Here is a 57671-nt window from a genome sequence, read left to right as displayed (position 1 = left end):
CCCAAACCACAAACGGCATTATACGCCTCAATATGATAAGGAAGAAACTCTGAAAAATCAGTCGTACCTGTAAGATTATAAAAAATATCTGTGGAAAATATTTTCTGCCCAAAACAATTTGGTTTGGATAATTGACGAAAAAGCAAATTGTTAACAAACGGATAATAAAATCCTGATACATTTATATAGTCACTGCAATCAACATCATATAAGAACTTTGTCATATCGTTTATGGTATCAAAAGACGCGTCAAGCCCTTTAAAACAATATTCAGAAAAAATATTTAAAAGAGGCATACCCATATCATAGTTACACTCAGTTCCGTCATCGCCATACATAGTGGCATAAACTTCTGAAATACCATTTTTAATTGAACTCTTCATTGCGGGAATCATTGTGTCAAAGGTATGTTTAACGTTTAATATATTTCCTGCCCAAGTCCAGATCCCTCCTGCAAATTCAGGGATTTCTTTAAATTTTTTATGATAATCTATCATCATATCATAATCTTCTTCTTTAAAATGATAATAATCCCAGTAAACAGTCTTAATATCGGGCAAATTATCAACTAATCCTTCAGGAATTTCAAGATTATGTATATAATATCTTTTCTCATCATTTAAATTTCTTATAAAAGTATCAACAAACATTGATGGTGTAAAATTGTATTTTTTACATATATCATATACTTTATGAATATGAGGAATAAGTATATCTATTGGTTTTTTATAACCGTTTTCAGAAAGGAACTTCCCTGTTCCAAGTCCAAACGCCTCGTCACATCCGATTTGAATATTTGAAGTCGGAAAACATTCTCTCATTGTGGAAATAATTGCTTCTATAAACTTGTAAGTGTCTTCACTGCCACATAAGAGTACTTGTGAAGTATCTTTGACCGGTGCAGATTCATTCCATTGAAGATACTGTCCCATATGTCCCAAAGTCTGAACGCAGGGAATCATTTCAACACCGATTTTGTCACCAAACGCTGAAATTTCTTTAAGTTCTTGTTTGGAATATCTTCCTCTTAAATATCCAAAATGAGGATAACCGTCAAGTTCAAAAACGTCTTCCATATAAAGATACAGTCGATTAAATCCCATACATAGCATTTCTTTTGCATATTTTTTTATGGTTGATACCTTTAGCACTCCTCCACGAGATACATCAAAATACGCACCAAGTTTTTTAAAATGCCTGTTTTCAGTTATTTCAAAGCACTTATTTCCTTTTTTATATTCCCTGGCATATAGAGTTAAAGCCCTTGCATAATCAGCTTTCTCCAAACCGCCAATCAAGATTTCATTTTCAGCATCTTTAACATAAATATTTTTTATATCAAGCACTTTAACCGGTTTCTCAAATGAGAAACCGGTTATTTCATTTACAATTTTTATAATTTCGTTTAGCATATCTCTGGAATCTTCCCCTTTTATTGTCTGTTGTATACTACAATATCGTAATCAGTCATATACGTCTGATGAACAAATATCTTACTGTAATTTGAACCAAAACTTTCATAATCTTTTATATCATTAATTGTACCGACACTTACTTTTACATTTCCGCCCGGCATTTCAATTACATTATACATGTAATTTCCAAATCTGTGAAATTCAATTTCGGTTTTTTCATCTACATCCGGTGATGGTGTAACCAAAGACATTTTGAATAAATTGGAATTTATGACATCATATCCGTACCCAAAGACAAATCTATGGGAGTCTTTTCTTTCTCTGTCCTTATATACATCAAGGTCGTCTTTGTTAACTTTTTGTTGTTTTAAATCGAACAAATGATGAAAATTACTTATCTTGTCTTCAAGATCTGTAGCAATATATAATACATCGCCCGGGTTAACTGAAGCAAAAAGTTTATCATCTACAGTATATTTTTCATAAGACTTGCCTCTATACCAGTAAACAACCTTATGCATTCTGTCCCCTTCTTCATTAACTGTTTCGGTTATTTTTTCTATTACGCATACATAAGAATAAGCATCAAAAGTAATGTTTTTAAGTTCTCCAAGAACAATAGCATCTGCTTCAACGCCATCTTCGTTTCTTGCGTATGCTTTATAAGGAAGTGTAGTATTATTTGGTAAATCTGCGCATGGGATTGCACTATAGTCATCACCATTTGTACTTAAAACTTCAGGAGTAGTAAACACAACACATGAATCTCCCACATATACCGAGTTTTTACATCCGTCAATATCAAAAGTCATACTTGCCGAGCGGAAAATTTCCTCTGTTGTTTCACTGTCATGAAGTAATTTTAACTGAGTTTCATCTTTTTCATTATCCTTAACTGTATCAATCGCAGTTATCATACCTTTTGAATTTAATTCATAATATATGAGTTCAGGTGTAAAAGTTGAAGATGGTTTGATAATAGGAAGTGCATCTATAGCAGTCATTCTTTTTCCATCTAATGTAATATATTTTCCGCTTTCCAAAAGCCTTGTTTCGTTATTCTGAGTAAAGAGTTTAACTGAAATTTCTTCTGACTCTCTTTCCTTTTCGGCAATATTTAAAAGGAATGCAAAACCGCGATTTGTATCTCCCATTGGCATATAACTTACAATTTCGCCAAATATATCTAAAAAGAACATTCCCGAAAGTCCTGTCTTTATATTTTCGGGCTGATTTTTAATAAAATAATCACTCATTTCATAAGGTTCATTATCTATATACATAATTGATGTATCGTCCGTTAATATTCCCGTAACAGTTCCGTTTATATATTCTTCAAGATATGTAATTTCTATATACCCGTTATCAGCATTTTCTATAACCGTTAAAACATAGTTACTGCTTAACATTTCAACAGGATTTTCCACACCGTCTTCATCAAATATTTTATATGTTTTATATTTGTTCTCAAGGCCAATAACGCCCTGATTGTCCTTAAGTCTTACAACAGTTGCATCTCCGCTTACTGAGTCAACAACATAATTTTTATAACTTATAATATTAACAACATCAAAATCGCCATCGTTATTATTATCAATAAGTTCTACCGAGCCTTTTTTAATATCCAGATATGAATCTTTATAATTGGTTATTGCCTTTTTATTGTAAATTATTGACGCTTCAGAAGGATATTCTTCGTAGTCATTTCCGTCATTATAATAAATACGGTTATTTGATATATCAAAAATATCCTTTGCATCAAAGGTAACAACTTTGTTCTTTTCGGTTTTTTTCAAATAGATAACTTCATTCGTATAGTCATCAATATATGCCTTAACCGAATATCCAAGATAAGAATCAGAGTTAAAATTATTTGATTTATATTTTGTGTTTCCTAAAACAATACTGTTTTCAGTTGAATCAAGCGGTGTATATAAAGATGTATGCCTGTTTGCAGTAACAATATCTGATACTATATCCATTTTCAGATAAACTTTTGCTACTGTCTTATCATCTGATGCCTGCCTGTAAACTGTACCGTCATCTGAAACCATTACAATTGAAAATATACTTATATCAAGTAAATTCTCAAAAAGTTTTGCACACTTTTTAAGTGTTAGAACTTCTCCGATTTTATAAGATATACCCTTTGTAAGATTAATATCACTTGCAACAAAAGTATAACCTGTAGGATATCCGCCCTGATAATAAGCCAATTCGTCATATCCTAAAAATCTTAACATAACGGTAATTGCTTCTTCAATTAAAATCTCATCTTCAGGAAAAAATCTCCCCTGCCCTTTACCGTTTATAAGTTTCATATTATAAAGAGTATAGATGGCTTTAGATGCATAATAAGTATCAGAAACATCTGAAAATACAGGTGTAACATCTGCTTCAAAGCCTATAACCTTTGTAAGCATACTTGAAAAGTCTGCTCTTGTGATTTTAAGTTCGGGATTTTGCTCTTTGGAAATTCCAAGCGCATTTAAAAGCCCTATACTTTCATTATTTGTATCCACCGTTTCTGAAAATACTGCAGGGGATAAAGATAATAAAACACTAAGTACAAGCAATAAACTAATAATTTTTTTCATAAGATATCCCCTTTCTATTTAAGTAAATTGTTAATTAAAACCGCAATTTCTGCTCTTGTTACATTTCCCTGAGGCTTGAATGTCAAGTCTTCGTATCCGTTTATATAAGAATTTCCCGCAAGAGTTTCAACTGCAACTTTAGCGTATTCAGAAATGTTTTCACTGTCATTAAATGTTTTTAAATTAGCATCAAGCGAAATATTTTTAAAATTGCAAACTCTGAAAAGAACTGTTGCTGCCATTTCTCTTGTAACAAAACCGTCAGGTGAGAATGTGTTATCATCAATTCCTTTTAATATTCCGCTATCATAAGCCGAATTAACAAAAGTGTAATACCAGTCATCAGTATTAACATCGGTAAATTCTTTTGTTTCTTTACCGTTTGGAATAGAAAATGCTGAAATTACCATTTTAACAAGCTCTGCTCTTGTAACTGTATCAGAAGGTGCATAAACACCGTCCGCTTTACCATTTACAACTCCAAGTTCTGCTAATTTTGTAATCGCATCTTTTGCCCAGTCAAAACCTTCAATATCATTAAAATATGTTTTAGGTTTTTCATCGTACTGCGGTGTTTTTTGTTCTTCATTTTCTGAAGGTTTAGAAAATCCTACAGGAGAACCTCCCCCGCCTCCGCCTATATTCACAGGAGGTGGTGGTAAAATTGGTGTAAGTTCCAAAGTCTGCTGGTTTGAAACTGCGGTATCAAAAGCACTTTTTAAAAGTGTATAGTTTTCATATAATTTCCCGTGAACAGCCGTATCAACAGCATAAGGATTTAAAAGTGTTTGATAAGTTGTTAAATCAAGCCCTATATAAGTATGATATTTTGCAATTATCCCTGATGTAATTTTATAATTTTCGCCTTTTTCTATTGCTTTAAAAATCATTGTGTCTTTAAACAAAGTATTTAAATCAGGAACTGTAAGAACTTCTTTTCCTTTTAATTCTGATTTTATAAATCCTTTAATTCCGTTTGTCATACTGTCTTTATAATAGATAAAAGTATCATTATCAAGATAGTCTTCTAAATCTTCAATTGATTTTTCGCCATTCTTTAAAGAAATCAGGTCATAAGATATTTTAAGTGCATTATTAACTTCAGTAATATCGGCATATTTTTTGTCAGGCTCAATTAACTTTCTTTGTGCAATAACTGATTTTAAAACTACCTCTTTATCCCCTGATTCATTTGAATATCCTTTGTATGTATCAAGGTCAATACCAAGCTGATTTTCAAATTCTGTTAAAAATCCGTCAACTACCAATGTTTCTTCTGTCACGTTAAATATATCAAATCGATCCTTCATATAGCCAGGATCATAATAAACTATTTCTCCGCTTCCTTTTTCTGTACTTCCGTTTGTTTTGTATTCATAAGTGTAGGTTGTGCCGTTTTCAAGCGCTGAAAGTTTAAATTCTGCCTTTTTATCAGCAGTATTTATCCTGTTATGATAAACAATATCATTTCCTTTTTTTACTGTAGCAGTAACAGTTGTGTCATAATCTGCACTTACTGAAAGTGTAAGTTCACCTGTGTCATCGTTAATTGAATATTCTGACTGATGGGTTATGGAACTTTCAGGGGTAATAAGTTCATTAAATACTTTATCATCTGTTTTAGAAAGTATATATGTTCCCAAAAAGTCAGTTCCGTCACTGTTTAAAATATAAATAAGCATTTTATCGCAATTTGCGTCAACTGCTACGCCAACCGATAATGTTTCCCCGTTCTTTTCTTTTAAAAGGGTAATATTATCAGTATCGGTAACGGAAATAACACTACCGTCTGCTTTATACTGTGCGTAAACAAGTTTACCGTTAAAATCAGCGTTTGTTTCATTGGAATATTTAATATCTATTGTTTTATTTCCTGATGTAATATTATCGCTCCCAGATAATAAAATATCCTCTACACCTGTTTTAGCCTCTCTTGTTTTTAAACTTAAAGAACCTGTCAAATCTTTTTCCATAATAGATTTAACACCTGATATTTCAATATTATATAAAGTATCAAATTTAAGTTTATCACTAAGTGTAAATATATATTCAGTACTTGACACTTTAGTTAATCCTGTTACAGTAACTGTATGAGATAAATCTTCTGATATTAAAGTTATGTTTTCTTTTTTAAGTGAATCACCTTTAACATCAAATGAAAAGGAAGCATCAACTTTATCTAAAGTATCATTTGCTTTTAAATTTGCGCTAAATTCGTCGGAATATTCATATATTTTTATATAATCGTAATAAATTTTTCTGTCCCCGTCTTTTGCATGTGTCTGAAGGCTTGCAGAAGGAGAAATATTAAATTTTCCTGTTTCGGCGTAAGCGTTCCCTTCAACTTTTGAATTAGGATATTTAACACCGTCAATTAAAATTGTACGGTAGTATTTACCGTCGGTATCTTTATCATTATCAAATATTATTTTTACTGTATGCCATGTTGTAACATCACTTAAGGTTGTTATTAAAGTTCCGCCCGATTTATCATAAATTTCTTTTTTAGCATTCATAAAAAACAAAGAAGTTTCTGAATTTTTTGTCCTGTAATATATATTTTCAGATGTTCCTGCAAAGTTTTCACCTCTGAACTTAATTTCATATACAAGTTTTGGTTTGTTCGCAATTTCCCCAAGCCATATTCGCACATGAGATGTTGAAGAGGTCCAGGTGGATGTACCGTTGCCTCTGAATAAAAGTGCATTGTCAGAAGGTGATACTATTACCGAATCCTGTTCAGAATTTAAAACAGGTTTAAGAGCTATTTTATCCTCAGAGGACAGTGCAGAACTAAATTCGTTATAGTATATATAATCATCGATATTTACTGCCTTAGTAACAGGTATATACATTGATGATAATATTAAACTTAGAATAAGAATTAAACTTAATTTTCTCATTGTTTATCCTTTCTCTTCTTTTAACAAGGCGATGCATTTGCATCGCCTTACTGAAATTTCAAACTATTTATTAAGATGCAGATACATAAGTAGTTATTTCAAAGGGAACAGCAGAAGAAAGTCCGTGTTCGTTAAGCCATGATGTCATTCCTGCATTTGCTATATTTTCAGAAAACAATACAGTATTTTCAATATTTAACTGAGGTTTAATATATTTTTTCATGTTTCTTTCCTCCCTTACTCTATAACAATAGTGTTAACTTCGCCGAACGCCTGAGGTTTATCGGTTTCATCATTGACATTTTGGTAGTATGCATAAGATTTATAATAAATCTTATCTCCTGTTTTTAGATCAGGATGATATAATTCTATAGCAAAGTTTCCATCTACAACTCTTTCATCATTGGCTCTAAGACGTGCTGCATGAACACCCTCAGCTGTAGGTGTAACATCAGGGTTAACCATAGAATAGAATATTCCGTAAGAATCTGATGTGTACCCTGCAACCTCAACCATTCTTCCTAAGATAACCACTGCCTTGTATCCATCATCCCTTGTGTACTGGAATACATAAGGTTTTGTATATGCTGCAAAGTCTGTTTCAACATCATTTGTAAAGATAGTTATAGTATCATTTTCGTTTAAAGAAGGTGTTGTATAAGAATAATCACTTGTAAAACTATCAATATAGGTTTCATCATTTAATTTAACTGATAGGGTTTTTCCATCTGCTACATATAGATTAAGATTTACTTTTTCTCCTTCAGGAATCCATAAGCTATTTTTTGTACCTGTTGGTAGGGACACACCATCTTCAACCTGAAGAGATACATTAATCATTTTATCTGTTAATTTGGAAATTTTAATATAATCAACCTCAGTTGGATTACAACCTGAAGCTTGTTTGTTTTTTACCAGTGCAAAGTGGAATGCACCACTTGTGTCTTCGGACCATGCTTTATCTGTTGCTTTGTTGTCAAAAGTTCCAAGACATTTTCCATCAACATAAATAGTTCTTATATTTTGTGTAGCACTGTATAAAATCTTAATAGTATGACTTGCATTATTTGTATTAGCACTAACAAGTGCAATATCATTAGTAGCAGTATTATCAGACGTTGAATCAGCATCAATAGCTAAGCCGCCTATAAATACTGTATCTATACTGTGGGTATTGGTATATATAAACCTATTGGTTGACGCAGAATTGTTTCCTTTTAAATCATAAGGTGTTAATTTATACTCTACACATAGGTTAGGTTTTTCTCCCTCTTCGTAGGGAATAGAAACATAAGCATTTTTTCCAGTATATTCAGTATTGTTGGCTTTAACAGTACCATTTGAGAGTTTAAATACTCCATTTTGGGTGTCTGTTTCTCCGACAACTGTGCCTATATTTTCCAACTTGTCAGTTGAATCTGTAGATGAAAAATCGTTATAAAAATATACTGTTCCCGCATCAGTACTTGCAAATGCAGGAATTGCGGTTAGTCCTGCTAAAATTGTTAATGTTAGAAGTATTGAAAAAATTCTTTTCATTATTTTCCCTCCATTTTTTATTTTTAAATTTTTTTAACTTATTCAAATTTAATTTCTTTGGTGTTATTCCAGCCGCCACCGTTTGTATGACCACCAAATATAATTTTTACATATCTTGCTTTTTTGCCTACATTATATTTTTCAAAATCCATTGTAGTCCCTGATGCTTTTCCTTTAAATGTTTCTACATAGTTTTCGCCGTCTTCGGACACATAGATTTCAAATATCTGCTGACGCATTGCACCATGAAGAAGTGATATTGAAACAGAATTTAAATCTACAACCGAGCCTAAGTCAAATACTGCTTCTACCCCTGCACCGCTTACTGCCCATGCAGTTTCGTCATTACCGTCAATCATGGCAATAATTTCACTGTAAGCAGCAGCTGAAGCTATGTTATAAACAGGATATTTACCAAGAGTTTTAACAGGATTTACAATAACAGTAAACTCATTAACTGTAGTTTTATCTAAAGATGTTACCTTAACCTTGTTTTCTCCAAAGCCTGTTTCGGTATATACTACCTCTGACGTTGCACCATTTGAAACAGGGGTTGCATCAATTATAACCTCGTCCGCAAAAAGTTCTATAGAGTAGTTGCCATTTTCATCAGGAAGTGCAGTCTGCCCGCAAATTGCAAGGTTAAACAAGTCGGCATTTGACGTATCGGATTTAGTATCAATATTGATGCTTTCCGAATCTTCGTCCCACCACAATGCAATTTTTAACTTTTCACAAAGTTCACGAACAGGAATATAAGTTTTATCTTCCTTTACAACAGGTTTGTTGTTAAGTAAGGAAACTGTAACTTCCTTACCGTTTCCTGAGATGACATCATCTTTTTTCTCAAGATTTAATAAAGAGATAAGTTCGTTTTCACTTATGTAAGAAGTTCCGTTCTGGGAAACAATTTCATTTTCTAAAAAGATAAGATTATCATCAACTTTTAAATTTATCTCAGATCCTGTCTTATTTCTTGCAATTGCATTATTTTTTAAATCAAGTTTTATAACTGAATCGTCAACAGTAAAGGTAACAAATCCGTCTTCTTTTTTACAGGATGTGTTAAGTGGCATTCCGTTATTTTTATTGTCCCATGTAATTGCTGTAGGCTGAACCCATTTTTTACCGTGCTTTTTCGCTCTTAAAACAAAAGCATCTTTTATTCCACCTTGTTTATTGGCAACTTTTGAGGTCATCCCGTTTATAATTTCAACACCGTCATCTTTAAATGTTTCAAGCCTCATAACAGCGTTTTTGCCCTGATAGATATAACTTCCGTCAGTTTGCAGCGATGCGGCCTGAACTGTAGGATGCCATCTTAATTCCAAATCTGAATCAAAATATGTTTTAACGTCGTCAACAATAAGAACAGTTTTTTCAGGTTTTAAGTAAATATAGTGCCTTATATATGAATCCATATTTACATTTATACTGCCGTAATGATAATCGGGATATACATCAGTTATATCACAGGCAACATAAGTCATATCACCGTAAGTTTTAAATTCTACAATTTCAGGTTTTGCAAAAGTCATTGCCTGCCATGATGTAAAACCATAGTCGGTATTCTGACGCCTTATAACACTTTGGCCTTCGGATATCTGACCAATACCGTTAACTGTAAGAGTATTATGGTTAGTTGTAGTACCTGTTATATATCCGTCATCATCAAATATCCATTCGCCTTCTGCAAAGAGCAGGAATGCTCCCATATCGGGATGATTATGCCCTGTTCCCAAAGTATTCCCCTTCCAGACTTTCCTGAAATCTGCAGCAGTATCTCCAAGGATTGGCCCACAGTGGAAGTGAATAGAGGCTTCATTACCGTCCCATGAATCTTTTAAGAATACATATCCTGTATCCGATGTTTTAAAGTCCAGAGGATAATAGAGTTTTCCGTTTTCATTATCTTTAAATTCGTCAGGAGATTTTGATTCTAAATTCTCATCATAAAACATTAAAGGATACAAATAGACCGAGCCCAAATCTCCTCTTTTATGAGCATAATCAAGTCTTTTTTCAACAAAGTATTTATATATGGGATTCTGCCTTTCTCTTGCCATAAGTGACATTACAGGAAGAAGCTGACCATTTGAAGTTTCAGTTCCGTCACCCCATCCAAATATATCATAACCCGACTCCCAGCCATTTATGGGAAGATATGAATAAACTGAAAATTTAGCGTAATTGTCAAATGTCGGATGGCTTAAAATATCAACATTAAGAAGATCTCTCATAACAAGACCTGCCTGCATTATACCCGTCCACGAAAGAGAAGAATAATTAACTGCTTCAAATGCCGCACCGTCATCAGGCATAACTTCCATTGTAAGTGTAGCAAGTTTTGCGGCAATTCTTTTTATGTAGTCTTTAGCTTTAGGAATTTCTTCATACATTGCAGATAAGCCTACTAAAGCAGATGTATTTATAACTAACATATTATGGCAGTTTATTGTATCAAATCCATAAGATGCATCATAATTAAAATCTTCTACTCTTCTTGCTATATTATCAACTATTAACTTTTTAAGTTCAGGAGAAATTTCGTCATAACACCAGTCATAAAAAAGACCTAATGCAAGGAAACTTGAATTTCCTGCCAAGTGGCAATTATCCCCATCTTCTTCGTTTGACCATGAAGGATACGAGCAAATTTCTTCAGCAAATTTTACAATAGCCTCAAAATATTTTTTATCATTTGAAATTTTATATGCGAAGATAAGATTAACAAGATCTCTCCCCTGTGTATTCATCCATACATTCTCTCCGCTTACATAGAATTTAATCGGTCCGCCTGATACGAGAGCATCAGCACTCTTTTTAACAAGTTCCCATGCTTTTTTCATATCGCCTTCGGCGTAGCCTCTTATTCTTTCAAAATCGTCATTATCAAGCCATATTCTCGGATGAACATTCTCATACTTTTCAAAGTTTGTTGCTTTATCCTTAAAGTAAACCTGCCACGGAACGTCAATTACGTCCTTATAATTGGGAGGCAGGGCTGCCGAAACAGGTAAGGCTGCAATAAGCATTAAAAGTGCAAGACTTAAAGAAATAACTCTTTTTTTCATACGCAAACCTCCTTTTTTTATTCGCCTTGCGGCGAGTGGTATTGCCCTTGTGGACAGTGTTATTCGCCATTGGCGAGTGGTATTGCCCTTATGGGCAGTTTTATTCGCCATTGGCGAGTGGTATTGACTGCGTCAGTTTTATTGATATTGTAGGGGCGATTCACGAATCGCCCGACAATTCGGGACATTCATGAATGTCCCCTACAATTTAATTTTAGTTTGTTAATACGGATTGTTGTATGTATTACATGCAACAAATTGTCATAAACCCATTTAACCATTATCATATAAATTATAACATTTTGAATTTTTCAAAGGAATTGATTATTCCATTTATGTAGTTGTATTATTCGGTCAGACGAGTTTCTTTTGTACAGGAATTTTCAATGTTCATTAGCGGAACGCATAAATGAGTTCCCTACAATATTAACATTCATTTTACAGTTTATTGTATCTTTCCTGTGCTTTGTTATATTGTTCAATAACAATATCTGCACCTAAAGATTTCGCTTTATTTAGCCATTCGTTCCATTCTTTTTCGCCGTAAGTATCACTTAAGATATATTTTGTTGCAAATTCTTCTGCGGCCTTTGCAATTCCTGATGTATATTTTGAATATTCATCAATTTCAGAAGGTGTGAATGAAAGTACAGGGTCAGAAGGCATATATCCTCCACCAGGCTTTTTATTCATCATATCCTGTGCTTCCTGTTCTCTCTCAGTAAAGTCAAAATATGAACTTCTTCTGTCAAATCTTTTATATATTCCTGAAATATAAAGCCCGTATTCTGATTCCAAAGTATTAACATCAATACCTTTTTGACCTTCAAATCCTATATATTCTGCTTTTCCGTCTTCTCTTAGGTTATATGTAACGCCTTCTATACCCATAGATACAAGTTGCGCACCTGATTCAGAGATAAGATAATCGCAAAGTTTTAAGGCTAAAAGTTCATTTTTACCTTTTTTAATTGACGGTCCTGTTGAAGTTTTTGCAAGAGTAATAACTTTTCCACCTATCGGATAAGCATATCTTAAATCAAATCCCGGAACAATTCCTTTTGTTTGTTCGCAGAACTGATCCAGTCTTCCTATCCAGTCCCATGTTACAAACGCTTTGTCGGCTTGTGTCATTTTAGAAGTCCACGCTGCCTGAGTTGCTGTTAAGAATTCAGGATCTATAAGGCCTTCAGAATACATAGTTTTTAACATATCCAGAACTTCTTTAAATTTTTCGTCAACACAGGAATATTTCCATACTCCTTCATCTTCGTTATAGTAAGGATTAAGACCATTAATCCCAAAACTGTAACCTAAATCTCTTATGATATTTATACCTGTTTTAGATGCAAAAGGTGTAGATGAAGGATATGCTTTTTTAAGTTCTCTCAATGTGTTAAGAAAACTTTCCTTATCATTCCACATTTTAATATTATGTTTATCAAAAATGTCTTTTCTGTATAACATTCCATGATTTACATCACGGTTTGTATCATAAATCGGGAATGAGAATACTCTGCCTTTAGAGTCCATAAAGTTTTTAAGGTCGTTTTCAATATTTCTTTCTTTTGCTTCGTCAAAATAAATCTTTTTAAAGTTAGGAAGTTCGTCTTTATAATCTAATATATTTGCAAAAGCACCCTGATCGCCTAAATCATTGATTTCCGCAGTTGTAAATCCTGTCGGAGTTATCATATCGGGCATCTGGTCACGGGATGCTACAAGCACTTTTGCTTTTTCTTTAACCGCAGATGTCGGGATAGCAATTATCTGGATATTAAGCCCCGTTCTTCTTCGAAGTTCGTTAACAACAACACTGTCATTGTCAGTAGTTACGCTTGTAACGCAAAGCACTTCAATGGTTGTGCCATTTTTGTCAATCGGTAGTTTAAGTGTACCATAGTCGCCGATTTTCGCAGGGTCAAGTTCTTCTTTTGATGCAATTTCAATATTTGCGTTTGTTGGCTTATTACTGCATCCGAAAAGAAGGGTTGACATCATCACAATCACAAGTAAAAGTGCAATAAGTTTAACTGTTTTTTTCATAAAAATCATCCTTTCTCATTTTTTAATTTATTCTATTGTTAATGTTTTTTCTTCTCCGAAACAACAAACCGATTCATTGGTTTCTTCGTTAAGATATTCCACATACGATTTATAATAGATTTTATCGCCTACCTTTAAATACGGGCCATATAAATCTATCGCATAATTACCGTAAACAGCGGTTTTCTTATCTGCTATATCGACTTTATAAACATCTTCATTTCCAACTGTCACATTTTTATCAATAAGTGAGTAATATATTCCGTAAGAATAAGGCACATAACCTGTAATACCATCAGCAAATCTTCCTAAGACAACCGCTGATTTTATACCGCCTTTTCTTTCATACTGATAAGAGTACGGGCTTGTATATGACTTAAGTTCAGTTTCTTTATCGGAAGATATAATTTCTATACTGTCACCATCGCTAAGAACAGGTGTTACATAAATAAGACCTTTGGCAAAACTATCAATATATATCTCATTATTCAATTTAACCGAAAGAGAATTGCCTTCCGCTACATTTAAATTAAGATTTACTTTTTCTCCTTCGGGAATCCATAAAGCATTGTAATGTTCTACAGGTAAAATGTTATCCGATTCTTCAAATTTAACAGGAACTGAAATCATATTTTCATTAAGTTTTGATATTTTAACATCATCTACCTTTATATTCATACCGCTGGATTTACTTCCGACATATTTTAAACCTAATTTAAAATATCCGCTTTCGTCTTTAGCCCAACTGTAATATTCACTCGTTGAATCATCATCTTTATAAAACGCTCTATTCTTATAAGTACCTAAGCAGGTATCGCCTATGTAAATTGTTCTTACATCTTCTTTCGCACTATATAAAATTTTTATTTTATGAGTTCTTTTGTCATATCTATAATCACTATGTGTGATAGGAACTGATTGTTTTGAGTTATAATAAACTTCAGGGCTATCTTTTTCAGGCCAGATATCATAAGCACATATATTCATTGTATCAATACAATCTTCATTACTGCTCAGGTATCTCGGGTAATGCTGTAACGCATCGATGTCATCCGGAAAAGTAACTGTATATTCTACTTTTATATCAGGTTTTTCCTCTCCTTCGTTATGTATTTGTACTCCATCTACAGTAGCCGAGTTTCTAAAAGTAATACCATAACCTCTGTAAAACATAACTTTTCCGTCATCCGTCTTTACTCCGCCCGAAACTCTATTGAAATCTTCTTCTTTCGAGAAATCGTTGTAGTAAATGTAGCGGGAACTATCATCCATTTCGCCAGATGAAACTTCTGCCAAAATCTCATTTGAATCTGTATCAACTTTTATATTTACATTGTCAACCTCGAAAGTGCAGATACCGTCGTTTTCAGTATAACTTGAATTTACAGGGTTGCCAAGTGTAATATTTTCCCAACTGATTGCAGTTGCCTGAAGCCACTCCCTTGCCTCATTTCTTAATTGCAAAACATACGCTTCTTTAGTTTCGCCATGCTTACCATTCACTTTTGTTATAATTGAGTTTTCAATCTCGGTACCATCTTCTTCAAATGCTTCAAGACGCATTTTTGAATAGTTCCCATAGTACAGAAAACTACCATCTTCCTCACCTCTGAAAGTCTGGCTTGTCGGATGCCATCTTAATTCAAAAGAGGAGGTTTCATCTGCTTTTATATCATCTATAACAAATAAAGCCTTTTTAGATTTTAAATATACAAAATGCCTATAATATTTATTTAATTTTGTATCTTTATTTAATTTTGTATCTTTGTCATAGTAATGTTCATCAGGATAAATATCAGTTAAATCACATACAACATACACCAGATCTCCATTTAACAACTTTTCATTTTTTACGATCTCAGGTTTTGCATAAAGCATTGCCTGCCATGAAGTAAGATATTCCCCTTCTTCTTCTGGATTTGGATCAGGATAATCGGTTGACATACGATCATGCTCTCCAATTTGTCCAATGCCGTTTATGGTCAGTGTGTTATGATTTGTTGTAACACCTGTTACATAATTATCATCATCAAAGAGCCATTCGCCCTCTGCAAAAATAAGGGGAGAGCCCATATCGGGATGGTTATGGCCTGTACCAAGTGTGTTCCCTGTATATTTTTTACGAAATTCACTCGCTGTATTACCCATAATTGGTCCTGAATGGAAATGGACTACTGCTTCGTTTCCGGACCATGAATCTCTTAAAAAAACATAACCTGTATCATCTGTTATAAAATCGAGAGGGTATTCTTCACTCAAAGAAGGATTTTTAGTTTCTAAATTTGCATCATAAAACATCAATGGATAAATCCAGTTATAACTTTTTTGACTTTTACTTTCAGCATATTCAATTCTTTTTTTAACAAAATAATTATAATAAGGATTTTGTTTTTCTTTAGCCATAAATGACATTACAGGGACAAGATTTCCGTTTGAAATTTCCGTTCCGTCCCCCCAGCCGAATATATCATTTTTTGAGGTTGACCAACCATTTACAGGAAGATATGAATAAAGAGAAAACTTAGCATAATTCTCAAATGTTGAGTGACTTAAAATATCAACATTAAGAAGATCTCTCATAACAAGACCTGCCTGCATAAGTCCTAGCCAGGTAAATGAAGAATAATTTACTGCTTCAAACGCTGCTCCGTCATCAGGCATAACTTCCATTGTAAGTGTTGCAAGTTTGGCAGCAATTCTTTTCATATACTCTTCTGCTTTAGGAATTTGTTCGTACATTGCGCCGAGTGCCACCAAAGCAGAAGTATTTATAATTATTGAATTATGGCAATTTATTGAGTCAAAGCCATAATCTTCGTCTTTATTATAATCTTCTATCCTTGTTTTGATATTATTAACTATTTTTTCTTTTCTTTCATCGTCAAGCACATCATAAAGCCAGTCATAAGCCAAACCAAATGCAAGAAAATTGGAATTTCCCGCTAAGTGGCAGTTATCTCCGTCTGCCACGTTTGACCATGATGGATACTCAGATATTTTATCAATATATGAATAAATAGCGTTTAAGTAACTTTCATCACTGGAAATTTTATAAGCAAAAATTAAAGCAACAAGATTTTTCCCCTGAGTATTCATCCATACCATTTCACCGTCATTAGCATCAACTGTATACTCTTTCGGTCCATTACTAACATACGAATCAGCAGATTTTTTGGTAAGTTCCCACAAAGATGAACATTCACCTTGTGCATATCCTTTAATACGGGTAAAATCTGTTTCGTCAAGCCATATTCTCGGGTGATTATTTTTCTCGTTTTCTAAATTTGTTGATTTGTTTTCAAAATACTTTTCCCAGCCTATATCTATTTTTGATAAGTCCTCTGCAGCAAAAGTTGTAAGAGGAACAAGACAGGAACACATTATTGTTGTTACCAGAATTAGTATAATAAATCTTTTCATACTTCATCTCCCATAAGATAATTTAAAATATAATTAAATCTTTCCTTCTTTATACTACCATACATTTAAACTCTATAGAATGAATTATCCGATTAAAATACTTGTGTTATTCGGTCAAAGCAAAAAAATTCAAAATAAAAAAACTCTTGTATATTAAGAAAAACTATGTTAATATCAAATTGAAACATTGATTTTTCTTTCAAGGGAGTTGAAAATATTGGAAATAATAGGTTTTGAAAAATTATATGATATGGAATACACCTGTGAAATCGAGAGAACAAAATGTTTATGGGGATATATAGATAATAAAAACATCTTAAAACACAGCAGGTTAGATAATGGTCTTATGTATTATCTTGATATTTCGGGGACTCACTATCTTAAAGATGGAACGGCTATCGAAATAAAAAGAGGAGATATTTTATATATTCCTAAAAATTTAAAATATGATACTGTATTTATTCCACACAGTAAATGTTACAAAAACGGAATAAACTCATACCTTATAGATTTCTTGATTTTTGATTCTTTGGGAAATGAGTTTATTCTTAGTGACAGTATAATAAAACTTCCTGTTGACAATAGAAAATATCACGAATTTTTTGATAAGATTAACACTCTTTCCCTATTTGAAAATAAACCTACTATGAAAATAAAGGGATTGTTTTATTCAATGTTGTCAGATATAAGCAACGACATGAGAAACATTGGACACAGTCCTGAAATTTTTGACGAAATTTACAGTTCGCTTATGTATATTGAAGAAAATTACAATAAGAATTTATCTATCCCTGATATTGCATATTCTTATAATTTAAGCGAATCAACTTTCAGAAGATACTTTAAAAGAACAACAGGCCTGTCCCCTGTTGATTACATTAAAAAAATCAGAATGGAACGTGCTGAGGCACTGCTTTCAAGCAATATTTACAGTGTAAAAGATGTTGCAGAACTTGTCGGCATTCCTGATCCTGCATATTTTTCAAAAGTTTATAAAGAATATTATGGTATTTCACCTGTTACTTTGCTTAGGAAAGAAAAATAACATATATAATTGTAATAAGAACCTCACGAAATTCTAAAAGCCAAAGGCTTAAGATTTTCGGAGAACCTTGTTGTGTTAATTCACAATAAGAACCTCACGAAATTCTAAAAGCCAAAGGCTTAAGATTTTCGGAGAACCTTGTTGTGTTAATTCACAATAAGAACCTCACGAAATTCTAAAAGCCAAAGGCTTAAGATTTTCGGGAGGTTCTTATTCAAATATATTTTCTCATATGGTCTATAGCACTCTTTTCAATTCGAGAAACCTGTGCCTGAGAAATATCTATTTCTTCTGCGACCTCCATCTGCGTTCTTCCCTGAAAAAATCTTAAATCAAGAACTTTCTTTTCTCTTTCCGAAAGCCTTGACATTGCCTCATTAAGTGCAATTTCTTCTATCCAGTTAGTGTCAGAATTCTTTTCGTCTTTTACCTGATCCATTACAAAAACTGCATCTCCGCTATCGTTATAAACAGGCTCAAATAAACTCATAGGCTCAACAATTGATTCTAATGCAAAAACAACTTCCTCTTTTTTCATTTCCATTTCTTTTGCAATCTCATCAATTGTTGGCTCCTTTTGATTTTTATTTATAAGTTGTTCTTTAACATTCAGGGCTCTGTATGCTATATCCTTAAGACTTCTGCTTACTCTTATAGAATTATTATCCCTTAAATATCGCCTTACCTCTCCTATTATCATTGGAACTGCATAAGTAGAAAACTGAACATTCTGGCTTAAATCAAAATTGTCAATGGCTTTTATAAGACCTATACAACCTATCTGGAACAAATCGTCCATATATTCGCCTCTTTGTGAAAACCTTTGAATTACACTTAAAACAAGCCTTAAATTGCCATTAACGAACTCTTCTCTTGCTAATTTATCTCCCTCTTTAATTCTTAACATCAACTTTTGCTTTTCCTCCCTTTTTAAAACGGGAAGTGAAGATGTATTTACTCCGCAGATTTCAACTTTATGAAGCATAGATTTCCTCCTAAGTGCAAATTCATTTTATAATTAAATTATTGCCCTAAGGGGATTTATATATACAAAAAACCAACAGTTTAACTGTTGGTTTTTTATAATACATATTAGTTAAGAATTGCTTTTTCAGTTTCTTTATCAAATAAGTGAATTTTGTTAAGATCAAGAGCAACTTTGATAACCTGTTGAGGTTGAGCTGTACTTCTTGGGTTAACTCTTGCAGTAAATTTATTACCTTCATAGTCAAGATATAAGAATCTTTCAGAACCCATAAATTCAGCAACTTCAACTAACATATCAATACAACTGTCAGGTGACATATTGATAAATGCATCTTCATCGTGAAGATTTTCAGGTCTGATACCTAAAACGATTTCTTTGCCGATATATTCATCAAGACCTTCAACAACTTTACCTTCAGGAATTTTAACTGAGTTAGAACCGAATACTACATAGTAGCCATCGTCTTTCTTTTCTAATTTAGAATCGATAAAGTTCATTTGAGGGCTTCCGATAAATCCTGCAACAAACAGATTGTTTGGTGTATCATAAAGATTTTGAGGAGTATCAACCTGTTGAACAATACCATCTTTCATAACAACAATTCTTGTACCCATTGTCATCGCTTCAGTCTGGTCATGAGTAACGTAGATAAATGTTGTATCAAGTTTCTGATGAAGTTTAGAAATTTCAGTTCTCATCTGAACTCTTAATTTAGCATCAAGGTTTGATAGAGGTTCGTCCATAAGGAATACTTTAGGGTTACGAACGATAGCACGACCTAATGCAACTCTCTGTCTCTGACCGCCTGATAATGCTTTAGGTTTTCTTTGTAATAAGTGTTCAATATCAAGAATTTTAGCTGCTTCAGCAACTTTTGCTTTGATTTCTGCTTTTGGAAGTTTCTTTAATTTTAAGCTGAATGCCATATTGTCAAAAACAGTCATATGAGGATAAAGAGCATAACTCTGGAAAACCATCGCTATATCTCTGTCTTTAGGGGCAACAGTGTTAACAAGTTTGTCGCCTATGTATACTTCCCCGTCAGAAATTTCTTCTAAGCCTGCAATCATTCTTAGAGTTGTTGATTTACCGCATCCTGATGGACCAACAAGAATTATAAATTCTCTATCTTCAATTTCAAGATTAAAATTAGAAACAGCTGTAACACCATCAGTGTATTTTTTTGTAACGTTTCTTAGTGATAAACTAGCCATGTTTACATTCCTCCAAATATTAAAATAATTACAATACTATAATACCACAACGAAAAAAATATTTCTATTGAATTATCTTACAAACTTTTTTTAAATTCATTATACATTTTGCCTATAAATTAAAAGAGAAAGTTTTTTTGTTGTTAATTATTACAAACATTTTGCAATTTGTTTGTTTATTTTCAACAAACTTTCGTATTTTGTCTTTTTTTATAACATTTATGCTCAAAATACCCCTGAGAACAAAGTCACTCTCAGGGGTATTACAAGTTTTAAAAACTAATTTTACTATTATACTTTCTTTTCGTACTCATTTTCACGAATTCCGGGGTAATGTTTATCAAGATATTCTTCTCTGTAAGGGTTAACACCTCGTGATATGTTTTCAGGATGAAGAGGCAGTTTCCATCTGTCCTTCTTGAAATACTTGTTATGGAAAGTCTGTTCAATTCTTCCTGATCTTTCAAGCACATCCATACAGGAGCGGATACATCCTCTGGCGCATGCACCACAGTGAAGACAAAGAGTGCCTGTATCTAAAATCGGATCCGGTTCAAGTTCACAATCAGTAAAAGTCAAACCAAGACGAACCCTTGGACCATATTTTTTAGTAAGAAATACTTTTGATCAACCTATTTCTCCAAGACCGCATCCTGCAGCGATTACACGGATACTGCACACAATATCAGGAGGTAGTTTACCTTTGCCTACAGGTTTTCTTGTTGTACCATTTCCTTCAGGTACGGCTGGATAATGAGCAACAGCCTAATATCCGCAATCTTCAATAAAACAAGACAAAGGTAAAGATTTTTATAAAAAATAATAGAGTCAAATTATCTTTTATGATTCACTCGACGTACTTAGTACGCCTTCGGGTGACCCAAAATCAAGGATTTTGGTTAAATTCGTCCATTCTGAAACTTTTTTCCTATCCCCTAAAAGAGGGTGTTTAAAAATGAGTTTTTAAACACCCTCTTATATAATTAGTGCTTTCTTTTTCGTATCTGTTTTAATCTCTAATTTTGATATATCGGTATATGATTCGCCGTCAAGTTGCATATATGACGGAGTATCAAACTCTGCTTTAATACTATTGCCTGTTAAGATTGACACGCTTTTTTTAAGAATCGTGTGTTTACCTTTAAAGACAAGCAGGAAAGCAAGAAGAATTTTAGGTATAGGTGCATTATGAACTACAAGCAGAGATATCTCTCCTTTGTCGCTCATCCTATCCTGTTTTGGCGTCATCATAAATCCACCGCCGCAGTATCTGCCTTTCATAGCACATAAAAACCACACATCATTAAATTTGTACTTTTTATCATCTACCCATACGGTTGCATTTGACCTTTTATAGTCAGAAAATATTCCCTTTAATGCAACTTTTATATAACTTGCATCTTCTTTATCAAAGCGTTTTTCATTAACTTTAGCACACACATAACCATCTATCCCTATTCCGACTCCGTTTATGTACTTCCTTTTTTCGCCGTTTATGAAACAATACGGAATTTTATTTATATGTTCATTAAGAAGAATAAGTTTATTTAAATATCCGATATCCCTGGCAAAGTCATTTCCGTTGCCACAGGGATAAAAATATACATTTTTCTCAAACTCATCATAACAGTTTAAAAAATAATTTAATGTTCCATCTCCGCCTGCAATAATAACCTTTTCATTTTCATCCGTTTCATTAATAAATGATTTTAAATTTTCAATATTTAAAATATTTAAAAACTCAAACTCGTCATCCGTAATAATATCTTTTACGGTTTTTGCAAGTTCCATTCCCCTTTTATTATTGGAAAGAGGATTATAAAGTACATAAGTTTTCCCCATTGTTTTTCTCCGTTTTACAAAAGTTTATTTAAAAAAGGTATTTTTCTTAAAATAAGATAAGTTATAAAAGATAAGCCAGACACCAATAAAAGTAATAATGGTATTGAAAGAAGAGTCGAAACTGCGTTAAGATTAAGACCAAGTTTATCTAAAATTATATTATAAAAATCATGCACAAGGTATATCGTAAAACTTGCATTGGAAACTAAAGAAAAAATTTTATCATTCCTTACATAATGTGAAATTCTTTTTATAAATATAAAAAGTCCTGCAGCCATAAGACTTACATTTACAGTCATCGCCTCTATATATCTTCCCGTAAACTGACCGTGAATTTTCGTTTCGAAAGTTGTCGTTAAAAATGTCACAACTGCCGCTGTAATCGCCATTACAATTATTATATTTTGCGTCTTTTTGGTTAAAGTATATTTATTAAAATAATGTCCTAAAAGAAAATAAAAAAGCATTCCATAAGTAAGATTTATCATATACTGCCCCGTCATACCCTTTCCTATAACATCAAATGGCAATATTGACTTTAAAAATGGTAACAGTATTGCAAATAAATATAAAAATCCTAAAAGATACTCAAAATTTCTTCTTGTTGCCGATTTTAAAAACACTTTCAAAAGAGGTACCAACATATATATAATAACTATTATATAAAGATAATACAAATGGAAATGAGTGTTTAAGGTAAGAAGATTTTCTATCCCTTTTCTGATTTGTGCTTCTTCAAAAACTCCTTTTGAAAAATAGCCTGCCATAATATCAAAAATCTCGTAAGCACACGCAAAAAATATAAGAGTAAGTACAATCCTCAAGATATATTTTGAATACATCTTTTTTACGGAGATTTCCTTTTTTTCGTTTAAAAAGAGCGTTCCACTTACCATTATAAATATCGGCACACTAAAACGCACAGTTGAATTCACAAATGAAGATACAAGATAATCAAAACTTAAATATTCAAAGTTTGAAAAACCTCGCGATGTAATATGTATTAAAAGAACGCCTATTATGGCTATAGTTTTTAAAATATCAAGATATACAACTCTGCCCGTATTTTTTTCGGGCAAAGTTGTATATTCCTTTGTAATCGTATTCATAATTAAATATTATCAAGTGCCTGCTTAAAGTCGGCTATAATATCATCTATATTTTCAAGACCTACAGAAACTCTTATAAGACCTGCATCAATACCTGCTTCTTTTAACTGTTCGTCACTGAGTTGTCTGTGAGTTTCACTTGCAGGATGTAAAACGCAGGTTCGTATATCGGCAACGTGAACAACATTTGATGCTAATTTAAGATTATCCATAAACTTAACTGCTTTTTCTTTTCCGCCGTCAATAATTATCGCAATTACACCACTTGCACCGTTTGGCAGATATTTTTTATAAAGTTCATAATTTTTATCATTTTTAAGTGTAGGATAGCCCACATGCTTAATTTCTTTTCTTGTTTCAAAAAATTCTGCAACTTTTTCTGCGTTTTCACAGTGTTTAGCCATTCTTAAAGGCAGTGTTTCAAGCCCTAAGTTAAGAAGGAATGCACCGTTTGCAGTCTGGCACATACCATAATCTCTCATCATTTGTGCCCTTGCTTTTGCTATATATGCTGCTTTACCGAAATGTTCGGTATAGATAAGTCCGTGATATGATTCGTCCGGCTCATAAAGTTCGGTAAACCCATTCTTCTTCCAGTCGAAATTACCACTGTCAATAATCGCTCCGCCAACCTGAATTGCATGGCCGTCCATATATTTTGTGGTTGAGTGAATAACAATGTCTGCTCCGTATTCGATTGGTCTTAGTAAAACAGGTGTTGCGAAAGTATTGTCGATAATAAAAGGTACATTATTATCATGAGCAAGTTTAACAAACTTTTCAATATCCAAAACATTTATTGTAGGATTGGAAATAGTTTCACCAAAAACTGCTTTTGTATTAGGTTTAACCGCTTTCTGAAGTTCTTCTATAGGAAGTTCAGGGTCTACAAAAGTAACATCAATACCAAGTTTTCTTAGAGTTACATTAAATAAATTATATGTACCACCGTAGATGGTTGAAGAACTTATAAAATGGTCTCCGCTTTTTAATATATTAAGAAGCGAAATAGTTGTAGCCGCCTGACCTGAAGATGTTAAAAGCGCGCCTATACCACCCTCTAAGTCGGCAATTTTATCTTCAACTGCTGCAACAGTCGGATTGGAAAGTCTTGAGTAAAAATGAGCGCTCGCTGAAAAGTCGAACAAATCGCCTATATATTCAGTTGAATCAAAAGTGAATGTTGTACTTTGATATATCGGGAGTGCTCTTGGGTCACCATTTCCCGGTTTGTAACCGGAATGAAGACATTTTGTTTCTATTTTCATTTTTAATTACCTCTTTTCTTTAGGCACTCGGGAGCCAAACCCCCTTATGCCTTAAACTTGTTAAATCTTAATCTTTTTAATTTGGCGTCCTCGTAAGGCGACAGCCTGACTTCGTCCTTCGCATTAAAAATCTTAAAAATTTTCCTACGTTTAAGGTCGAAGAGTTTAAAATTTAGAAATTTTGTTTTAGACAAATAAATTTCAAGGATAATACTTTCGTATATTCGCAGGAATTTCTGCAGGATTAAGCGAAATTTCTAATTTTAAACCATAAGGTGTTCGACTCCCGAGTGCCTAATAACTAATTAAGGAAGTCTTTTAATTTCTTACTTCTTGATGGATGCCTTAATTTTCTTAAGGCTTTTGCTTCAATCTGCCTTATTCTTTCTCTTGTAACATTAAATTCTTTACCTACTTCTTCCAAAGTACGCATCTGCCCGTCTTCCAAACCGAAACGGAGTTTTAATACTCTTGCTTCTCTAGGTGTTAATGTTCCTAAAACTTCCTGGAACTGTTCTTTAAGCAAGGTATATGCTGCGGCATCTGCAGGAGATTGAGCATCTGAGTCCTGAATAAAGTCGCCAAGGTGACTGTCCTCCTCTTCGCCGATAGGGGTTTCCAAAGATACAGGGTCCTGACTGATTTTCTGGATTTCTCTTACCTTTTCAACCGACATATTAAGTTCTTTTGAAAGTTCTTCAGGAGTTGGATCTCTGCCAAGTTCCTGTAACAGTTGTCTTGAAACTCTTAAAAGTTTATTAATTGTTTCTACCATATGAACAGGAATTCTTATAGTTCTTGCCTGGTCAGCAATAGCTCTTGTAATCGCCTGCCTTATCCACCATGTAGCATAAGTAGAAAATTTAAATCCTTTTGTAAAATCAAACTTTTCAACCGCTTTAATCAGACCTAAATTCCCTTCCTGAATTAAGTCTAAAAACAACATACCTCTTCCAACATACCTTTTAGCAATGGATACAACAAGTCTTAAATTTGCTTCTGCAAGCATCTGCTTAGCAGTTTCATCACCTTCTGCCATACGCTGAGCATACATAATCTCTTCTTCCATTGACAAAAGAGGTACTTTACCTATTTCTTTTAAGTACATACGGACATGGTCATCAATGCCAACACCGTCCTGAAGAATAATTTCTTCAACATCCTGTTCTTTAAAGTCCATATCTTCAGGATTGTCACTCTCAGGGTCATTGACAATTTCAACACCCATTTTTTCTAACTTTTCGTAGATTTTTTCAATGTCCTCAACATTTAAATCAATTTCGCTTAAACGGTCATTAAGTTCCCCTAAAGTTATTTTATTATTGGTTTTTGCAAGTTCCAGTAATTCTTTAATAGCCGTTCTTTTACTCACTACCTCAGACATCTGGTTTCTCCTTTCAGTACTATCTTATTATTATACAAATTTTTTTATTTATTATTCATAGATTCCTTATTTCTAAGTTTCATAAGTTGTGCATTCAAGTCTTCCACAGAGTCTGCATTTGCAACATTTTGCTGATTTTTAAGATACTCTATTCGTTTCAAAAGTTCAGAGATATTTTTTTCATTTACCTCGTAGTTTAACTCTTTCATTTTAAATCTTATAATTTTTCCCTTTTCTTTTTCCGAAAGCCTGTCCACAATCATATTAATATCGTATCCGCCTCTTTCTTCCATAAGAGAGGATAACGTGGAAAAAATTTTGTTATAAATTTCAAAAGAGAAATAATTATCACCAAGATGATTTCTAAGTCGTTTAAACCACGTTATATTATTTATAAGAATATTTATAAGTTCCCCTTCGCAAACATCAAGATTATTATTTATTTTATCTACAGATGTTTCCTTTTGCCTTTTTATATTTTCTTTAATTTCCTGCTTTTTTTCTTCATTTCTTTTTGTGAAACTGCTGATTTTTTTAAGTTCTCCGTAAATCAGTTCCTCACTTATATCAAGTTCTCTTGAAATTCTTTTAATATATAGTTCACGCTCCAGCGGGTCAATAACTTTGGTTAAGTGATTGGTTGCGCTTCGTGCATAGGAAATTTTTCCTTCCATTGTGTTTAAATCGTGGTTCAGAATCTCTTTGTTTAAAAGATATTCCATATATGTAGGTGCATTTTTTATAATATTTGAAAAATACTCTTCCCCTGATTTTTTTAAAATTTCATCAGGGTCTTTTCCGCCTTTCAGTATTGCAACATTTACAAATATACCTTCCGAAATTAAATAATCTGCTGCTTTATTTGTTGCGTTTTGCCCTGCTGTATCATTATCATAACAAATCACTACTTTTTTTGCGTATCTTTTTATAAGTTTTGCATGTTCCTCACAAAACGCTGTACCGAGCGAGGCTACAGCATTGTTAAAGCCATATTTATGGAGTGCAATAACATCCATCTGACCTTCTGCAAGTATAATATAATCTTTCTTTGAGTTTTTAGCAAGATTAAGTCCGAATAAGTTCTGCCTTTTCTTAAAGGCTTCAGTTTCGCCTGTGTTAAGGTATTTGGGCAAACTGTCATCCATAACACGTCCGCTGAAAGCAAGTACATTTCCTCTCAAATCTATAACAGGAAATACTATTCTTCCTCTGAAAAAATCATAAACTCCATTTTCCTTTTTAGAAATAACTCCTGCTTTTAACATTGCCCACTCGGAAAATCCTTTGAGTTTTAAATGTTCGTAAAGGTCAGTATATGTACTTTTAGAATACCCCAAGCCAAAATTTTTTATCGTTTTTATATCAAGCCCTCTGTCAGTAAGATACTTAAGAGCATTCTTATCATTCATAAGGTTATTATGAAAATAAATGGCAGAAGCCTTATTTATCTCATAAATATCTTTTTTAAGTTGATGTTCTTTTGAAACTTCGCCGTTTTCTTCAGGAAGATTAACTCCGCCTCTTTCGGCAAGAAATTTAACGGCCTCAATAAAATCAAGATTATTCACTTTTTCAACAAAATTTATGATATTTCCGCCCTCGTGACAGCCAAAACAATAATAAAGCTGATCCTCTTTATTAACAAAAAAAGACGGGGTCTTTTCCTTATGGAAAGGACATAACCCCAGGAATCTGTTTCCGCTTTGCTTAAGGTCGGTATACATTGAAATTAAATCTACAATATCATTTCTTTGTCTGATCTCTTCTAAAAGCATATCATCAAAATATAAAGCCATTTCAATCCTCCGACTATTCTTTCTACTATTTTCTTTCGACAAAAAAAATAAAAATCCTTTTAAAAAAACTAAAACATTTGTTTTGGAACAAAAAATTCCTCAAACAGATTTATTGCATACCTGTCAGTCATACATGCAATATAATCGCATACAACTCTCGAAAGTCCGTCTTCCTCAAGTCTTCTTAAATATTCATCGGGAAGCATATCTTTATTTTTATAAAAATAATTATATAAGAATTTTACTAAATCTTTTGACTTTACCTCTTCTTTTCGTACACTTTGCGACATATAAACCTTTTCAAACATAAACTCTCTGAGTCCGTTTGTGGAAGTAAAAACAGGATCACTCATTTTTATTTCTCCGTCTTTGGAATTTTCTATTATATCTAAAATCATTGTATTTATTCTTTTTGAGTGTTTATTGCCTAAAATTTCACTGTATTTTTTGGGAATATCATCTTTAGAAAGGATGCCTGCACGGATAGCATCGTCAATATCATGGTTTATATAAGCAATCCTGTCTGCCAAGCGAACGACTTTACCCTCGTTGGTTTGGGGGATACCCTTACCTGTATGATTTAAAATTCCATCTCTTACTTCAAAAGTAAGATTAAGACCGTTCTCTTTTTCAAGATAATCCACAACTCTAAGGCTCTGCTCGTTATGAGCAAAACCATTTTCACATATTGAGTCAAGCACTTCTTCACCTATATGCCCAAAAGGTGTATGACCTAAATCATGCCCTAAAGCTATAGCTTCGGTAAGTGTTTCATTAAGGCAAAGACCTCTTGAAATCGCACGGGCAATCTGAGAAACCTCCAAAGTATGAGTAAGCCTTGTTCTGTAGTGGTCTTTGGTAGGCGCTAAGAATACCTGAGTTTTGTGCATAAGACGGCGAAATGCTTTTGAATGAGTTATCCTGTCAGCATCTCTTTGAAAGTCGGTTCTTATATCACAAGGAGTTTCAAAAACCTTTCTCCCTTTCGATTCTCTTGATTTTTTAGCATAACAAGATAAAAATTCATACTCTCTTTCTTCAATCAGTTCTCTTATATTCATAACTAAAGCACCTTTTTTAATTCTTCTTTTAATTTATCCATTGCTTTTCTTCGGTGACTGATTTCATTCTTTTCTTCTTTTGATACCTCTCCGAATGTTTTCTGGAACTTTTCAACAAAGAACAAAGGATCATATCCAAATCCGTTTTCCCCTGTTATTTCATAAAGCAATGTACCTTCACATTCTCCCTCAACTTCAATCACTGTATCATCATCTAATATACAACATATTGCACTTTTAAACCATGCTTTTCTGTTTGTAACATCTTTCATTTCCTCTAAAAGTTTTATGCATCTGTCACGGTCATCAAGTCCTTCTCCGCCGTAACGTGCAGAATAAACTCCGGGAGCACCGTCCAGTGCATCAACGCAAAGTCCCGAATCATCTGCAATTGTAGGTAATTTTACCATATCGTAAATTGCCTTTGCTTTTATATATGAGTTTTCTTTAAATGTAGTACCTGTTTCTTCCACATCGCACTCAATCCCCATTTCTTTTAAAGAAACGGCTTCATGCCCCATCATAGAAAGAATAAGGTTAAAATCTTTAACTTTGCCCGGATTACCTGTTGCTATTACGAATTTCATCATAATCATTCCTTTCTTATGTATCTGAATTCACTCAGACACTACACCCCAAGATAGTATAACATATATTGTCATAAATTGTAAAGGAAATCATTAGGAATTGATAAAAAGTCTTTTTTTTGCTATAATTTAATCTGTATTATAAAAGAAAGGAGGTAACCGTGAAAAAAATATTACTTATTATAACTATTTTAACTGCACTTTTAAGTTCAAATGTGTGCGCAAACACACATTATGGTTATGATATACCCGTTACAGTTTCTGTAAACAGCAACGTTTTAGATACGGATAACGCAAGTTTTATAATAAATAATACTGCTTATGCACCTGTAAGGTTTATATTAAATGCCCTGGGAATTTATGAAATGGAGTGGAAAGACGACGAAAAAAGCGTTACTTTTTCTTATGAGGGAAAAGATGTTAAACTATACGCAGGTTATAAATACGCTTTTGTTAACGGAGAAAAAATTCCCGTTTCAAATAATATTGTTCTGAAAAATAAAAGAACACTTGCACCAATACGTTTTATATCGGAACTTTTTGATTTTAATGTTAACTGGAGTGATACTTTTTACATTGTTGATTTATCCAAAGAAAATATAGAAATTGATGAAAGTTTAATTGAAAAAGATTACTCTTTGGAAGATATAGTATGGTTATCAAGAATAATTGAAGCAGAAAGTTCAGGAGAGCCTTTTAGCGGTAAAATTGCAGTGGGGAACGTTATCTTAAACCGTGTAGAAAGCAAAGACTTTCCCGATACAATTTATGATGTAATTTTTGATAACAATTACGGAATTCAGTTTCAGCCTGTCGCAAATAACTCAATTTATAATACACCCTCCCGCGACAGCGTTTTAGCAGGTAAACTGGCTATAAGAGATACTAATATTGCAGGGGAAAGCCTTTATTTTTTAAATCCTAAGAAAGCATCAAACTTCTGGATAATAAATAACCGAACTTATCATAAGACGATAAATAATCATGACTTCTATTTATAATCATAGTCAGAATGGACGCAATGGGGTCTGTCCCTTTTGCGTCCATTTCGTTTTGTAATTCATTAGTTTTTCGTGAGTTTCTTATTTTCGATCTTTTGCTGCTTTTCTTAATGCAAGAATTCTGTTCATTTCGTTATATACAATCATAAATCCTTCGTCAACGCCCATTCCCGGTTTTGCTAAAATCTGGTCGGGTACGGTTGCCATAGCGCAATGAACACATACTCTTGCGCTTCGGTCAGTTTCATTACAGGTACCACCCTGATATGCGCCTATTCCTTTTTCTTTACAGTAAAGCACCGCTTCAATAGTATTATTTATACCACCAAGGTCAGGAGTTTTAATCTGCACCATATGCCCTGCTTTATTATCTGCAAAAAGTTTTATATCTTCCAAAGTATTGCACCATTCGTCTGCAACAAGTTCAACATCTATTTTACGGTCGTCTATTTCCTTTGTAAGTTTAGAAAGTGCTGTAAGTTGTGCTTCACGGTCGCTGTCGCAATCCATAGGACCTTCAATACGAAGTTTAAACGGTTTTGCAGCATCAGAAAGCGTCTTAATATAGTCTGCCATAGCCTTATAGTTATTATTACCAAACACTGCCCCGATTGTTCCGTATACATCTATATGAATAACAGGACTATAGTTTTCATCCATACGGAAATCAAGTATTCTGTTACGAAGCCATGTTACATATTCTAAAAGTTTTTCTCCGTTTTTACCCAATTTTGTTTCCACATTATTTATAAGAGCATGAGGTAAAACCTGAGCACCTTTTAAAATCATTTTATCCGAATTATCATAACGGTCATCGCCTGACTGCGTGAAAATTGCTAAAGGCTTTTCAGTTATTTCGCAGTTATATTCTTCTGCAACTATTTCACACATCATTTTACCTTTTGCTTTTGCCACAGCATCTAAAATAGCCTGTGAAACGCCATAGCGAATTGCAGTATGAAGGCGTTTTCCATCAACTGATATTGCTTCCATCATTTCGGTAAGTTCTCTAAAACTGTCAGCCTCTTTGCCTACAAGTTCAGGCTTTATGTATTTATAAATAACCGGAATAAATTCTTCCGCTAAAAAAAGTGGATCTCTTCCTCCTGCACCTGAATACTGAACTGCGGCACAATCTCCGTATGCCACTTGCCCGTCTTCAAGTATAATCATAACTGAAATTGATTCTCCCGCCTGACGAACTGCAGTAAATTTATCAGTAACAGGAGTTCCAACATAAAATGCACCATCGTGACCTGCGCCTTGTTTTATAGCACGCTGGTCATCAAAATAAAACCCTGTACGTCCTCCGGAACATACTACATCTATAATTTTCATAATTTAACTCTCCTCATTTTAATATTTAGGACGTCCAACCAAACGACCTTTTCCAATAGCATAAACATCATCAATTACCATCTGGAATGATGCTTTCCTGTTTTCATAAACTGCTCTTTTTTCTATCTTTTCTTTGTGGAAATCTATAAGTTCCTTACTAAAAGGAAGGTTTCCTATATTCAGTATTCTGACTGCACCATCATTATCACGGCAAGGAAGCATTTTACCAGCATTTACTCGGCAAGGAGCAAACGGAACATCTAAAACTCCCGCTTCAACACCTCTGCATACCCCAACTGCAATATCTCCGCTGCCAAGTTCAAAGCATTTGTCAACAATTGCTCTTGTTTCTTTTCTGATTATTTCCTTTTCGTCCTCTAAAACATTTGAATTAAATGTCTGATCAGAAAGCATATTAACAACTTGTTTTGTGCATCTTAAGCCCTCTGCATTGGCTTCCATAGTAGGAATACCAACTGCTTCGTGAGGAGTTTTAACAATAACTTTTGTTGCTTTTGACAAAGCAGCAATAAGACTTCCCGAAGATATTACACCAAACGCTTTTGCTTCATCGGCAGGGAAACCGCCCATCCATTGATGCAATACTGTTGTAACACAAACATCGTTATATCCGTATTTCAAAAGATATTCATCTGTCAGTTCCTGTAATGTTCTTATAGCAGCAATATCCTGCACAAGATTACCACACTGACCGTAACCAACTGTTATATTTTTTACTCCCTGTTCGGCTGCAAGAAGTGCTTCAACAATCGCTGCCGCATGAGAAATACAGGGAGGAACCAATGTACCGGTAAGAGGTCCGTATGGTTCTCGGTTTATAGACACTCCCATTTCTTCATAAAGACCTGTCAGACGGTCAACATATTGCCAGTCACGGATTGTTCTTTCCATTGGAACATCTTTACAATACGGAAGATTGTAAGAAATACCTCCCCCTTCATAACTTGTAAATCCACCGGCAAAAGTAATCTCAGTAAGCAATCTTGCATCAGGAGTACCATGACGCACCTGCATTGGTACATTCACACTTTCAACAACCTGACGGCATTTTTTTACACCATGATTAACAGCAGGAAAACCATTAAGCATTGCTCTATTTAAACGAATAGATTCATTTATGCCGTTTTCCGCTTCTTCGTATCGGTTTTGCCTTGTGTAACTGTCAATAGTTGAAGGAAGTAAATCTGCTTCTCCTTCCTTTTCAAGATACTGCATAAGTTTTATATGTTCTTCCACAACTGGAACACCTGCACGAGGCTGTACCAAAGTTCTTCCGTCACGTTTCGCATCAAGAAGTTTTTTGGAAAATCTTCTTTCCTCAGGCATATTTTTGTGATATTCTACTGCTTCTTCTATATCAACATCTTTCCCGGTAGGCCATTGTTTAAGGACTTCCTCACGCAGACAGTTAAACTCATCTAAAGAAAGACGTTTGTTTTTAATCTCCATAGTTTTTTATCTCCTTTTTCATAATTCTTAAGGCGGTTTTCGGATAATAGGACGATAAAAGTCCCATAGCCGCCAAAATATATTTTTTATCTACCCTGACATTTAATTCGTAAGGTCTTAAAGATGCAGGATTGTTCTTTGAATACTTGGCAAATTCGGCAATATCTACAGTTTTTTTTGCGTGAATAAGGCTTCCGCCCGTTACAACAATTTGTTTCACTTTAGTAAGATTTTTGCCTTCCTGCACAAAAGTCTGACCCATCATAGTATATGTTTCGGATATTTTCCCTGCATGTCGGTTAACCGCCTCGTCAACCGCACAGGAAGCAAGAGAAAAATCAAGTGCTTCAAGTTCCGTATCCCCATTTGGTACCATCTCGGTATTTGTTTTAAGTTTTTCTATTAATTCCAAAGCCCTTTCTTCGCTTAGTCCTGAAAGTAAAGATATCTTATTTATTCCCAGAGCATCTACAATCCCCTGTGCTCCGTATCTCATACCGATATCCCCTTCAACTGTTCTTTTTGCATAAGGCTCAGGAAGTCCTTTGTATACTGTATTCATATGTTCGGGCATTCCGTCTGCAATGGAATAAACATCAGTTGTCGCTCCGCCCACGTCTACTGCTATCAGTTCTCCGATACCCATTTCGTCTTCAAAACCGCAAGACAGAAGTTTCAAAGCATTAAGCACGGAAGACGGTGTAGGCATCATAATATCTGACAGAAGATCTGAAACCTTACTTAATCCTTTAGCATAAATAATATGATTTAAAAATATTTCTCTTATTTTGTTTTGCGCAGGTTCAATATTTAGTACGCCGAATTTCGGCATTACATTTTCACAAACATAAACCTCACAACCTTCCAGTATCTCCTGGCACTCTTTTGATGCAGTCCGATTACCTGCTATTATAATGGGAAATTCGGGTTTTAACTTAGCAAGCATACGTGCATTATGGATAATACATTCTTTGTTGCCGCCGTCAGTTCCTCCGACAAGTAAAAATATATCGGGACTTAATCTTAAAATTTCTTCTATATCTTCATCCGTTAACTCAAAAGAATATGTACCTACCGCCTTGGCACCTGCTCCCAGTGTCGCAAGTCTGGATGCTTCAACTGTAAGTTCGGGAACAAGCCCACTCGTTACCATACGAAGTCCTCCTGCAGCAGAGGAACAAGCATAACAGGCATCATATTTTATTTCTCCTGTTATTTTCTCAAGTTTTTTAAGGCCTTCATTTAAGCCTTCGTTTATATCCGTTTCTACTGTTGTATATGCTGATGCTGTGCCTATAATTTCTTCTTTCTCAAGGTCTACACCCGTAAGTTTTGTATATGTACTGCCAAAATCAATCAGCAAGACATTTTTCATTATTTGCCACCATCCATATCAAGAAGTTCATAGAGTGCTTCTATTGCGGTTTCAGGAGGTGTTCCCGGTGGAAACGCACGGTCAAATCCCATTTCCTTAAATCGTTTTTCAACATCGGAAAATTTTTGTTTGCCTATAACAATATTTCCACCCACTATAAGAGGGATCCCTTTAAGGCCTGCCTCATCGCACTTCTCTCTCATTCCCCTGCAATCAAGTTCGCCCTGACCATAAAGAGATGATACAACTATAGCATCTGCTCCCGATTCAATCGCTGCAGAAATATACTCTTCTTGTGAAACCATAACACCTAAATTTACAACATCAAATCCCGCTTCCGTAAAAGCATGGTACAAAATCTTATTGCCCACTGCATGGACATCAGCACCGATAACACCTATTACCAGTATCTTTTTCTTATTTTCGCTCATATCAATACCCCACTGTAATATAATTGTTATATACCTATATATTACAATGGGATATATCTTTTTGTCAAGAGAAAGTTAAGTATTTTTAAAATATTTATATTTATATCATTTTCGAGTCGCGAACTTTTTTGATTTTCGTTTCAAGATACATAACAGAACCTTCGTCCATCTCGTAATTACATTCTACAATAGAGCCATCAAAAGCCGAAATGCTCTTTACCGTTTCAGTATCAAAATACTTCTCGTAATTTTTCGGAAGAAGTATTGTACTTTTACCTTTAAGATATTTTTCAAGTTCCGACCTTTCACCTACAATAAGAGGAGCCTCTACGGTTACTTCCTCTGCATACATTGAGCACGTATTATAAATAAGTCCGGCAAAACGTTCGCTATATCCCACAATACCTGTCTTTTCACTTTTTTTAAGTTTAATTATATGAGATAAAGAACGGGCAGACGGTCTCAATGCCACACGGACAATTCTTTTTTTATCAGGAACGATACTTTCAAGATAATCCGAGTGCAACGATGTGGTAACAATCAAATCGTAGTTTTCATTAAGTTTATATGGATATTGTTTTATACTATCGAGAGTATATGAATATAAATCAACCTCATCTATGTGCCTCAACTGTTCCGACATCTGCGACAGATTTTCAGGATTACATTCAACCACCGCAATCTTTACATTCGCTTCCTCCTGAGAACGCTCACGGAGTTTCAGATTAAGGAAAATATTTATTTCAGAAGGGGAAAGTCCCATACCTTCCAATTTATCAAGCATATCATCAATAGCCTCCATAGCCTGCTCTTTTCTGCTCCCTGAATTTGCAGGCTGATACTTTACAAAAGTACCTCTCCCCTGCACCTTTTCCACAATTCCCATTCTTTCAAGTTCGTCATAAGCTCGCTTAACCGTTCCTCTTGCTACACCGACTTTTGAGGTCATTTCAAAAACAGTAGGAAGTTGCACACCTGAAATAAGATTGCCACTTTTTATATCAACACAAATGGCATCAACAAGTTGTTGGTATATAGGAATATCAAGTTCCGTATTTATTTTATAAATCGTTTTCATAAAACCACCCTTGTAATAAATAATTGTTATATACCAATTATACTCCTTTATGCAATTTTGTCAAGTCAAATTGGCACAATCAAATCAATAAATGGACGCAATGGGGTCTGTCCCTTTTGCGTCCATTTGTTGATATTTTAAAAAGAATGGAAAGTAAATTACAATCCATTCTTAAGTTTCTTAACCTATTTTGTTTTAAGATAATTTTTTCTTCCTGTTTCGTAAAGATTATTTCCCTCGCTATCAATTACAACAATAACAGGAAAATCTTCCACTTCAAGTCTTCTTATTGCTTCTGCACCCAAATCATCATAAGCAATAACCTCTGCTTTTTTCACGCATCTTGAAAGAAGCGCTCCACATCCGCCAATTGCTCCAAAATATACTGCACCATACTCTTTCATCGCATCGACAACCGCAGGACCTCTTTTCCCTTTACCTATCATTCCCGTCTGCCCCTTTTTAATAAGTTCGGGACTATAAGCATCCATACGGTATGATGTCGTAGGCCCACAAGATCCTATAGCCTGACCAGGTTTTTCAGGTGTTGGTCCAACAAAATATATAATACTATTCTTTATATCAAAAGGAAATTCTTCGCCTCTTTCTATAAGTTCACAAAGTCTTTTATGAGCAGCATCTCTTGCAGTGTAAATTACCCCTGTAATAAGGCAACTGTCTCCTGCTTTTAGTTTTTTAACATCTTCTCTTTTTAAAGGTGTTTTTATCACAACTGACATTTATATCACCTCCGTTTTATGCCTTGTAACATGGCAATTGATATTAACAGCAACAGGAAGTCCTGCAATATGTGTAGGATATTTTTCAATATTGACTGCAAGTGCTGTAGTTCTTCCTCCAAATCCTTGAGGCCCGATGCCAAGTGCATTTATTTTATCTAAAAGTTCTTTTTCCAAATCAGCATAAAACTCGTCGCTATTCCTTTCATCAAGAGGTCTTAAAAGCGCTTTTTTAGAAAGCAAAGCGGCTTTGTCAAAAGTTCCTCCTATGCCAACACCTACAACAATAGGTGGACAAGGATTAGGTCCTGCTTCTTCCACTGCTTTAATTACAAATTCCTTAACACCCTCTATTCCGTCAGACGGGCGAAGCATAGCAATTTTGCTCATATTTTCACTACCAAAGCCTTTTGGAGCAACCGTAATCTCAATTTTATCTCCAGGAACCAATTCAAAATAGATAAATGCAGGCGTGTTATCCCCTGTATTAACTCTTAATAGAGGATCGTCAACTACGCTTTTTCGTAAATATCCATCACAGTAGCCTTGTCCTACGCCCTCATTTACAGCATCGGTAATATCACCGTTTATATGTACATCCTGACCTATTTTTAAAAATACACAGGCAACACCTGTATCCTGGCAAACAGGTTGATTTTTTTCATCTGCTATTTCGTAATTCTCAATAATTCTGTCTAAAATTTCTTTTGCCTGATCCCAATCTTCATTTAAACGGCATTTTTTTATGCACTCTTTAACATCAACCGTTAAATGGCAATTCGCTTCAATACACAGTTTTTTCACCGTTTTGGTGATTATTTCAGCATTAATTTCTCTCATTTTAATTTCTCCTACAATACATTATATATTTCATCCAAAACTTCTCCATAACGGCTGATAACTTTAGCAACCACTTTATTGCCTTTTGGAAGTTTCTCTGGTTTTCCCGTTATTTTCTCTGTTTTTTCTTTTAATTTTACAATATCAATAACAGGAAGTCCTACACTTTCAAGGCGTTCTCTAAGTTCAATATTTTTTGGATTTACTGCTATTCCGCCTTGTGTAACAAGAACATCTATATCCTTACCGGGTGTGGAAATACAATTAACGCGATCAGTAACAATTGGCATTCTCGCTCTTTGCATAGGTGCAATAATCATCGACAGTTTAGAACCTGCAGCAGTATCACTATGTCCTCCCGAACCACCCATAATATATCCATTTGAATCAGTATGAACATTAACATTAAAATCAGTATCAATTTCTGTTGCACCCAAGATAACAACATCAAGGCTGTCAACCACAGCACTTTTAGCAGTTGGCGATGCGTACTTAATTGCGGAAATTTCCCTGTGGTCAGGATTATTTCTTATAGACTCAACAGCCGTTAAGTCAAAGCACTGAACATCAAGCAGACTTTTGAAACACCCTGCATTAAGCATATCCACCATATATCCTGTAATGCCACCAAGAGCGAAACTACCCTTTACATCTTTTTCTATCATTATATCCTTTAAAAACTTTGCAACTGCCAAAGATGCTCCGCCGGCGCCTGTCTGAAAGGAAAAACCATCTTTTAAAAGTCCTGACGCTTCAATCACTTTTACTGCATGAGATGCCATAATAAGCCCAACAGGGTCTCTTGTGATTTTAGTTGTACCTGAAACTATGCCTTTAGGATCACCTATTTCTTGAACCGCAACTACATAATCAATATATTCTTCTGAAATAGAATAGTCGCACAAAGGATATGGAACAAGGTTATCTGTGATAACTACTGTTTTTTTCGCATACATAGCATCAGAAAATGCATATCCCAAACTTCCGCAGGCAGATTTTCCATATTTTCCCGAACAGTTTCCCATATTATCACTGCATGGTGCAGCAATAAAAGCAACATCAATCGGAGTTTTCCCATTTTTTATATCTGAAGGACGTCCCCCATGAGTACGAAATTCTATCGGCTTTTCCATTATACCTTTAGAAAATGCTCTGCCAAGCCCTGATGCCATATAATCAGTCAAAATACCTGTGACAACTTTGTTTTCAACATGTGAAATTATCGGAGTGTGAGTATCAAACAAGGAACTTGCGTTTACAGTTATGTCCTTTATTCCAAGTTCAGCAATTTCTTTTAAAACCATATTAAGTACATAATCGCCGTTTCTTAAATGATGATGAAAAGAAATGGTCATACCGTCTTTAAGTCCCGAAAGTTTAATCGCTTCTTTTATTGATTTAACTAACTTATTCATATTACTCCTCCCTCGAAATTCCAAGTTCATTTGCAAATAAAATAACTTTCTCTGCTCTTGCTACAATAGGAGCATCAATCATTTTACCCCTTAAAGAAATCGCGCCTTTGCCCTGCTCTTTTGCAAGTTTTATTGCATCCAAAACTTCAAAAGCATATTCTATCTCTTCCTTAGTCGGAGTAAATATATCATTTATTATTTCGACATGACGAGGAGAAATACAAGCCTTTCCCGTAAATCCAAGACTTTTTGCAAGGCATGTATCAACCTTTGCACCTTCATCGTCATTAACATCAGTAAACGGCGTATCATATACATCTATACCGGCAGCACGTGCTGCAACAACAAGTCTTGTTCTTGAATATTCAATTTCTCTTCCCTCTTTTGTACGCTTACATTCAAGGTCAGAAGTAAGGTCTTCAGCACCTAAAAGAAGACCTTTGACACGTTTTGTCGCAGTTGCTATTTTATAAGAATTTTCAACGCCCAAAGCCGTTTCAATAAGGGCTATCAGCCCAACAGTACCTTCTCTAAATCCTGCATTCTCTTCTGCTTTTTTTATATATTCTGAAACTTCGAGTATGTCCTTTTCGGTATTTACTTTAGGCAGTAATATAAAAAACGGTTTGCAAGGTAAAATAACATCTATATCTTTCTTCCAGAAATCAGTATCAACTGAATTTATACGTACAATGGTTTCGCACGTTTCAAAATCCATATATTTAAGGGTGTTTCTGACTAAAATACGGGCAGCATCTTTTTCGTTCGGAGAAACTGCATCCTCCAAGTCAAATATAACGGCATCTGCTCCAAGACAGTTCGCATTTATAAGCATATTAGGATTATTTCCGGGCAGAAACAATAAACTTCTCCTCATTAATTTTCCCCTCCTCTTAAAACAGCAGTTTCAATTCTCGCACGCAATACACATTCCAAAGCGCCTTTATCAGTAATACGAACAACAGCGCTTTTTACATCCATATCGCCAAGCACTTCATTTGCAACTTTTTTTATATTTTCTCCAAACTGTTTATAAACAACTGACTCAATTTCAATTTTAATTCCATCTTTTGACGGTTCAATTTCTACATAAGCATCACTCGATTCAAGTGTGCCTGAAGATGCATATTTAGTTATAATCATTATATCATTCCTCTCTCTTTTTTAAATGTTATAGTTCAATTTACCAATATTATATAACACAATTTTAAAAAAAGCAATTATTTTTGTATTTTTCCTTTACATATTAACCATATATAAGTTATAATACAAATATAAATATACCGTATGAGGTACAAAAGATGTATATAGAACTGTTACACTCTTTAAAAGGTGAAAAATTAAATAAATGGATAACTCTTATCAAAAAATGCAATCTCGAACCAGATTATTTGGCAGATGTATTTGTACTTATATGGGAAAGCAATCAACTTATTGCAACTGCCCAAAGATATGAAAATATTATAAAATGCGTTGCAGTAGATGATAAATACCGCGGAGAAGGTATCACTGCATCGCTTATTACTGAACTTAAAAAAGATGCAGGGCAAAAAGGAATACACCATCTTTTTTTATACACAAAACCCCAGAACAAACCGATGTTTTCCGACCTTTTCTTTTACCCCGTGGCAGAAACTGAAAATGTTCTTTTAATGGAAGATAAGAATAATGGTATAAATAATTTTTTAAATCAGTTTCCTGATGCTAAAGAAAGCGAAAAAAACGGATGCATTGTTGCAAACTGTAACCCTTTTACTTTGGGGCATCTTTATCTTATAGAAGAGGCATGTAAAGAGTGCGACAATCTTTACGTTTTTGTTGTATCGGAAGATAAAAGTATGTTTTCAACTAAGGAAAGGCTTAAAATGGTCAAAGACGGTACAAGGCATCTTAAAAATGTTACAATTCTCCCTACCGGACCATACCTTATATCTTTTGCAACCTTTCCCGACTACTTTTTAAAAAAAGAGAGTAACATTCCAAATATAAAATGCCGTCTGGATATTGAAATATTTGCAAAATATTATGCTCCTAAGTTTAATATAAAAACGCGTTTTGTGGGGACAGAACCATTCTGTGCTGTTACAAACGAATATAACAACGAGTTAAAAAAGTTACTTCCTCAAAAAAATATTACACTAAAAGAAATCAAAAGAAAAGAAATCTGTGACGAACCTGTGAGCGCCAGCAAAGTCAGAGATTTAATTACAAAAAAAGATATAATAACATTAAAATCATTAGTTCCTGATACAACACTTGAGATTTTAACTAATTTAATTAAAACAAAGGAGGTTTAATATGCAGGAATTACAACAAAACCATATTTTAAGCAGTTATTTTGCACCAAGAGGGCATCAGCGTATGTACGGTCTTGGAATTCAACTTGCTCAGTTATATCTGTCACCTTACGATAAACTTATCGGAGTTATAGGAGATGCAGGGTCAGGAAAAAGTGCTCTTTTACGCGGAATGTTTCCCGGACTTGAACTTACCAACGATGATGACGGGGTTTATGTTCGTCCTTTACCTCTTTTAGAACAGGACAGTGGCTATTTTACTCCACACACTTATCATGTTGATATACGGTTTGAAAATGCTTTCACTCAAATGAGCGTGCTGGCAGAAGCCATTATTGAGGCATTGCAAAATGGAAAACGAGTTATAGTAGAACATTTTGACCTTATATATCCGCTGCTTGGCTTTAACGCAAATCTTATAATAGGCGTTGGAGAACAAGTGCTTATAGCAAGACCGAATTTATTCGGTCCTGAACCTTCGGAAATCCGTGATAAAGTTTATGAATCCCTTTCTTATCGTCTTATGGCTCACACTGCGGAGGATTTATGTGAACTTTGTATGCCTGAAAGTGAAATGGCTCGTTGCGGGCATGATGATGTAAGGCATGGATTTATTATTACTTTCCCTGAAACGAAACCTGATTTTGATATATCTGAAATCGAGAAAAAAGTTAATGAAATGATTAAAGAAGACTTACCTGTTGATTACGTTGACAACACACATATTTCAGTAGGCGGACGAACTCACTTCTGCACGGGTCCGAGAATTCACGTATCAAAAACAGGTATGATAGAAAATTTTCATCTTCTCAATCATTTTATATATGACCGATTTAACCGTCAATATATGCTTGTAGGTTGTGTCGGAAAAAATGCTGAAAAAAATCTTGAAAAACTGGACTTATCACAGGAAAAACAATCAGAACTTGTTATGTAAAAAAATGAAAGAAATAACTTTAAACGAAATCCTCTATGCTCGTGAGCAAAGAGTTAAAAAGCAAAAAGATATAATAAATAGTTTTAACTGCCCTATTATAAGTTTTACTATGAACATAGCAGGGCCTTATAAAGTTTCGCCTTTAATCGAACGAGCCTTTTTTGAAGGTATAAAACTTTTAAAAGAAAAAATATCTTCCAAAAGTATATTATATGAAAATATAGAAGTTAATCCGACAGGGTGCGAAGCGTTTTTTTCGGTTAATGAAAATGCTAAAGAAATTAAAAAAATGACTTCTCTTATTGAAGAAAGCATTACTTTGGGCAGACTTTTTGACATGGATGTTATTGATACCAACTTTACAAAACTTGAAAGAGAAAATACTCGTTCATGTCTTATCTGCAAAAGAAAAGGAAAAGTATGTTCTGCCGGAAGGCTTCATACAGCCGAAGAAGTTTTTAATAAAACAAAAGAAATTATGGAAAACTACTTCTTTGATATTGACGCAAACACTTTATCTTCTCTCGCTGTGCAAAGCCTGATTTATGAGGTACACACAACACCAAAACCCGGTCTTGTTGACTTAAATAACAACGGCAGTCATACTGATATGAATGTAAAAACTTTTGAAAAAAGTGCTTTGTCCCTTAAGCCTTATTTCGAAGAATGTTTTAAAACAGGAAAAGAAACAGCAAATCTTCCTTATGATGACGTTTTCCCATTACTAAAGCAATCAGGAATTATGGCTGAAAAAAATATGTATAAGATTACAGATAATGTGAATACTCATAAAGGTGCCATTTTTTCTTTAGGGTTGATTTGTGCCGCTTTCGGAAGACTTTGGTCTGCCGATTTCCCCTTTAGGTCTGCAGAAGATATTTGTAGGGAAGCCTCAAACATTGCAAAAAACAAAGTGTTACAGGATTTTACAAAAATGAATGATACTACTGCAGGCGAAAAACTTTATATAAAGTATGGCATCAAAGGTATACGCGGAGAAGTTCTTTCAGGTTTTGAAACGGTTATTAAAATTTCGCTCCCCTGTTATAAAAACTTAAAAAGAAAAAATTACACGTCAAACGATGCGGGAGCCATTACTCTTTTGCATATTATTTCAAACATTTTGGACACGAATTTATATAAACGGGGAGGCATAGAAGGAGCAGAATATGCTAAAAATATTACCAAAGAACTCTTAAAACGCTCTCCCCAACCAAAAGCACAGGAAATAGAACTTTTAGATAAGGCTTTCATCGAAAGAAATTTATCACCAGGAGGCGCAGCAGACCTTCTTGCACTTACATATTTTCTATATGAAATAGAATTAAAAAATACTATTAAACCATATTAAAACATAAACATTTCTCACATTATAAAAATATGTAAATAATATTTAAAACATCACGAACAAAATTTAAATATAAGGTATAAAAGCAAAACCACCATAAAAGGGACAGTCCCTTTTATGGTGGTTTTTCAATTTCATAAATTTGCAAAGCAAATTTATACCTTATCAAAATGGACGCAATGGGGTCTGTCCCTTTTGCGTCCATTCCATTTTGTAATTAAAAAAAGAGGATGCTTTCGCATTCTCTATATTTTTTCTTTGCATGTTCCGGACTATTTTTACGGTCTGTTTTTAATGCCAAATGGCTCGATGCCTTTGGCATTAAACCGAACCAGGAAAATTTGTTCAAAATGCGAAGTGTTTATTTCATAAATTTGCAAAGCAAATTTATACCTTATCAAAATGGACGCAATGGGGTCTGTCCCTTTTGCGTCCATTCCGTTTTGTAATTAAAAAAAGAGGATGCTTTTGCATCCTCTATATTTTTTCTTTGCATGTTCCAGACTATTTTTACGGTCTGTTACTCTGCCATTTTTTTGTATGTTTCCAATCTGTCAGCTAAATCTTTTTCTGCTTTTTGGAATAATTCTTCAGCAACTTCAGGATATGCTTTCTTAAGCATCAAGTATCTGTTTTCGCCTTCTAAGAATTCTCTTACTGTACCTGTAGGATCTTTAGAATCTAAAGTAAACGGATTCTTTCCTTCAGCTTTAAGCTGTGGATTAAATCTCCATAAGTGCCAGTAACCTGTAGCAACTGCTTTCTTTTCTTCGAAAATAGTATTAGACATACCAATCTTAATACCATGGTTGATACATGGTGCATAAGCAATGATTAGAGATGGTCCTGGATATGCTTCTGCTTCTCTTATTGCTTTTAGAGTCTGATTCATATCAGCACCAAGAGCGATTTGAGCAACATATACATAACCATAAGTTGTAGCAATCATACCTAAGTCTTTTTTCTTTGTTCTCTTACCTGCAGCAGCAAATTTAGCAACTGCACCTGTAGGAGTAGATTTAGAAGACTGACCGCCTGTATTAGAGTAAACTTCGGTATCAACAACAAAGATATTAATATCTTCGCCTGATGCGATAACGTGGTCTAAACCGCCGTAACCGATATCGTAAGCCCATCCGTCACCACCGAATACCCACTGAGATCTCTTAACTAAGAAGTCAGTTCTGTCAGCAATTTCTTTGATTGCAGGATTTGACATATCAGCATCTTTGATAAGATTGATAATGTCAGCTGCTGCTTTCTTAGATGCTTCAGCATTGTCTTTTCCTTCAATCCATGCTTTGAAAGCATCTTTTAGTTCTGGTTTAACTACATCCATTACAGAATTCATTCTGTTAACCAATGTGTTTCTAATCTTGTTATTTGCTTTAACCATACCTAAACCAAATTCAGCATTATCTTCAAATAATGAGTTAGCCCATGCAGGACCTTTGCCTTCTGCATTTTTGCAGTATGGCATTGAAGGAGCAGAACCACCCCAGATTGAAGTACAACCTGTTGCGTTTGCAACAATCATTCTGTCACCAAACAGTTGAGTAATAAGTTTGATATAAGGTGTTTCACCACAACCTGCACAAGCGCCTGAGAATTCAAGCATAGGTTGAGCAAACTGTGAATTTTTAGTTGTTTTAGAAATATCTATCTGATTTTGTTTTGAAGGAACTTTCATAGCAAATTCCCAGTTAGGTGCTTCAACATCAGCAACATCGTCAATAGGTTTCATAACAAGTGCTTTTTGTTTAGCAGGACATACATTAGCACATACTCCGCAACCCAAACAGTCAAGCGGAGAAACCTGCATTCTGAATGTCATATCGTTAAATCCTGTTGCTTTAAGTGTTGTAAATGTTTCAGGTTTATTAGCATCTTCTTCATTTGTTAAAAGAACAGGTCTTATAGCAGCGTGAGGACATACAAGTGAACATTGGTTACACTGGATACAGTTTTCTTCAATCCATACAGGAACGTTAACTGCAACGCCTCTCTTTTCGAAACGTGATGTTCCGGTTTCAAAAGTACCGTCTTCCATACCTAAGAATGTACTTACAGGAAGTTTATTACCAGCCTGTGCATTAACAGGTTCAACGATATTTTTGATAAATGCTGGAATATCTTTTTCTTCTTTAACTTCGTCTTTAGCATCTTTCCATGAAGCAGGAACGTCAATCTTTCTTAAAACGTCAATTGCTCCATCAACTGCTGCACAGTTCATATTAACGATATCGTCACCTTTCTTACCGAAAGTCTTTTTGATAGCGCCTTTGATTAGTGCAACTGCTTCATCAAACGGAATAACATTAGCAAGTTTAAAGAATGCACTTTGTGTTACCATGTTAATTCTGTTTGGACCAAGACCAACTTTTACAGCAACTTCAACAGCGTTGATTGTGTAGAAATTGATTTCATTTTCAGCAATATATCTTTTAACTTTTGCAGGTAATTTTTCTTCTAATTCTTCAGGTGACCATACACAGTTTAGTAAGAATGTTCCGCCTTTTTTAAGACCTTCTAAAACATCATACTGGTGAATGTATGCAGGTTTGTGACAAGCGATATAGTCTGCTTCGTCAAGAAGGTAAGTAGATTTTATTGGTTTCTTACCAAATCTTAAGTGAGACATTGTTACGCCGCCTGATTTTTTAGAGTCGTAATCAAAATATGCTTGTGCATAAAGGTCGGTGTTGTTACCGATAATTTTGATTGCGTCTTTATTGGCACCAACTGTACCATCAGAACCGAATCCCCAGAATTTACATCTTGTTGCGCCTTCAGGAGCAGCATTGATTTTTTCAGGCATTGGAAGTGAAAGGTTGGTAACATCATCATTGATACCGATTGTGAAACCGTTTTTAGGTTCTTTAGCATCAAGATTATTGAATACAGCAACAAGCTGTGTAGGAGTTGTATCTTTTGAACCTAAACCGAAACGTCCGCCAACGATAATTGGAGCATCAGCTTTTCCGTAGAATAGGTTACATACATCAAGATATAAAGGTTCGCCAAGAGAACCAGGTTCTTTAGTTCTGTCTAAAACTGCAACTTTCTTAACAGTTTTTGGAAGAACATCAAAGAAGTATTTAGCAGAGAATGGTCTGTATAAGTGAACTTTAACAACACCAACTTTTTCGCCTTTAGCCATTAAGTAATCAACTGTTTCTTCCAATGCTTCACACACTGAACCCATAGCAACGATTACTTTTTCGGCATCAGGAGCACCGTAGTAGTTGAAAGGTTTATACTCTCTGCCTGTGATTTTTGAAATTTCTCCCATATAGTCATTAACTATGTCAGGAATAGCTTCGTAGTATTTATTTGATGCTTCTCTTCCCTGGAAGTAAATGTCAGAGTTCTGAGCAGTACCTCTTAAAACAGGATGTTCAGGGTTTAGGGCATTATCTTTAAATTGTTTTAGAGCATCATAATCGATAAGACCTTTTAAATCTTCATAATCCATAACTTCGATTTTCTGAATTTCGTGAGAAGTTCTGAAACCATCAAAGAAATGTAAGAAAGGAACTCTTCCTTTAATTGATGCTAAGTGGGCAACACCTGCTAAGTCCATAACTTCCTGAACGGAACCTGTAGCAAGCATAGCAAAACCTGTCTGACGGCAAGCCATAACGTCCTGGTGGTCGCCGAAAATGTTAAGAGCGTGAGCAGCAAGTGCTCTTGCACTAACGTGGAATACGCAAGGTAATAATTCACCTGCGATTTTATACATATTAGGAATCATAAGAAGTAATCCCTGAGATGCTGTGAATGTTGTTGTTAAAGCACCTGCCTGAAGTGATCCGTGAACTGCACCTGCAGCACCTGCTTCAGACTGCATTTCAACAACTTCCACTGTTTCGCCAAAAATATTTTTCTGGCCTTTTGCACTCATTTCATCTACAACTTCTGCCATTGTTGATGAAGGAGTAATAGGATAGATAGCAGCGACTTCTGTAAATGCATAAGAGCAATATGCAGCAGCGTTGTTACCATCCATGGTCATCATTTTTTTTGCCATTGTAACTTTCCTCCTTGAAATCTATGTTTATCATTTGCTGATTATTAACCTTATATAGTATAACACATTACTTTTCAATTTTCAAACTATTTTTAATATTTTTTATAAATATGTTTATAAATCAACATAAAATACATAATAAATCCAAGAAATTCACTGAAAAAAAGGGCAAAAAAGTATCCTTTTATACCGATTTTTCCGACAAAGATAATTATTATTAAAAGTTTTGTTAGATTTATAAGTAAATTTTCTCCCATTACTAAAAAATGCTTTCCTATTCCGTTTAAAATGCCTGACGCCGTTATATTAAAAAACATAAACGGAAGAGCAAGGCTCATATTTTTTACAAATACAGTACAGTCATAGCTTGAATAAAGGAAAAAACAAATTCTTTCTGCATTTGCTTTAAAAACGAAAGCTGAAATAAGCCCTGTAAAAAAGCATATACAAAGTGCTTTTTTCGTTATCCTTTTAATTTTTTTATAATTACAAAGCGATTGTTCTTTGGATATTTTAGGAAGAGTGAGAATTGAAACTGCATTTGTAATAAGTGCGGGGAAAAAAATAATGGGTGCAGCCATACCTTTTGCAAGTCCTAAAACACTGACACTCTGAGTATTTGTAAGTCCGGAAAGAACAAGTTTTTCACGAAGTACAATATTTTCCACAGTATGTAAAAATGAAGATATATATCCTCCCGAAGAAACAGGAATACTTATTTTCAAGATATCTTTTATAAAATATCTTTTTGTATAAGCATCTTTTTTATTTCTTGAAAAAATAATGTAAGAAAAAAAGATATACATTGCTGAAATATATTCGCCAAGTACTATCCCGAAACTTAATACAAGCATACCGCTCTCTATACCCGACTGCATTCCTTTTTTCAAAAAAAGCATTACAAATAAAATTCTTATTATCTGCTCGATTATCTGCCCGTTTGATGCATATTTAACTTTTGTAAGACCGTTAAAGTATCCCGCAACAGAAGAAAAAATTGCTATTGCAGGGAATGAGAATGCAACTATTTTTATCGATTTTATAACTCTGGAATCTTTTAATATATTAATTCCGATATACTCAGCATTTAAAAAAACTGTCAAAAATACTGAAGTTGAAATAACTCCTGTCACAATAATGGCGGTTTTTAAAATTCTTTTAGAATATTTTTCGTTATACGCTATAAGCCGTGACAAAGTCTGACTTATTCCAAATGATGAAATACTTGCCATAAGTGCATAAACTGACAGCACAAGATGATACAAACCTACACCTTCTGCCCCTGCAACTTTTGATAAATATATCTTGAAATAAAAGCCTAATCCTTTTATGAACAAAGCAGAAAAAATCAATGTTGCCATTTTCTTAAAAACACTTTTTGACATAAAAAACACCTCTCTAATTATATTATTAGAAAGGTGTTTTAAATATGAAATAACAAGAAAACTAACTTAATCTTTCAACAAGAACTCTTGTTATACCCGCATCACTCATTTCGTTATCATTAAGCCATCCGTCAAATCCTGCAATATTTTCTTTTATTTCTATCATTTCTATTTTAACTTCAGGTTTAATATATCTCATAATCTACTCCCCCTTTGGCGAAAATTCTGTTACATTGTTACCATATATCGTCAACTCATTACCTTCTTCATCTTCATATATCGCATAAGATAAAGTATAATAAGTCTTCCCATATTCAAGGCCATTACCATAGAACATTATCCCAAACTGACCTTCTACATTCGGCTTTGTTTCGCCCTTACCTTTTATTATACCTTTTGTTGTTATTTTAAAGTTTTCTTTATCCAGATTTTTATCTGTAAGCAACATTCCGAACTCTTTTAGTTCATAATTTCCGTACTGGTCATAAACTGTAGCAAATGCAACACCGCTTGGCACTGTTTTTTTAAGTCCCGACTCATCAGTATAAGTATAAGGCATTTCATAAACTGTGTTTATAGATGTTACAACAGGTTTATCAACCGCTTCATTTATCACGGTTACAAGACAAGTTGCCACATATTTTGAGTCTTTCGTTTTTACAGTTATTGTTGCCTTACCAGCCGATACTGCTGTAACAACTCCGTTTTCTACTGTTGCAACACTATTTAAAGAACTTGACCAGACAATATCTTTATTTGTTTCATTTATAGCAAATATAGTTTCAACTAATGTAAGAGAGTCGCCAATATTTAACACGGCGTTTATCTTGTTAAGAAAAATTCCAGGTGTAAATTTCTTTTCAAACTTAACATTTTCATTTACCAACGAATAGTTATATCCTTCAACTTTTACTTTTCCCCATTGCTCTTTAGTTCCTTCATATAATACTTCACTAAGATTAACGCACCCCCAAAAAGCACCTTCATCTATGGTCTTAATCTTATCGGATAAAATCACTTTTTGTAAGTTTTTGCAATCATAAAAGCAAGCAACGGGCAGGCTTTCTATTATATCAGATATGATATATACCTCTGTAAGATTAGTGCAGTAACTGAAAGCACCTTGCCCAATACTTTTTGATGTTCCTATAATATAAACTTTTTCAACACTTTCCATTTTCGAAAAGCAATTATCCTCAAGGGTTACACCATCGCCAATTATAATCTCTTTCAAATTATCACATTCTAAAAAAATTCCCTGAGTGACCAAAAGGTCTTCTCCTTTAATTGTTATTTCCTTAAGAGCTTTACATTGGTTAAATGCCTGTTCTCCTATCTGGTTAAGTTTTTCACTAAAAACTATGCTTTCAAATTTGGTACAACCATAAAAAGTACCATCTCCTATCGTTTCAACAGACTCAGGTAAATCCATATTTTTAAGTTCAACACAAGCGGCAAAAGCCATTTCTTTAATTTCAGTAACATCTCCCAAAATATTTATATTTTCCAACTTGGAACAGTCACAAAACAAGGATTCTTCTACCACAGTAAGAGTTGAAGGTAAAGTTACATCCGTTAAATTATTACAACCGTAAAAAGCATACCCTCCAATTGTTTCTATTCCTTCGTGAAATTTGATTTTTTTTAATCCAGTACATTCTCTGAATGCGTATTCGCCTATTTCAGTAACAGTTTTTGGAATATCTATTGTTTCCAATGATGAACACTGATAAAACATTCCGTCGGGAATTTTAGTAAGCCCTAAAGGTAAAGTAACATTTTCAAGACTTGCACACCTGTAAAAAATATTTTTTCCTATATCTGTAACAGTTTGGGGAATTTCAACAGTTGTAAGTTCTTTTAAATCTTTAAAAGCATAATCGCCTATGGCAGTCACATTTATCCCATCAATTTCGCTTGGAATATCAAGTTCACTGACAGTTTTATCTGTTACACCTGTAATAACAATTTTATTATCCTCTGTAATTTCGTATGTAAAAACATCTGAACTTTCAGCTAAAACAAAATTGGTACTAAAAATAATTAAACATATTGTTATGCCTAGTAAAACAATAAGTTTTTTCATTTTCAAAACTCCTTTTTGCACATAAATTTCATAGTACCATTTTAACACTATAAAAATATAATATCAAGAGTAATGTTTATAAAAAAACACAACTCACCGAAAAATGGTCTGCACATTTTTCGGTGAGTTTAGACGTCGGAGAGCTATCCGAATAATTTTTTTACATTTTCTTTTAAAAGTTTGTTTTCCTCTTTTTCTAAGTACGGGTCGCTTTTTAAAATTTCTTTTGCTTCCTCCATAACTGTATTTAATGTTTTAACATCGGTTAAGAAGTTTGCTATTTTCATATCAATAAAACCTGACTGTGCAGTCCCGAAAAAGTCGCCCGGCCCTCTTAGTTCCAAATCTTTTTCGCTTATTTTAAAACCATCATTGGTTTTCATCATTACTTTTAATCTTTCCATCGTTTTTTTAGATGGGCTGTCACTCATTAAAATATTATATGCCTGTTTTTCCCCTCTTCCGACACGGCCTCTTAACTGATGAAGTTGAGATAATCCAAAACGCTCTGCATTTTCAACCATCATAACAGTTGCATTAGTGACATTTACACCAACCTCTATAACGGTAGTTGAAACAAGAATTTGTATCTGCCCTGCTTTAAACTGCATCATTATCTTGTCTTTTTCTTCATTCTTCATTTTACCGTGCAAGAATGCTACATTATACTCAGGAAATTTCTTTTCTACTTCTTTTGAATATTCTACTGCATTTTTTAAACTTTCATCCGCATTCTCAGTTTCTTCAACAAGCGGACAAACTATATAAATCTGGTCATTGTTTTTTAATCTCTCGCCTAAAAATATATCTATTTTTTTTCGTTCGCTTTCTTTTGCCCAGATTGTTTTAACAAGTTTTCTTCCCGGTGGAAGTTCATCAATTATCGACACATCAAGGTCACTATACATAATAAGAGCAAGAGTTCTTGGGATAGGTGTTGCACTCATAACAAGAAAATGTGGATTTTGACCTTTTTCGTAAAGTTTACCCCTTTGATTAACACCAAAACGATGTTGCTCGTCAGTTACGCAAAGTGCAAGGTTTTTAAACTCAACATCTTTTTCTATAATCGCGTGAGTACCTATTAAAATATTTACAGTTCCTTCTTTTAACTCTTTTAATATTTCTTCTTTTTCTTTTTTCTTTGTACTGCCAGTTAGAAGCGCTGTTTTATAGCCAAAATGCGAAAAATACTTTTCCATTTCTTCATAATGCTGATATGCTAAAATTTCAGTAGGTGCCATTATTGCAGCCTGATAGCCCGAATTTACTGCCATAAGCGCTGCACAAAGTGCTATCATTGTTTTCCCTGAGCCTACATCTCCCTGAACAAGCCGGTTAAGTTGTTTTCCGTCTTTAATATCTTTGGCTATTTCCCTTATTACCCTTTTTTGAGCACCTGTTAACTCAAATGGTAAAATCTTTGCTAACTCCTCCGCTATTTTAAAATTTGTAAATTTAATACCTTTATTTATTACATTCTTACTTTTCCTTTGCAAAAGTCCAAGTTCAAAAAAAAGCAATTCTTCAAAAACGAACCTGTGTTTTGCAAGTGATAAAGCATATTCATTATTTGGAAAATGAATATTTCTATATGCAAAAAGAATATCACATAAATTATATTTTCTCTTTATATATTCGGGCAAAGTTTCCGAAGTCTGAAAATCCACTGCACATATCGCTGATTTTACAAAAGAGGCAAAAACATTCTGGCTAAGCCCCTTGGTAAGAGAATACAAAGGTGTTATCCCTCCTGTTGTTTTCTGCTCTTTTTCGGTAATAGGATTTGTCATTTCAACCTTATTAAAACCTCTTTTTACTTTGCCGAAAAACAAATACTCTTCGCCTTCTTTAAGATTATTGTACATATACTTCTGATTAAAATACGTAATCTCCATTTTACCCGTTTCGTCATAAACCATAAGTTTAATCATATCAAGATTTTTTCTTATCTGTCTGTAACTTTTGGTTTTAATGGTTGCTTTTACAAGACACTTTTCTAAGTCAAAACATTCTATTATGCTCTTTTTCTTACTTCTGTCTTCATAAGCTCTTGGAAAATGGTTTAACAAATCATAAACTGATACAATGCCGAGTTTTTTTAGCATTGCACTTCTTTCCTTTTTTATATTTGGAAGTTTTTCAACTGATAATTCAATCATAACATTCTCCTAAAAGAAATATTCCGCTTTTATAACCTTGCCCAGAATTTTAAAATCCTGTTCTTTTAAATTAACAATAATAGGTTGATTTTGAGGATTTGAACTTTGTGGAATAAGGGTTGCTATATCTCCGTTTATAAATACCCTTTTAACAGTCGCATCTTCATTGTCAATCAGTGCAACTCCTATATCTCCGTTTTCTAAATATTCCTGCCTTTTAACAACTACAACCGACCCATCTTTTATATTCACAAGGTCCATTGAATCTCCTTTTACTTTTAAGGCAAAGAAATTTTCAGTATTCTTATTATCTATATATGTATATCCCAAAATTTCATTCTGTGCAATTATAGGTTCACCTGCTTTTATAACCCCTAAAATCGGAATTGCATACATTTGTGGCATAGGTTTTAAAAAAGATGTATGCTCCTTTTTTTCACTCACACCCTCCATAAGATACAAAACAGTTGTACCTAATATAGCAGCAAGTTTTTCGTAAGTTGCAATTGTAATCCTTTTTGTCGAACCATCTTCATATCTTTTTATGGTAGATTTATTTACGCCAAGCCCATTACCCAACTGTTCCATAGTCATTCCCTGAGCTTCTCTTAATTCTTTTATTCTTCTTCCGGATTCAGCAAAGTAAATACCATCATTCATTGTCGCCACTCCTATTGTTTTTTTACATTTTAGCATAAAAAGTAGGCAAAATGCAACATTTTTTGATAATTTTCTGCAAAAAGTTGCATTTTGCTTTAGTGTAGTAAGCCCAAAAAACAAAGAATTTAAATTAAAAATAAAATATTTTTCAAAAAAACTTGACCTTTAATAAATTTTGTATTATAATAGGTAAGGTCAGAAAAATGTTGCGGGATTGTGTAAGGGTAGCACTAATGACTCTGACTCATTCTGTGAGGGTTCGAATCCTTCTCCCGCAGCCAAAACAAAAATCCTGTCGAAAGTACGGGGTTAATAAGGAAGTATGTTCCGCAAGATTAGAAATAGTCTTGCGGAATTTCCTTTTTATCGGGAATAAACTCTTTTTGCGGAGTAAATTCACCAATGAAATTAAAAACAATTTGTATTTTTTGTACTCTGTGTCCGCTTGATTTGTCGGGAGCGTGAACAATAATTTCCTTAATAAATTCATTTACGATTGTCGGTGTCAATTCTTTGATGCCGACATATTTTTTGACGATTTCGTGAAACTGCTTAAAGTCAATTTGCTGTCTGTCAAAATTGCTTGTTTCTTCTTCAAAATCTGCAACCTGTTTTTGAAGTTTCTTTTGCTCTGTTTCATATTCCGCAGACAGTTTCAAAAATCTTTCGTGAGAGATAACACCCGAAATATCGTCCTCGTAAATCCTCTTGAAAATCTTGTCAAGCTCCGTTATTCTTTTTTGAAATTTTGCTATCTGTTTTTTCTTATTTTGCATTTCCTTTGCCTGCTCGTCTATCTGTTGTTTTGCAACAAGATTAAAAAATACATCTGCATTTTCATACATCATAGCGGTAACATCAAAAATCTGACTTAACACAATATTTTGCAATGTTTCTTCTCTAATGTAGTGTGCAGAACAATCGCCGGTATTACTTTTATATCTTGAACATCTGTAATGGTCTTGTGTGCTGTCAAATCTTTTGCAAGTTGCAAAGTGTAATTTGCTGCCACAGTCAGCGCAAAATATCAATCCCGAAAATAAACCTTGCTTATTGGTTTTAGTGTTCCGTCTTTTATTCTGTCTTAATTCCTGTACTCGTTCCCATTGCTCTTTTGAAATAATTGGCTCTTGCGTATCATAAAAGATTGCCCAATTTTCCTTTGGATTGTCTAATTTCTTTTTGAGTTTATAAGACTTTGTATAGGTCTTAAAATTTGCAGTACAGCCTATGTATTCCATTTTGCCTAAAATCTGTATAACAGATTGAGATGCCCAATCATACGGATTGTCAGGCAAGGACTTTCCTGCCTTTTGCAAGTGGTATGATGTTGTTGTCAAAATCTTTTCTTCTTTCAAGATTTTTGCTATCTGCATTGGCCCTTTTCCATTAGTACATAAATCATAAATTTTCCTTACAACTTCAGCTGCAGGCTCATCAATTATCCATTGCTTTTTATTATCGGGATTTTTCATATATCCGAAGATGGGTTGTCCCAAATGTTCCCCTGACATTCCCTTTGACTTAAACACTGCGCGAATTTTCTTGCTTGTGTCCTTTGCATAAAAGTCATTGAATAAGTTGCGAAATGGTGTAAAATCATTATCGCCTTTGAAGCTGTCAACTCCGTCATTTATTGCAATTAAACGGACATCATTATCAGGGAAAAATATTTCCGAGAAATAACCGACTTTGAGATAATCTCTGCCAAGTCTTGACATATCCTTTACAATGACAGTTTTAACCTTTCCGTCCTCAATATCCTTTATCATTTCTTTAAAAGATGGTCTTTCAAAATTCGTACCACTCCAACCGTCATCGACATAAAATTGAGGTGAGGGATAATTGTTGTCACTTGCATATTTACTTAAAATTGCTTTTTGATTTATGATGCTGTTACTGTCACCGTCCAATGCGTCCTCTTGTGATAATCTGCAATAGAGAGCAGAAATTGTGTCGGGCTTATTCATTATTAAAATCCTCCTTTTCATCGTCCGACAAAACAGAGTGTATATTTGAATTATAACGCGCTTTTTCTGAATTGTCAGCCGTTTTTGATTTTATTTTTTCGGAGAGCATTAAGCGAATAATTTTATTGTTCAAGGTTTCTGTTCCCGAAAAGGTTGTTTCAATCTCGTATGTTGTACCGCCCATTTTATATTTTGTAATATAGCCGTAGTCTTTTTGTTGCTTATTCATTCCTATCCAATCCTTTCCGTTAAGTAATTAAAAACTATATAATAGCAAGCATAGCCAATGGATATCCATTGACACAAAATCAAATTTTCCTGCCTGCTATTTTTAACTAAATAGCAAGCACAGTAAGTGGTTATCCACTTACAAAAAATTGATTTTATTTTTGGGTATTCCCAAGCCCTTTTTCATTTCTTTATGTTAAGGAAATAAGATAGTAATTTCCGTTCCGATTTCCATATCTCGTCCATTAAAATTTTGATGTCTTTAATGTCCTGCTCATAGATAATGTTCTGGCAAATTCGCTTTGCTATTATATTTATATTTCTGCCTATTGCAGAGAGTTCAGCAGTATGCTTTTTAATTTCGGGAATATCAAGAAGAATAATATAGCCGTCAATCGCCATTTTTCGCATATATGCTCCTAACTGCGCCGTTGGAAGCTGTGCCATTTTTAATTCTATAAGCTCCCGTTCTTCCTCTGTAACTCTTACAATAATTTGCTTGTTTCTTTTTCTGTTTGCCATAAAAAATCCGCCTTTCTTTTTGTGTTCATTTAATAAACGATTAAAGTTGTAAATTTACAACCTTAAGAGAAAAATTTTTGTCCTCATATAAGTAATACGCAAAAATTCAAAATAGCAACTTTTATGAAAAACTTTTATTATTTTTTCTTTCACATAGGTAACATTCAAAATTGGATTTTTACACAAAAAAATAAAAAATATTTTTAAAAAAATTCTCTCTATAATTACTACCGTTAAAATTATATATCTACCAAAGTTTCTTAAAAAATTCATTATATATTAATATGCGCTAAAACTTAAAAATGCAAAATTTATGAATTATTTTATTATAAAATTAATTCTCAAAACAAAAAATTCTACATCATTTTACATAATATTTTGGATTGCTATTGACTTTATTCCGATTGAGGTATATAATATAATTAATATTATAATTGGGTGGTGTATACTCAAATGGATTTTCTTACAACTAAACAAGCAAGTATTCTATGGAATATTACACAGCGCAGAATAACAAAGTTATGTGAAGAAAATAGAATTAAAGGCGCAATTAAAACGGCCGGAGTATGGCTAATGCCAGCTGATACAGAAAAACCAAAGGATGCCCGTATCAAAAGCGGAAAATATATTAAGAACAAGGAGTAAAGTAAATATGTCAAACATAATTAATGCGATAATTCAATTAGTCGAGAATCCTAAATTTGAATTAAGGAAGTATTCAGAAAGTCATAATCGTGCCAATAATATGGGTGAGGCTTTAGAAGAATATATTAAAGATATTTTTGCTGGAACAGTAAATGAATCAGATGAAAATATAAGAAATCAAAAGTTGTCCGAAGTTTTTAGTTATTTAGGAAATCAAAACAATCCACCTGATTCAATGTTGCGAGGTGGAGATGCAATAGAAGTTAAGAAAATAGAGTCGAATGATTCTTCGCTTGCCTTGAATAGCAGTTATCCAAAAGCAAAACTTTTTGCAGATAGTCCGATGATAAAAAACGCTTGCAGAACTTGTGAGAATTGGACAGTTAAAGATATGATTTATGCTGTTGGTGTAGTTGATGACAATA

42 protein-coding genes and 1 tRNA gene (1 of these 43 running past the window's edge) are annotated in these 57671 nt (G+C 33.9%); 8 read left to right on the top strand and 35 right to left on the bottom strand.

The genetic code is table 11. The features are described 5' to 3' along the window. From E7419_03230 to E7419_03200, 7 genes are all read right to left on the bottom strand, one after another. Positions 1-1412, bottom strand: partial view of a hypothetical protein gene (locus E7419_03230; protein ID MBE7014205.1) — the 5' portion only. 421 nt of this gene lie to the left of the window's left edge; 1412 of the gene's 1833 nt are visible here — the first part of the coding sequence; it begins with the start codon at positions 1410-1412; the stop codon falls past the left edge of the window. A gap of 20 nt (positions 1413-1432) precedes the next feature. Then, a complete protein-coding gene (locus E7419_03225) occupies positions 1433-4012 on the bottom strand; it encodes a hypothetical protein (GenBank protein ID MBE7014204.1) in 2580 nt (859 codons plus the stop codon). Between the two features lie 14 nt (positions 4013-4026). Further along, on the bottom strand, positions 4027-6915 hold the full coding sequence (locus E7419_03220) for an S-layer homology domain-containing protein (GenBank protein MBE7014203.1): 2889 nt from the start codon (positions 6913-6915) through the stop codon (positions 4027-4029). A gap of 237 nt (positions 6916-7152) precedes the next feature. Beyond that, positions 7153-8454 carry a hypothetical protein gene (locus E7419_03215; GenBank protein MBE7014202.1) on the bottom strand — a complete coding sequence of 434 codons (1302 nt, stop codon included), beginning with the start codon at positions 8452-8454 and terminating at the stop codon, positions 7153-7155. A gap of 38 nt (positions 8455-8492) precedes the next feature. Continuing rightward, positions 8493-11639 (bottom strand): DUF4962 domain-containing protein, encoded by a 3147-nt coding sequence (locus tag E7419_03210; GenBank protein MBE7014201.1) that lies wholly within the window; start codon positions 11637-11639, stop codon positions 8493-8495. 327 nt (positions 11640-11966) lie between these two features. Then, complete coding sequence (locus tag E7419_03205; GenBank protein MBE7014200.1) at positions 11967-13583, bottom strand: extracellular solute-binding protein; 1617 nt, start codon at positions 13581-13583, stop codon at positions 11967-11969. An 18-nt stretch (positions 13584-13601) separates the two neighbouring features. Further along, complete coding sequence (locus E7419_03200; GenBank protein ID MBE7014199.1) at positions 13602-16994, bottom strand: hypothetical protein; 3393 nt, start codon at positions 16992-16994, stop codon at positions 13602-13604. Between the two features lie 217 nt (positions 16995-17211). Here E7419_03200 and E7419_03195 point away from each other — a divergent pair, with 217 nt between their 5' ends. Beyond that, positions 17212-18039: an AraC family transcriptional regulator gene (locus E7419_03195; protein MBE7014198.1), complete on the top strand. Its 828-nt coding sequence runs from the start codon at positions 17212-17214 to the stop codon at positions 18037-18039. 214 nt (positions 18040-18253) lie between these two features. On the opposite strand, the gene sigG is transcribed toward E7419_03195, so the two are convergent. The 10 genes from sigG to E7419_03145 all read right to left on the bottom strand — a co-directional run bounded on the left by sigG (position 18254) and on the right by E7419_03145 (position 29288). Continuing rightward, entirely contained in the window at positions 18254-19024 is a 771-nt protein-coding gene (sigG, locus tag E7419_03190) for an RNA polymerase sporulation sigma factor SigG (protein MBE7014197.1), read from the bottom strand. A gap of 107 nt (positions 19025-19131) precedes the next feature. Beyond that, positions 19132-20241, bottom strand: a complete 1110-nt coding sequence (ugpC, locus tag E7419_03185) for a sn-glycerol-3-phosphate ABC transporter ATP-binding protein UgpC (protein ID MBE7014196.1) — start codon at positions 20239-20241, stop codon at positions 19132-19134. Between the two features lie 291 nt (positions 20242-20532). Next, on the bottom strand, positions 20533-20820 hold the full coding sequence (locus tag E7419_03180) for a hypothetical protein (GenBank protein ID MBE7014195.1): 288 nt from the start codon (positions 20818-20820) through the stop codon (positions 20533-20535). Positions 20821-21216: 396 nt separating this feature from the next. Continuing rightward, complete coding sequence (locus E7419_03175) at positions 21217-22083, bottom strand: hypothetical protein (GenBank protein ID MBE7014194.1); 867 nt, start codon at positions 22081-22083, stop codon at positions 21217-21219. A gap of 14 nt (positions 22084-22097) precedes the next feature. Then, the gene (locus E7419_03170; protein ID MBE7014193.1) at positions 22098-23192 is read right to left on the bottom strand and encodes an acyltransferase; all 1095 of its coding nucleotides are present in this window, start codon (positions 23190-23192) and stop codon (positions 22098-22100) included. Between the two features lie 2 nt (positions 23193-23194). Then, positions 23195-24460 carry an O-acetylhomoserine aminocarboxypropyltransferase/cysteine synthase gene (locus E7419_03165; protein ID MBE7014192.1) on the bottom strand — a complete coding sequence of 422 codons (1266 nt, stop codon included), beginning with the start codon at positions 24458-24460 and terminating at the stop codon, positions 23195-23197. Positions 24461-24761: 301 nt separating this feature from the next. Further along, positions 24762-25844 carry an RNA polymerase sigma factor RpoD gene (rpoD, locus tag E7419_03160; GenBank protein MBE7014191.1) on the bottom strand — a complete coding sequence of 361 codons (1083 nt, stop codon included), beginning with the start codon at positions 25842-25844 and terminating at the stop codon, positions 24762-24764. A gap of 44 nt (positions 25845-25888) precedes the next feature. Continuing rightward, on the bottom strand, positions 25889-27640 hold the full coding sequence (locus tag E7419_03155; GenBank protein MBE7014190.1) for a DNA primase: 1752 nt from the start codon (positions 27638-27640) through the stop codon (positions 25889-25891). A gap of 68 nt (positions 27641-27708) precedes the next feature. Continuing rightward, positions 27709-28701: a deoxyguanosinetriphosphate triphosphohydrolase gene (locus E7419_03150; protein ID MBE7014189.1), complete on the bottom strand. Its 993-nt coding sequence runs from the start codon at positions 28699-28701 to the stop codon at positions 27709-27711. Between the two features lie 2 nt (positions 28702-28703). After that, the gene (locus tag E7419_03145; GenBank protein MBE7014188.1) at positions 28704-29288 is read right to left on the bottom strand and encodes an XTP/dITP diphosphatase; all 585 of its coding nucleotides are present in this window, start codon (positions 29286-29288) and stop codon (positions 28704-28706) included. Positions 29289-29449: 161 nt separating this feature from the next. Here E7419_03145 and E7419_03140 point away from each other — a divergent pair, with 161 nt between their 5' ends. Continuing rightward, positions 29450-30289: a hypothetical protein gene (locus E7419_03140; GenBank protein ID MBE7014187.1), complete on the top strand. Its 840-nt coding sequence runs from the start codon at positions 29450-29452 to the stop codon at positions 30287-30289. Between the two features lie 81 nt (positions 30290-30370). On the opposite strand, the gene E7419_03135 is transcribed toward E7419_03140, so the two are convergent. The 10 genes from E7419_03135 to citD all read right to left on the bottom strand — a co-directional run bounded on the left by E7419_03135 (position 30371) and on the right by citD (position 40119). Further along, positions 30371-31627 (bottom strand): methylaspartate ammonia-lyase, encoded by a 1257-nt coding sequence (locus E7419_03135; protein MBE7014186.1) that lies wholly within the window; start codon positions 31625-31627, stop codon positions 30371-30373. A gap of 18 nt (positions 31628-31645) precedes the next feature. After that, a complete protein-coding gene (locus E7419_03130; GenBank protein ID MBE7014185.1) occupies positions 31646-33097 on the bottom strand; it encodes a methylaspartate mutase subunit E in 1452 nt (483 codons plus the stop codon). Next, positions 33087-34472 carry a MutL protein gene (locus E7419_03125; GenBank protein MBE7014184.1) on the bottom strand — a complete coding sequence of 462 codons (1386 nt, stop codon included), beginning with the start codon at positions 34470-34472 and terminating at the stop codon, positions 33087-33089. Before E7419_03125 ends, E7419_03130 begins: the two co-directional genes overlap by 11 nt. Continuing rightward, positions 34472-34903, bottom strand: a complete 432-nt coding sequence (locus E7419_03120; protein ID MBE7014183.1) for a methylaspartate mutase subunit S — start codon at positions 34901-34903, stop codon at positions 34472-34474. The genes E7419_03125 and E7419_03120 overlap by 1 nt, the downstream gene beginning before the upstream one ends. A gap of 100 nt (positions 34904-35003) precedes the next feature. Beyond that, positions 35004-35981, bottom strand: coding sequence for a GntR family transcriptional regulator (locus E7419_03115; GenBank protein ID MBE7014182.1), 978 nt, complete (start codon positions 35979-35981; stop codon positions 35004-35006). A 185-nt stretch (positions 35982-36166) separates the two neighbouring features. Next, a complete protein-coding gene (locus tag E7419_03110; protein MBE7014181.1) occupies positions 36167-36721 on the bottom strand; it encodes a Fe-S-containing hydro-lyase in 555 nt (184 codons plus the stop codon). Beyond that, a complete protein-coding gene (locus tag E7419_03105) occupies positions 36722-37561 on the bottom strand; it encodes a fumarate hydratase (GenBank protein ID MBE7014180.1) in 840 nt (279 codons plus the stop codon). It abuts the gene before it with no gap. An 11-nt stretch (positions 37562-37572) separates the two neighbouring features. Further along, entirely contained in the window at positions 37573-38976 is a 1404-nt protein-coding gene (gene citF / locus E7419_03100; GenBank protein MBE7014179.1) for a citrate lyase subunit alpha, read from the bottom strand. Between the two features lies 1 nt (position 38977). Next, a complete protein-coding gene (locus E7419_03095) occupies positions 38978-39853 on the bottom strand; it encodes a CoA ester lyase (GenBank protein ID MBE7014178.1) in 876 nt (291 codons plus the stop codon). After that, positions 39853-40119 carry a citrate lyase acyl carrier protein gene (gene citD / locus E7419_03090; protein MBE7014177.1) on the bottom strand — a complete coding sequence of 89 codons (267 nt, stop codon included), beginning with the start codon at positions 40117-40119 and terminating at the stop codon, positions 39853-39855. The genes E7419_03095 and citD overlap by 1 nt, the downstream gene beginning before the upstream one ends. A gap of 158 nt (positions 40120-40277) precedes the next feature. On the opposite strand from citD, the gene citC reads away from it, so the two are divergent. Genes citC through citG form a run of 3 tightly spaced genes read left to right on the top strand, consistent with a single transcriptional unit; the run spans position 40278 to position 43561 of the window. Then, positions 40278-41273, top strand: a complete 996-nt coding sequence (gene citC, locus E7419_03085; GenBank protein MBE7014176.1) for a [citrate (pro-3S)-lyase] ligase — start codon at positions 40278-40280, stop codon at positions 41271-41273. Between the two features lies 1 nt (position 41274). Further along, positions 41275-42210, top strand: coding sequence for an alanine-tRNA synthetase second additional domain-containing protein (locus E7419_03080; GenBank protein MBE7014175.1), 936 nt, complete (start codon positions 41275-41277; stop codon positions 42208-42210). Continuing rightward, positions 42146-43561, top strand: coding sequence for a triphosphoribosyl-dephospho-CoA synthase CitG (gene citG / locus E7419_03075; GenBank protein ID MBE7014174.1), 1416 nt, complete (start codon positions 42146-42148; stop codon positions 43559-43561). The genes E7419_03080 and citG overlap by 65 nt, the downstream gene beginning before the upstream one ends. A gap of 517 nt (positions 43562-44078) precedes the next feature. On the opposite strand, the gene nifJ is transcribed toward citG, so the two are convergent. From nifJ to E7419_03050, 5 genes are all read right to left on the bottom strand, one after another. Then, positions 44079-47588, bottom strand: coding sequence for a pyruvate:ferredoxin (flavodoxin) oxidoreductase (gene nifJ, locus E7419_03070; protein ID MBE7014173.1), 3510 nt, complete (start codon positions 47586-47588; stop codon positions 44079-44081). 92 nt (positions 47589-47680) lie between these two features. Beyond that, the gene (locus E7419_03065; GenBank protein MBE7014172.1) at positions 47681-48973 is read right to left on the bottom strand and encodes a hypothetical protein; all 1293 of its coding nucleotides are present in this window, start codon (positions 48971-48973) and stop codon (positions 47681-47683) included. Positions 48974-49175: 202 nt separating this feature from the next. Beyond that, complete coding sequence (locus E7419_03060) at positions 49176-51059, bottom strand: hypothetical protein (protein ID MBE7014171.1); 1884 nt, start codon at positions 51057-51059, stop codon at positions 49176-49178. A 143-nt stretch (positions 51060-51202) separates the two neighbouring features. Further along, positions 51203-53221, bottom strand: a complete 2019-nt coding sequence (gene recG, locus E7419_03055; protein MBE7014170.1) for an ATP-dependent DNA helicase RecG — start codon at positions 53219-53221, stop codon at positions 51203-51205. Positions 53222-53230: 9 nt separating this feature from the next. Then, positions 53231-53917, bottom strand: a complete 687-nt coding sequence (locus E7419_03050) for a helix-turn-helix domain-containing protein (protein MBE7014169.1) — start codon at positions 53915-53917, stop codon at positions 53231-53233. 171 nt (positions 53918-54088) lie between these two features. Between E7419_03050 and E7419_03045 the strand changes: the two genes are divergently transcribed. Beyond that, a tRNA-Gln gene (locus E7419_03045) sits at positions 54089-54162 on the top strand. A gap of 54 nt (positions 54163-54216) precedes the next feature. Here E7419_03045 and E7419_03040 read toward each other — a convergent pair. The 3 genes from E7419_03040 to E7419_03030 all read right to left on the bottom strand — a co-directional run bounded on the left by E7419_03040 (position 54217) and on the right by E7419_03030 (position 56601). Continuing rightward, positions 54217-55851 carry a DUF4368 domain-containing protein gene (locus tag E7419_03040; GenBank protein MBE7014168.1) on the bottom strand — a complete coding sequence of 545 codons (1635 nt, stop codon included), beginning with the start codon at positions 55849-55851 and terminating at the stop codon, positions 54217-54219. Further along, complete coding sequence (locus E7419_03035; protein MBE7014167.1) at positions 55844-56080, bottom strand: hypothetical protein; 237 nt, start codon at positions 56078-56080, stop codon at positions 55844-55846. Before E7419_03035 ends, E7419_03040 begins: the two co-directional genes overlap by 8 nt. A 182-nt stretch (positions 56081-56262) precedes the next feature. Then, complete coding sequence (locus tag E7419_03030; GenBank protein ID MBE7014166.1) at positions 56263-56601, bottom strand: MobC family plasmid mobilization relaxosome protein; 339 nt, start codon at positions 56599-56601, stop codon at positions 56263-56265. A gap of 453 nt (positions 56602-57054) precedes the next feature. On the opposite strand from E7419_03030, the gene E7419_03025 reads away from it, so the two are divergent. Further along, positions 57055-57246, top strand: coding sequence for a DNA-binding protein (locus E7419_03025; protein ID MBE7014165.1), 192 nt, complete (start codon positions 57055-57057; stop codon positions 57244-57246). Positions 57247-57253: 7 nt separating this feature from the next. After that, positions 57254-57671, top strand: a 418-nt coding sequence (locus tag E7419_03020) for an NgoPII family restriction endonuclease (GenBank protein MBE7014164.1), incomplete at its 3' end; no start/stop codon positions are given.

The organism is Oscillospiraceae bacterium, from assembly GCA_015068525.1.
In the GTDB taxonomy this organism is placed as follows: Bacteria; Bacillota; Clostridia; order UMGS1840; family HGM11507; genus SIG450.
This window is presented reverse-complemented; position numbering and strand designations above follow the sequence as displayed.

What these genes read in the sequence shown, in the direction of transcription:
- E7419_03225 (MBE7014204.1), bottom strand. Translation starts at nt 4,012, where the DNA reads ATGAAAAAAATTATTAGTTTATTGCTTGTACTTAGTGTTTTATTATCT.
- E7419_03220 (MBE7014203.1), bottom strand. Translation starts at nt 6,915, where the DNA reads ATGAGAAAATTAAGTTTAATTCTTATTCTAAGTTTAATATTATCATCA.
- E7419_03215 (MBE7014202.1), bottom strand. Translation starts at nt 8,454, where the DNA reads ATGAAAAGAATTTTTTCAATACTTCTAACATTAACAATTTTAGCAGGA.
- E7419_03210 (MBE7014201.1), bottom strand. Translation starts at nt 11,639, where the DNA reads ATGGCGAATAAAACTGCCCATAAGGGCAATACCACTCGCCAATGGCGA.
- E7419_03205 (MBE7014200.1), bottom strand. Translation starts at nt 13,583, where the DNA reads ATGATTTTTATGAAAAAAACAGTTAAACTTATTGCACTTTTACTTGTG.
- E7419_03200 (MBE7014199.1), bottom strand. Translation starts at nt 16,994, where the DNA reads ATGAAAAGATTTATTATACTAATTCTGGTAACAACAATAATGTGTTCC.
- sigG (MBE7014197.1), bottom strand. Translation starts at nt 19,024, where the DNA reads ATGCTTCATAAAGTTGAAATCTGCGGAGTAAATACATCTTCACTTCCC.
- ugpC (MBE7014196.1), bottom strand. Translation starts at nt 20,241, where the DNA reads ATGGCTAGTTTATCACTAAGAAACGTTACAAAAAAATACACTGATGGT.
- E7419_03175 (MBE7014194.1), bottom strand. Translation starts at nt 22,083, where the DNA reads ATGGGGAAAACTTATGTACTTTATAATCCTCTTTCCAATAATAAAAGG.
- E7419_03170 (MBE7014193.1), bottom strand. Translation starts at nt 23,192, where the DNA reads ATGAATACGATTACAAAGGAATATACAACTTTGCCCGAAAAAAATACG.
- E7419_03165 (MBE7014192.1), bottom strand. Translation starts at nt 24,460, where the DNA reads ATGAAAATAGAAACAAAATGTCTTCATTCCGGTTACAAACCGGGAAAT.
- rpoD (MBE7014191.1), bottom strand. Translation starts at nt 25,844, where the DNA reads ATGTCTGAGGTAGTGAGTAAAAGAACGGCTATTAAAGAATTACTGGAA.
- E7419_03155 (MBE7014190.1), bottom strand. Translation starts at nt 27,640, where the DNA reads ATGGCTTTATATTTTGATGATATGCTTTTAGAAGAGATCAGACAAAGA.
- E7419_03150 (MBE7014189.1), bottom strand. Translation starts at nt 28,701, where the DNA reads ATGAATATAAGAGAACTGATTGAAGAAAGAGAGTATGAATTTTTATCT.
- E7419_03145 (MBE7014188.1), bottom strand. Translation starts at nt 29,288, where the DNA reads ATGAAATTCGTAATAGCAACAGGTAATCCGGGCAAAGTTAAAGATTTT.
- E7419_03135 (MBE7014186.1), bottom strand. Translation starts at nt 31,627, where the DNA reads ATGAAAATTATAGATGTAGTATGTTCCGGAGGACGTACAGGGTTTTAT.
- E7419_03130 (MBE7014185.1), bottom strand. Translation starts at nt 33,097, where the DNA reads ATGGAGATTAAAAACAAACGTCTTTCTTTAGATGAGTTTAACTGTCTG.
- E7419_03125 (MBE7014184.1), bottom strand. Translation starts at nt 34,472, where the DNA reads ATGAAAAATGTCTTGCTGATTGATTTTGGCAGTACATATACAAAACTT.
- E7419_03120 (MBE7014183.1), bottom strand. Translation starts at nt 34,903, where the DNA reads ATGAGCGAAAATAAGAAAAAGATACTGGTAATAGGTGTTATCGGTGCT.
- E7419_03115 (MBE7014182.1), bottom strand. Translation starts at nt 35,981, where the DNA reads ATGAAAACGATTTATAAAATAAATACGGAACTTGATATTCCTATATAC.
- E7419_03110 (MBE7014181.1), bottom strand. Translation starts at nt 36,721, where the DNA reads ATGTCAGTTGTGATAAAAACACCTTTAAAAAGAGAAGATGTTAAAAAA.
- E7419_03105 (MBE7014180.1), bottom strand. Translation starts at nt 37,561, where the DNA reads ATGAGAGAAATTAATGCTGAAATAATCACCAAAACGGTGAAAAAACTG.
- citF (MBE7014179.1), bottom strand. Translation starts at nt 38,976, where the DNA reads ATGAATAAGTTAGTTAAATCAATAAAAGAAGCGATTAAACTTTCGGGA.
- E7419_03095 (MBE7014178.1), bottom strand. Translation starts at nt 39,853, where the DNA reads ATGAGGAGAAGTTTATTGTTTCTGCCCGGAAATAATCCTAATATGCTT.
- citD (MBE7014177.1), bottom strand. Translation starts at nt 40,119, where the DNA reads ATGATTATAACTAAATATGCATCTTCAGGCACACTTGAATCGAGTGAT.
- citC (MBE7014176.1), top strand. Translation starts at nt 40,278, where the DNA reads ATGTATATAGAACTGTTACACTCTTTAAAAGGTGAAAAATTAAATAAA.
- E7419_03080 (MBE7014175.1), top strand. Translation starts at nt 41,275, where the DNA reads ATGCAGGAATTACAACAAAACCATATTTTAAGCAGTTATTTTGCACCA.
- citG (MBE7014174.1), top strand. Translation starts at nt 42,146, where the DNA reads ATGCTGAAAAAAATCTTGAAAAACTGGACTTATCACAGGAAAAACAAT.
- nifJ (MBE7014173.1), bottom strand. Translation starts at nt 47,588, where the DNA reads ATGGCAAAAAAAATGATGACCATGGATGGTAACAACGCTGCTGCATAT.
- E7419_03065 (MBE7014172.1), bottom strand. Translation starts at nt 48,973, where the DNA reads ATGTCAAAAAGTGTTTTTAAGAAAATGGCAACATTGATTTTTTCTGCT.
- E7419_03060 (MBE7014171.1), bottom strand. Translation starts at nt 51,059, where the DNA reads ATGAAAAAACTTATTGTTTTACTAGGCATAACAATATGTTTAATTATT.
- recG (MBE7014170.1), bottom strand. Translation starts at nt 53,221, where the DNA reads ATGATTGAATTATCAGTTGAAAAACTTCCAAATATAAAAAAGGAAAGA.
- E7419_03050 (MBE7014169.1), bottom strand. Translation starts at nt 53,917, where the DNA reads ATGCTAAAATGTAAAAAAACAATAGGAGTGGCGACAATGAATGATGGT.
- E7419_03040 (MBE7014168.1), bottom strand. Translation starts at nt 55,851, where the DNA reads ATGAATAAGCCCGACACAATTTCTGCTCTCTATTGCAGATTATCACAA.
- E7419_03035 (MBE7014167.1), bottom strand. Translation starts at nt 56,080, where the DNA reads ATGAATAAGCAACAAAAAGACTACGGCTATATTACAAAATATAAAATG.
- E7419_03030 (MBE7014166.1), bottom strand. Translation starts at nt 56,601, where the DNA reads ATGGCAAACAGAAAAAGAAACAAGCAAATTATTGTAAGAGTTACAGAG.
- E7419_03025 (MBE7014165.1), top strand. Translation starts at nt 57,055, where the DNA reads ATGGATTTTCTTACAACTAAACAAGCAAGTATTCTATGGAATATTACA.